Origin of the sequence: Pseudidiomarina tainanensis, from assembly GCF_004214835.1 — a bacterium.
GTDB classification, from domain to species: Bacteria; Pseudomonadota; Gammaproteobacteria; order Enterobacterales; family Alteromonadaceae; genus Pseudidiomarina; species Pseudidiomarina tainanensis.
This window is the reverse complement of sequence record NZ_PIQJ01000001.1, coordinates 691,138-748,808: the sequence shown is the minus strand read 5'-3', so window position 1 is coordinate 748,808 and position 57,671 is coordinate 691,138. Positions and strand designations below refer to the sequence as shown.

Annotated in this window: 48 protein-coding genes and 1 tRNA gene (2 of these 49 only partly in view); 23 read left to right on the top strand and 26 right to left on the bottom strand. The window is 47.3% G+C overall.

Annotation, left to right across the window (positions count from 1 at the left end):
• Positions 1-1,913: the 3' portion of a zinc-dependent metalloprotease gene (locus tag CWI82_RS03585; protein ID WP_130202698.1), read on the top strand. Its footprint begins 463 nt before the window's first position; only the last 1,913 of its 2,376 coding nucleotides appear in the window; its start codon lies beyond the left edge, outside the window; its stop codon occupies positions 1,911-1,913.
• Positions 1,914-1,973: 60 nt separating this feature from the next.
• Here the strand turns inward: CWI82_RS03585 and CWI82_RS03580 are convergent, their stop codons facing one another.
• Both CWI82_RS03580 and CWI82_RS03575 read right to left on the bottom strand, forming a co-directional pair.
• Complete coding sequence (locus tag CWI82_RS03580; RefSeq protein ID WP_130203204.1) at positions 1,974-4,916, bottom strand: TonB-dependent receptor plug domain-containing protein; 2,943 nt, start codon at positions 4,914-4,916, stop codon at positions 1,974-1,976.
• A gap of 210 nt (positions 4,917-5,126) precedes the next feature.
• Positions 5,127-6,755, bottom strand: coding sequence for a M28 family metallopeptidase (locus tag CWI82_RS03575; RefSeq protein ID WP_130202697.1), 1,629 nt, complete (start codon positions 6,753-6,755; stop codon positions 5,127-5,129).
• 148 nt (positions 6,756-6,903) lie between these two features.
• Here CWI82_RS03575 and CWI82_RS03570 point away from each other — a divergent pair, with 148 nt between their 5' ends.
• The 3 genes from CWI82_RS03570 (at position 6,904) to CWI82_RS03560 (ending at position 11,910) form a co-directional block, all read left to right on the top strand.
• Complete coding sequence (locus CWI82_RS03570; RefSeq protein WP_130202696.1) at positions 6,904-9,048, top strand: TonB-dependent receptor; 2,145 nt, start codon at positions 6,904-6,906, stop codon at positions 9,046-9,048.
• A 108-nt stretch (positions 9,049-9,156) separates the two neighbouring features.
• Positions 9,157-11,457 (top strand): S9 family peptidase, encoded by a 2,301-nt coding sequence (locus CWI82_RS03565; protein ID WP_130202695.1) that lies wholly within the window; start codon positions 9,157-9,159, stop codon positions 11,455-11,457.
• 54 nt (positions 11,458-11,511) lie between these two features.
• Positions 11,512-11,910 carry an acyl-CoA thioesterase gene (locus CWI82_RS03560; protein WP_092855892.1) on the top strand — a complete coding sequence of 133 codons (399 nt, stop codon included), beginning with the start codon at positions 11,512-11,514 and terminating at the stop codon, positions 11,908-11,910.
• Between the two features lie 56 nt (positions 11,911-11,966).
• Here CWI82_RS03560 and CWI82_RS03555 read toward each other — a convergent pair whose 3' ends face one another.
• The 3 genes from CWI82_RS03555 to cysS form a co-directional block, all read right to left on the bottom strand.
• A complete protein-coding gene (locus CWI82_RS03555) occupies positions 11,967-12,827 on the bottom strand; it encodes an MBL fold metallo-hydrolase (protein WP_130202694.1) in 861 nt (286 codons plus the stop codon).
• Positions 12,828-12,857: 30 nt separating this feature from the next.
• Entirely contained in the window at positions 12,858-14,390 is a 1,533-nt protein-coding gene (locus tag CWI82_RS03550; RefSeq protein ID WP_130202693.1) for a M17 family metallopeptidase, read from the bottom strand.
• Positions 14,391-14,527: 137 nt separating this feature from the next.
• Positions 14,528-15,910, bottom strand: coding sequence for a cysteine--tRNA ligase (gene cysS, locus CWI82_RS03545; RefSeq protein WP_130202692.1), 1,383 nt, complete (start codon positions 15,908-15,910; stop codon positions 14,528-14,530).
• A gap of 145 nt (positions 15,911-16,055) precedes the next feature.
• Here cysS and CWI82_RS03540 point away from each other — a divergent pair, with 145 nt between their 5' ends.
• Both CWI82_RS03540 and lpxH read left to right on the top strand, forming a co-directional pair.
• Positions 16,056-16,553 carry a peptidylprolyl isomerase gene (locus tag CWI82_RS03540; RefSeq protein ID WP_130202691.1) on the top strand — a complete coding sequence of 166 codons (498 nt, stop codon included), beginning with the start codon at positions 16,056-16,058 and terminating at the stop codon, positions 16,551-16,553.
• Between the two features lie 3 nt (positions 16,554-16,556).
• Complete coding sequence (lpxH, locus tag CWI82_RS03535; protein WP_130202690.1) at positions 16,557-17,291, top strand: UDP-2,3-diacylglucosamine diphosphatase; 735 nt, start codon at positions 16,557-16,559, stop codon at positions 17,289-17,291.
• Here the strand turns inward: lpxH and miaE are convergent.
• Entirely contained in the window at positions 17,268-18,041 is a 774-nt protein-coding gene (miaE, locus tag CWI82_RS03530; RefSeq protein WP_130202689.1) for a tRNA isopentenyl-2-thiomethyl-A-37 hydroxylase MiaE, read from the bottom strand. The genes lpxH and miaE overlap by 24 nt on opposite strands.
• Positions 18,042-18,222: 181 nt before the next feature.
• Between miaE and CWI82_RS03525 the strand changes: the two genes are divergently transcribed.
• Complete coding sequence (locus tag CWI82_RS03525) at positions 18,223-18,819, top strand: Yip1 family protein (RefSeq protein WP_130202688.1); 597 nt, start codon at positions 18,223-18,225, stop codon at positions 18,817-18,819.
• 77 nt (positions 18,820-18,896) lie between these two features.
• Here CWI82_RS03525 and CWI82_RS03520 read toward each other — a convergent pair whose 3' ends face one another.
• A complete protein-coding gene (locus CWI82_RS03520; RefSeq protein ID WP_325049917.1) occupies positions 18,897-20,645 on the bottom strand; it encodes a GNAT family N-acyltransferase in 1,749 nt (582 codons plus the stop codon).
• A 166-nt stretch (positions 20,646-20,811) separates the two neighbouring features.
• On the opposite strand from CWI82_RS03520, the gene CWI82_RS03515 reads away from it, so the two are divergent.
• Entirely contained in the window at positions 20,812-22,098 is a 1,287-nt protein-coding gene (locus CWI82_RS03515; protein WP_092855910.1) for a dicarboxylate/amino acid:cation symporter, read from the top strand.
• A gap of 100 nt (positions 22,099-22,198) precedes the next feature.
• Here CWI82_RS03515 and CWI82_RS03510 read toward each other — a convergent pair whose 3' ends face one another.
• From CWI82_RS03510 to CWI82_RS03495, 4 genes are all read right to left on the bottom strand, one after another.
• Positions 22,199-22,891, bottom strand: coding sequence for a hypothetical protein (locus tag CWI82_RS03510; protein WP_130202687.1), 693 nt, complete (start codon positions 22,889-22,891; stop codon positions 22,199-22,201).
• A 13-nt stretch (positions 22,892-22,904) separates the two neighbouring features.
• Positions 22,905-23,480 (bottom strand): DNA endonuclease SmrA, encoded by a 576-nt coding sequence (gene smrA, locus CWI82_RS03505; protein ID WP_092855920.1) that lies wholly within the window; start codon positions 23,478-23,480, stop codon positions 22,905-22,907.
• Between the two features lie 61 nt (positions 23,481-23,541).
• Positions 23,542-24,540: a protease SohB gene (sohB, locus tag CWI82_RS03500; RefSeq protein WP_130202686.1), complete on the bottom strand. Its 999-nt coding sequence runs from the start codon at positions 24,538-24,540 to the stop codon at positions 23,542-23,544.
• A gap of 61 nt (positions 24,541-24,601) precedes the next feature.
• Positions 24,602-27,064, bottom strand: a complete 2,463-nt coding sequence (locus CWI82_RS03495; protein WP_130202685.1) for a VolA/Pla-1 family phospholipase — start codon at positions 27,062-27,064, stop codon at positions 24,602-24,604.
• Positions 27,065-27,313: 249 nt separating this feature from the next.
• On the opposite strand from CWI82_RS03495, the gene CWI82_RS03490 reads away from it, so the two are divergent.
• The 4 genes from CWI82_RS03490 (at position 27,314) to CWI82_RS03475 (ending at position 31,802) form a co-directional block, all read left to right on the top strand.
• Entirely contained in the window at positions 27,314-28,072 is a 759-nt protein-coding gene (locus CWI82_RS03490; protein WP_407681421.1) for a YciK family oxidoreductase, read from the top strand.
• Positions 28,073-28,226: 154 nt separating this feature from the next.
• Positions 28,227-28,517: a metal-sensitive transcriptional regulator gene (locus CWI82_RS03485; RefSeq protein WP_130202683.1), complete on the top strand. Its 291-nt coding sequence runs from the start codon at positions 28,227-28,229 to the stop codon at positions 28,515-28,517.
• A 10-nt stretch (positions 28,518-28,527) separates the two neighbouring features.
• Positions 28,528-30,762: a heavy metal translocating P-type ATPase gene (locus tag CWI82_RS03480; RefSeq protein WP_130202682.1), complete on the top strand. Its 2,235-nt coding sequence runs from the start codon at positions 28,528-28,530 to the stop codon at positions 30,760-30,762.
• Positions 30,763-30,824: 62 nt separating this feature from the next.
• On the top strand, positions 30,825-31,802 hold the full coding sequence (locus CWI82_RS03475) for a WD40/YVTN/BNR-like repeat-containing protein (RefSeq protein ID WP_130202681.1): 978 nt from the start codon (positions 30,825-30,827) through the stop codon (positions 31,800-31,802).
• Here CWI82_RS03475 and CWI82_RS03470 read toward each other — a convergent pair.
• The 13 genes from CWI82_RS03470 to CWI82_RS03410 all read right to left on the bottom strand — a co-directional run bounded on the left by CWI82_RS03470 (position 31,755) and on the right by CWI82_RS03410 (position 45,443).
• Entirely contained in the window at positions 31,755-33,905 is a 2,151-nt protein-coding gene (locus tag CWI82_RS03470; protein ID WP_407681420.1) for an aminotransferase class V-fold PLP-dependent enzyme, read from the bottom strand. The genes CWI82_RS03475 and CWI82_RS03470 overlap by 48 nt on opposite strands.
• Before the next feature lie 14 nt (positions 33,906-33,919).
• Positions 33,920-34,150 (bottom strand): (Na+)-NQR maturation NqrM, encoded by a 231-nt coding sequence (gene nqrM / locus CWI82_RS03465; RefSeq protein ID WP_092855940.1) that lies wholly within the window; start codon positions 34,148-34,150, stop codon positions 33,920-33,922.
• A gap of 14 nt (positions 34,151-34,164) precedes the next feature.
• Positions 34,165-35,187: an FAD:protein FMN transferase gene (locus tag CWI82_RS03460; RefSeq protein ID WP_130202680.1), complete on the bottom strand. Its 1,023-nt coding sequence runs from the start codon at positions 35,185-35,187 to the stop codon at positions 34,165-34,167.
• A gap of 34 nt (positions 35,188-35,221) precedes the next feature.
• Complete coding sequence (gene nqrF, locus CWI82_RS03455) at positions 35,222-36,463, bottom strand: NADH:ubiquinone reductase (Na(+)-transporting) subunit F (RefSeq protein WP_407681419.1); 1,242 nt, start codon at positions 36,461-36,463, stop codon at positions 35,222-35,224.
• Between the two features lie 47 nt (positions 36,464-36,510).
• Positions 36,511-37,119 carry an NADH:ubiquinone reductase (Na(+)-transporting) subunit E gene (gene nqrE, locus CWI82_RS03450; RefSeq protein WP_092855942.1) on the bottom strand — a complete coding sequence of 203 codons (609 nt, stop codon included), beginning with the start codon at positions 37,117-37,119 and terminating at the stop codon, positions 36,511-36,513.
• A 10-nt stretch (positions 37,120-37,129) separates the two neighbouring features.
• Positions 37,130-37,762: an NADH:ubiquinone reductase (Na(+)-transporting) subunit D gene (locus CWI82_RS03445; RefSeq protein ID WP_092855943.1), complete on the bottom strand. Its 633-nt coding sequence runs from the start codon at positions 37,760-37,762 to the stop codon at positions 37,130-37,132.
• Positions 37,762-38,538 carry a Na(+)-translocating NADH-quinone reductase subunit C gene (locus tag CWI82_RS03440; protein WP_130202679.1) on the bottom strand — a complete coding sequence of 259 codons (777 nt, stop codon included), beginning with the start codon at positions 38,536-38,538 and terminating at the stop codon, positions 37,762-37,764. Before CWI82_RS03440 ends, CWI82_RS03445 begins: the two co-directional genes overlap by 1 nt.
• Positions 38,531-39,730 (bottom strand): NADH:ubiquinone reductase (Na(+)-transporting) subunit B, encoded by a 1,200-nt coding sequence (locus CWI82_RS03435; protein ID WP_130202678.1) that lies wholly within the window; start codon positions 39,728-39,730, stop codon positions 38,531-38,533. Before CWI82_RS03435 ends, CWI82_RS03440 begins: the two co-directional genes overlap by 8 nt.
• A gap of 2 nt (positions 39,731-39,732) precedes the next feature.
• Positions 39,733-41,073, bottom strand: coding sequence for a Na(+)-translocating NADH-quinone reductase subunit A (locus CWI82_RS03430; RefSeq protein ID WP_130202677.1), 1,341 nt, complete (start codon positions 41,071-41,073; stop codon positions 39,733-39,735).
• 271 nt (positions 41,074-41,344) lie between these two features.
• A complete protein-coding gene (gene fabV / locus CWI82_RS03425; protein WP_130202676.1) occupies positions 41,345-42,523 on the bottom strand; it encodes an enoyl-ACP reductase FabV in 1,179 nt (392 codons plus the stop codon).
• An 86-nt stretch (positions 42,524-42,609) separates the two neighbouring features.
• The gene (locus CWI82_RS03420; RefSeq protein WP_092855964.1) at positions 42,610-42,930 is read right to left on the bottom strand and encodes a BolA family protein; all 321 of its coding nucleotides are present in this window, start codon (positions 42,928-42,930) and stop codon (positions 42,610-42,612) included.
• A gap of 10 nt (positions 42,931-42,940) precedes the next feature.
• Positions 42,941-43,417, bottom strand: a complete 477-nt coding sequence (locus CWI82_RS03415) for a hypothetical protein (protein WP_130202675.1) — start codon at positions 43,415-43,417, stop codon at positions 42,941-42,943.
• 223 nt (positions 43,418-43,640) lie between these two features.
• Positions 43,641-45,443 carry a cation:proton antiporter gene (locus CWI82_RS03410; RefSeq protein WP_130202674.1) on the bottom strand — a complete coding sequence of 601 codons (1,803 nt, stop codon included), beginning with the start codon at positions 45,441-45,443 and terminating at the stop codon, positions 43,641-43,643.
• 145 nt (positions 45,444-45,588) lie between these two features.
• Here CWI82_RS03410 and CWI82_RS03405 point away from each other — a divergent pair, with 145 nt between their 5' ends.
• Genes CWI82_RS03405 through CWI82_RS03395 form a run of 3 tightly spaced genes read left to right on the top strand, consistent with a single transcriptional unit; the run spans position 45,589 to position 49,392 of the window.
• Positions 45,589-46,617 (top strand): Fe(3+) ABC transporter substrate-binding protein, encoded by a 1,029-nt coding sequence (locus CWI82_RS03405; RefSeq protein WP_233340185.1) that lies wholly within the window; start codon positions 45,589-45,591, stop codon positions 46,615-46,617.
• Positions 46,617-48,287, top strand: a complete 1,671-nt coding sequence (locus CWI82_RS03400) for an ABC transporter permease (RefSeq protein WP_130202673.1) — start codon at positions 46,617-46,619, stop codon at positions 48,285-48,287. Before CWI82_RS03405 ends, CWI82_RS03400 begins: the two co-directional genes overlap by 1 nt.
• Complete coding sequence (locus CWI82_RS03395; protein WP_130202672.1) at positions 48,268-49,392, top strand: ABC transporter ATP-binding protein; 1,125 nt, start codon at positions 48,268-48,270, stop codon at positions 49,390-49,392. Before CWI82_RS03400 ends, CWI82_RS03395 begins: the two co-directional genes overlap by 20 nt.
• Here the strand turns inward: CWI82_RS03395 and CWI82_RS03390 are convergent.
• Positions 49,369-50,334 carry a CorA family divalent cation transporter gene (locus CWI82_RS03390; protein ID WP_092855974.1) on the bottom strand — a complete coding sequence of 322 codons (966 nt, stop codon included), beginning with the start codon at positions 50,332-50,334 and terminating at the stop codon, positions 49,369-49,371. The two genes, CWI82_RS03395 and CWI82_RS03390, sit on opposite strands and share 24 nt — an antisense overlap.
• Before the next feature lie 113 nt (positions 50,335-50,447).
• Between CWI82_RS03390 and CWI82_RS03385 the strand changes: the two genes are divergently transcribed.
• The 6 genes from CWI82_RS03385 to CWI82_RS03360 all read left to right on the top strand — a co-directional run bounded on the left by CWI82_RS03385 (position 50,448) and on the right by CWI82_RS03360 (position 54,236).
• Positions 50,448-51,422: a calcium/sodium antiporter gene (locus CWI82_RS03385; protein WP_130202671.1), complete on the top strand. Its 975-nt coding sequence runs from the start codon at positions 50,448-50,450 to the stop codon at positions 51,420-51,422.
• Complete coding sequence (locus tag CWI82_RS03380; RefSeq protein WP_130202670.1) at positions 51,419-51,865, top strand: DUF3429 domain-containing protein; 447 nt, start codon at positions 51,419-51,421, stop codon at positions 51,863-51,865. Before CWI82_RS03385 ends, CWI82_RS03380 begins: the two co-directional genes overlap by 4 nt.
• Before the next feature lie 169 nt (positions 51,866-52,034).
• A complete protein-coding gene (locus CWI82_RS03375; RefSeq protein WP_092855980.1) occupies positions 52,035-52,256 on the top strand; it encodes a bacterioferritin-associated ferredoxin in 222 nt (73 codons plus the stop codon).
• Positions 52,257-52,289: 33 nt separating this feature from the next.
• Positions 52,290-52,763: a bacterioferritin gene (gene bfr, locus CWI82_RS03370; RefSeq protein ID WP_092855982.1), complete on the top strand. Its 474-nt coding sequence runs from the start codon at positions 52,290-52,292 to the stop codon at positions 52,761-52,763.
• Between the two features lie 9 nt (positions 52,764-52,772).
• Complete coding sequence (gene bfr, locus CWI82_RS03365) at positions 52,773-53,246, top strand: bacterioferritin (RefSeq protein WP_130202669.1); 474 nt, start codon at positions 52,773-52,775, stop codon at positions 53,244-53,246.
• 6 nt (positions 53,247-53,252) lie between these two features.
• Complete coding sequence (locus tag CWI82_RS03360) at positions 53,253-54,236, top strand: mechanosensitive ion channel family protein (RefSeq protein ID WP_092855986.1); 984 nt, start codon at positions 53,253-53,255, stop codon at positions 54,234-54,236.
• 25 nt (positions 54,237-54,261) lie between these two features.
• Here the strand turns inward: CWI82_RS03360 and CWI82_RS03355 are convergent, their stop codons facing one another.
• Positions 54,262-56,136, bottom strand: a complete 1,875-nt coding sequence (locus CWI82_RS03355; RefSeq protein WP_130202668.1) for a propionyl-CoA synthetase — start codon at positions 56,134-56,136, stop codon at positions 54,262-54,264.
• Positions 56,137-56,387: 251 nt separating this feature from the next.
• On the opposite strand from CWI82_RS03355, the gene CWI82_RS03350 reads away from it, so the two are divergent.
• Positions 56,388-56,478, top strand: a tRNA-Ser gene (locus tag CWI82_RS03350).
• Between the two features lie 386 nt (positions 56,479-56,864).
• Positions 56,865-57,671 carry the beginning of a gamma-glutamyltransferase gene (gene ggt / locus CWI82_RS03345; RefSeq protein ID WP_233340226.1) on the top strand. Its footprint extends 843 nt past the window's final position, so 807 of the gene's 1,650 nt are visible here — the first part of the coding sequence; the start codon lies at positions 56,865-56,867; the stop codon falls past the right edge of the window.

The following is a 57,671-nucleotide window of genomic DNA, read 5'->3' as shown; positions in this document are numbered from 1 at the left end:
CCCCGTTTCTGCTAAGTGACACGCATGGCGTAGTCAAACGCTTACGAGACAGCAAACAAGGTCAATACAAACTCAGCACTGACAAGTCGGTCATTTATCCAGCGCGCAGTAAAGCGTTTGCCGACAATACTGAATTAGAGGCAAAAATTACCTTTAGCGGCGAAGGTACAGGTCAGTATGTCCGCAGTGTTGCGGCTGACCCTGACCATTTAACCATGCATCTACACCACTCATTTATTCGCTTGCCGGATGCACAATATCAGCCCCGCCAATTTCATCCACAAAGTGGCTATTGGTCTGAAACACATCGTGACTATGCGGCGCCGCTTGATGCCCCGACTACCGTGCAATATATTCCACGGCATCGCATGAGCAAAGACCAGCCGATTATCTATTATCTCGATCCGGGCGTTCCTGAGCCGGTGCGTAGCGCTCTATTGGAAGGTGGGCGCTGGTGGGCCGAGGCTTTTGCCGCCATCGATTTACCCAACGGCTTTCAAGTACGCGAGTTACCTGCCGATGCAGATCCAATGGATGTGCGTTACAACGTGATTCAATGGGTACATCGAGCCACTCGCGGTTGGTCCTATGGTTCATCCATTATAGACCCACGAACCGGCGAAATAATCAAAGGTCATGTCACCTTGGGCTCGCTACGCGTGCGTCAAGATATGTTGATAGCACAGGGGCTATTGGCCCCATTTGCTGCGGATACCCCTGAACAGCAGGCTGAGCTAACAGCACAAATCGAAGCCATGGCACTGGCGCGGATTCGTCAATTGTCTGCTCATGAAATTGGCCATACCCTAGGTATTGCACATAATTTTGCCGCCAGCGCAGATGATCGCGCGTCGGTGATGGATTATCCACACCCGCTGATTAGTATCGATATTGAAACAGGTGGCTTATCGTTAGCCGATGCCTACACCGAAGGCGTTGGTTTGTGGGACATGCAAGTCATTGCCTATGGTTATGGTAGCGCTGACCCTGAATCGGTATTAGCGCAAAACCGTCGTTTAGGTTTAAGTTTCATTTCTGACCGTGATGCACGCGCCGCCGGTGGTGCTCATCCAGATGCACACCTATGGGATAACGGTAGCGACGCAGTCACCGAATTAGAGCGGGTGCTGGCCGTTAGAAAAACGGCATTAGAGCAGTTTGGTTTAGGCAATCTCGCTGATGGCCGGCCACTGAGCGAATTACAGAATTTGCTGGTACCCATGTACTTGTTGCATCGCTATCAAGCCGAAGCGGCAGTGAAAATGATTGCTGGTTTACATTACGACTACGCAGTTAAAGGGGCCGGTGAAATTGATATTCGTCCAGTGAATGCCTCGCAGCAACAGCGTGCGATAAGTGTCCTCAGTCAATCATTAAGCGCTGACATGCTTGCCTTACCTGAGCGCATCATCAACCTCTTAGCGCCAGCTGCGTACGGTGAGGGTTACGACCGCGAACGATTTAACGGCTTAACTGGCCTGGTCGCTGATCCAGATACGATGGCTGCGAGCTCAGCACGTTTCGTATTGAATTTGATGCTGAACTCACAGCGCCTTGAACGATTGCAGCAACAGCATAGTCGCGACCAATCAATTCCAGCGGTATCAGTTTTACTCAAACATGTTGCTGATGCTGCAATTGCACCAGCGTATGCAGCCAATGCATCAACGCTAGAGCAACGCTTAGCATTTGAGGCGCTTGATGCGGTTGTTACAACTTATAGTCAAGACAATCTGAGTGCGGCAATCAAAGCGCCGTTGTTTGCGTTCTTAAAAGCCCAGCAACAAAGCTGGCAAAGCGCTGCAAGTTCTGCACATCGTGATTATGCCTTGTATGCCCTAGAACAATGGTTTGCTGGGAAACCTTGGCCGCTCAAAGCGGCGCCAGATTTACCCCCCGGCTCACCTATTTAATCCCATAAAAAACGCCAGCATCATGCTGGCGTTTTCATTTGTCGTAATAAGTGATTACGCTTAGAACGAATAACCGATGTTAACGAACAGCTGACGACCAAACTGGTCATACTGCGAGTACAACATCGCATTACCCACCGCGTAAGTAGCTGATGGGCTACCCATCGGTGGCTTCTTATCAAACACGTTGGTCATACCTAAAGTCACGTCAACATTGTTGTCGAACTTCTTGTTAACCGATGCGGTATGATAAACGGTGGTTGGTGCTTCACTGATGAAGTAAACCGGTGTACCACGATAAGTCGTTTCGTTTCCGCTAGCAAAACGATCGTAATCGTCTACTTTGCTAACATAACGAGCAACCCAAGTATACGCCCAACTATCACGCTCAAGTGCTACAGTTAATGAACCTGAGTGACGTGGGTTACCTAAACGACCAACGTATTGAATTGGCGCACTGTCTTCAAATTGACGATAAGTACGTTCAATTTGAATGGTGTGGTCAAGACGAACACGCAAGAAACCAACATCAGTTTCATCTTGGTAGCTCACAACAGTATCGATACCACGAACCTTTTGGCTCGCCACGTTCACGTAGCCACCATAAACTTCGTCGATACCCCAGTTGCCGCTTTCGCTACCGTCATTACGGGTGAAACGATCGCAGAACGGTTCGTTCTCGAAGTTCTCAGAGGTATAACATAGGTTGAGGATCTGCACGCCTGACAAATCATCAACTTGGTTGTCGATTTGAACACTGTAGTAATCAACCGAGGTTGCCCACACACCTTCAGGACTAGTCCAAACGAAGCCAACGCCTTCTGATACTGATGTTTCAGCACGTAAGGTGCCAGCGCCACCGCCGGTATAAGCGGTACCTGAACCGAAATCTTGCGCGTAATCACCTGGGATACCGTCAGCTTGGCAGTTCGCCAATACCGTTGGGTTAATGGTGCCGTCTTGTTCGCGCTGCGCCCAGTTCCAGCAGGGGTCACTGCGCTGATCAAAGAACGCTGATTGGTCGCCAAGATACAGCTCAAACAACGCTGGCGAACGGAACGAGGTGCCACGTGATGCACGAACTCGGAAGCTATCAGTGACAGCCCAGTTGACGCCCAGTTTATAAGTCGTGTCGCTACCGTAGGTGTTTACATCAGTCCAACGTGCCGAACCGGTGACGTCCAAGCTGTAAATACCGGGCAAGTCACGCAATACCGGTACTTGTACTTCGCCATAGGCTGCAACGGTGGTTTGACGCCCTGCGGTGATACCTGCACTGCTCATTCCCCATGAGTTTTTCGCTAAAGTAGCTTCTCCCGGAGTATCAACGATTTCGTCAGTTTGGTAAGCCATACCAACGGCTGTTGCAACAGTACCGGCTGGCAAATCAAACAAGTCACCCGTTATATACGCATCAACGGTATCTTGCTTATAGATAGTTTTGCCATGGTCAACGCCAAACAAGAAGTCACGCGTACCTTGATCGAAGTTACCGCGCAAATATTCTGGATCGAAGAAATCAATCGCATAACATTCGCGTTGTGAAATTGGCGACAATTCACCTTCACATGGGTCTCCCCAAATTGCGTTGGCAGCCATTTCTAAAGCATCTTGGTAGATGATTTTCGTAGCATACGTGCCGCTACTTAAACTACGCTGCCATGATACATCCCAGTTCCAAAAACCAATTGAACCTTCAAGGCCTAATACGCCACGGGTATAATCGATCGTTGTGGTGCTGCCTGAGTGATCGGTAACTGCAGTTGGGTCAAGCGCAACATAACCATCCCAGCCTTCAACTAAACCATACCAAGCAGGAATGAACGGTTCCCAGAATTGGCGATAACTGTTGATTTGGGTTTCACGACGGCTGTACAAGAGTTCCGAATAGAAACGCACTGTATCTGTCAAATCATAATCAGCTTGACCGTACAATGACCACGCTTCAGTGCGTGGAATCATGGTTTCTAAGTTTTGGAAAGGATGATCGGCATCAGCCCAACCATCACTGGTTTTGTCATAACCGACCGGGAACCAGCCTTCAGGAACGGCGATATCACCTGGATTCTGTGGATCATACGTTGGTAATCCAGCAGCAGTTTTTGAACCGTCATAGTCGTAGTTTTGAATCAGTGAGATATAGTCTTCTGCGCCGTAATCCCACATCCACATACCGTATGGCAAATCGTTACAGTGGTAATCGCCAGTACGCGGGTCAATTGGATCAGCACGCTCTCCAGTTTCCTGATCAAAGTACATGCGCTGACCACAAGCAAAGTGGTCACGGTCGCCACGAGCGAGCTCTTGTTGCAAACGATAATCGGCAACTAAGCGCACCGAACCTTTGCTGTATGCACGGCCGATAGTTCCGTTCAAACGGTAGTTCTCACCGCCTGATTCCATTGGCTGATTAGCGCTAACGTTAAACGATGAATCATCACCTTTTTTGGTAATAATGTTGATAACACCAGCAACTGCATCTGAACCGTATAAAGATGATGCACCATCTTTTAGGATTTCAACTCGCTCAACTGCCGATACCGGAATTGAGTTCATGTCGAATGCAGCAACCTGGCCACGGGTACCTGCAGGGCCGGCACGACGACCGTTAAGCAAGACCAAGGTCCGGTTCGCACCAAGACCACGCATTGAAATAGATTCGTTACCAGCACCGCCCTCTGTCACGCTGCCAACCGACATCGCTGAAGTTAACTGATTTGAACCTGATGCAACGGTAGATGTACGTAATAATTCACCTAACGTGCTTAACCCCTGCTCGACGGCAATTTCAGTTGAAATCACTTCAAGTGGTGAGTCATTATCTAAACCATCAGAACGAATACGCGAACCAACAACGGTAATGCGCTCAGCGCGCTCTTCCGCTTCGACATTTTCTTCCTCATCAGATACGTCTTGTGCCATTGCGCCAGCTGAAAGTAGCGTTGAGGCCGCGCCAAATACCAGCGCAAGACGTACCGATTTGGCGATACGACTATTTTTCATCATCTCTCCAAAATAGAACTTTAGTTATTTTTGTTGTAAGAGCGTCACAGCTCTTATCAAAGCCTCTGCTCAAACGAGCAAAAGGCGGAGCAACCTACCAAGACAACGGAAAAGAACAATGAAAATTAGTTGTTTTGCGGGATATATCCGATAAAAAAAAAGCGCCGCTCAAAAAAGCGACGCCCCTGCTTACTTAATGTACAGCTTGGTTTAATCAAGCTGCGAGAAGAAACTCTCTGGTAACCAACGTGGACGTTCCACCTGATTCGCAATTTCTTGACCAATCGCGAAGTTAATATTGGTAAATGTAACGCCGGCCTCGTAGTTAATTGGCAGATCCGGTTGGTCGCTTGGACGGTGATAATGCTCAGCAAAGAACTTACCCCAAACTTCACCACCATCTTCACCTTCAGTTTTTGAGGTAAAGCCGGTCATCAAGAACACTGCTGGAACGCCCTTCTTCACAAACGGATAATGGTCTGAGCGAGTAAAAATGGCTTGCTCAGGCATTGGGTCTTCGCTTAACTCAATACCGAATTGTCCAGCTGCACGTGCAACCGTCTCACCCAGCGTTGAATGCGTTGAACCGAACGCAATCACATCGGCAAAATCATACAAAAGCACAGGCATATCAAGGTTCACGTTCGCCACAATTTGACTCAGCGGCACAGTTGGATGGTGCGCAAAGTAGTCCGCGCCCAACAAACCACGCTCTTCAGCAGTGATTGATAAGAACATAATTGAGCGTTTCGGCTGCTTCCCACTTTCTTTAAACATGCGCGCAGTTTCAAGCATCACCGATACACCTGAGGCGTTATCCATCGCACCATTGTTGATGTGATCTTCTTGGCTCAAGTCTTTGGTCATCCCAATGTGGTCAGAATGCGCGGTGTAAAGTACATACTCATTCTTTAACTTGTCATCGCTGCCAGGTAATACTGCAGCTACGTTCGGGCTACTGATTTCCTCGTGGCGTGAAGCACGCTGCAAACGAGCTGTTACACCTAAATCGAAACCTTTTGGTGATTCACCCGCTTCGAGCTGAGCGAAAATTTCTTCCAGTGCAACTGGTGCGTTCACGAATAATTTTTCTGCGGCTTCGTGCTGCACATAGGCTGATGCGGCAATGTTCTTGTACGCTACATTTGGTTCACCGTTCGGATGCAACCAACGAACACTCGGCGCCCGTTGATACATGATACTGACTTCAAACGGACGCACTTTTTCACGTGCCGGGGTGTGCAAATTGATAATACCTACGGCACCACGTTCAGCTGCAAATTTAGTTTTGCTGCTATTCAAGTGAGCGCCTTCTTCGCTTGGCAGGTCTTCTGGACGACCACTGACCATCACAACGATTTTGCCTTCAACATCAAGGCCTTCATAATCATTGATACCAAATGCTTCTGAAACTAAGCCGTAGCCAACAAAAACGAGCGGCGCCTCAACATCATCTTTTTCACTATACGCACTCGGCCCAGTGATAAATTCTTTCGGATAATCAAGACTGATTTCGTCATTGCCGGTATTCAACGTAAACGATGCGCTGTTTTCTTCTAAGAAACTGCGACGGAATTTAATACGTTGAAAGTAAGTGCCGTCATCACCGGCTGGTTCTAAACCTAAGCGTTTAAATTCAGTGGCAATGTATTTAGCAGCAATTTCGTGACCGCGGCTGCCAGTATCACGACCTTCAAGGTCGTCACTTGCCAAAAATTCAAGGTGGGCTTGCAAGGCAACAGCGTCAGCACTAACTGCTGTCGTTGTTGAAGATTCATCGGCACAAGCCGAGAGGCTTAGTGCTACCGCAATAGCACCAATATATGAGAAAAATCGCATGGTTAACGTCCAATTATAGTCATTATAAAAAGGTCTCCGACAGTGTAACCAACCTCTGCCGCTCATACTAGCGCTTGCGACAAGATAAAACTTATTGTAATGTTACATTATAACATTACATAAAGCCTTTTATCGGAGAGTCCACCGTATGGTATCGCAGTTTCGTAAAAGCCCATTGGCATTATTCGTAACAAGTTTTGTCAGTATTTCAGCCAGCACTGCCACAATGGCGCAACAGGTCGAGCAAGAAGCTCACCAACACGAAGATACGGAAGTCATTGTCGTTACCGCAAGCCCGCTGAATAAAACGGCTTTAGAGTCGTCGCAACCGATCTCGGTGGTTTCGGGTGATGAATTGCGTGAGCACCATGCGCATACGCTTGGAGAAACTCTCGCGCAAGAACCTGGGGTCAATGCGACCCACTTTGCTGGCGTTGCTAGTAGCCCAATTATTCGTGGCTTGGATGGCCCACGAGTAAAAATCACCCAGAATGGACTTGATAGTGGCGATGTCTCACGTGGCTCCCCTGACCACGCAGTCACCACTGAAACCTCTGTGGCTGAACAAATCGAAATATTCCGAGGCCCAGCCACTTTGCTCTATGGATCTGGTGCCATCGGTGGTGTGGTCAACGTCGTCGACAACCGCATAGCACAAGAATTAACCGGCGGCCATAGCGGTTTTTATGGAACCAAGTTTGATAGCGCCAGTAACTTGCGTGAAGCCACCGTCGGCTTTACCGGTGACCACAACAATACTGTATGGCATTTCGATGCGTTTAAGCGCCGGAGCGACGATTACCAAGTACCTGAGTTCACCAATGATGAAGGTGAAACCGTTGATGAAATCGAAAACAGCTTTATAGATGCGCAAGGTGCCAACGTCGGCGTCAGCTATATTTTTGACACGGGCTATTTGGGAGCGTCTTACGGCCGTTTAGAGCAACAATATGGTATTCCGGGCCACGCCCATGGTCATGCTGAAGATGAGCATGACGAAACAGCCACAACCGAAGAGCACAGTGAAGCGGGCCCTTATGCTGACATGTGGCAAAACCGTATTCAAATTCACGGTGGATGGTTGAATCCATTCAATAATATTGAACGGGTCGAATTGCGTTATGGCTTTACTGATTATCAACATCAAGAAATTGAAGATGCTGTACCAAGCACTACTTTTACCAATAACCTTCACGAACTGCGCTTAACCGCAAATCACGCAGCAATATTAGGCTGGCAAGGCGCATTTGGTTATCACTACTTTGAAAAAGCACAAGAAGCATTTGGTGAAGAAGCGTATACACCAAATTCAGATACTACTAAACATGGCCTGTTTTGGTTACTCGAACGCGACTTCGATGGCCTCAACTGGCAATTAGGAACACGTGTTGAAGATGTGCAAGTCAATGATTATTCATTTACTCCGGTGTCCGCCTCGGTTGGTTTTACTTACCCGTTCGCCGACGGTATGCAAATATCCACGAATTTAAGCCATGCGCAGCGCGCACCGTCAGCCAATGAAATACTTTCAAATGGTGCGCACCTCGCGACACAAACCTATGAGATTGGTTTAGCTTACAGCGTGCATGAAGAAGCCGAGCACGTTTATCATGTCGAAGCGGCCGAAGTCATGCCTGAAGTGGAAGTTTCAAATAATATTGATGTTGGCTTACACCTTGATTACAGCCAGTTTCATATGGATTGGAACGTATTTTATAATCGCGTAAACGACTTCGTGTACGGCGCATTTACTGGGATTAATAGTGCTGATCTCGAACTCGAACATGAGGGCGAGCATATGGATAGCCATGATAATGCACATGATCACAGTGATGGCCTGCCGGTTATTAGTTATGTGCAGCGTGATGTTGATCTCTATGGCTACGAGCTGAGCGCTTATTATGAGTTTAATCGCCAGTGGCAACTCCACGGTTTCAGTGACTACGTGCGAGCCAAAGTTCGTGATGGCGGTGAGAATCTGCCCCGTATACCAGCTCAGCGCATCGGTACTGAACTCCGATACATCGCCGCTAACTGGGAGACGAAGCTTGGTTATACTTGGTACAACAAGCAAACCTATGTCGCACCAACAGAAAAAATAACCGACAGCTTTGGTTTACTCAACGCGCAGCTTAATTGGTTTCCACGCGCACTCACGGCACACAATATCAGCTTATATTTCAAAGCGGATAACCTCACCGATGAACTCGGTTACGTTCATTCTTCGTTTTTAAAAGAAGATGCACCAATGCGTGGTCGTAATTTCAGCATTGGTCTACGTGGTGAATTCTAGGCGGTGAATTCTAGCGCACTGACCGTGCGCTTTATCGCAGTGCAATAAGTATTGCGCTTAGCTTTGATAAACTAAAAGAGTTTTTTCAATGATCAAGGCTAAGTCGCAATGCGTTGTACTCGTGTACTGCAAAATTTATTCGTGCTTTGCACTTTTTTAAGTGCATCGGTTATCGCAAAACCATTACCGCAAAATGCTGTGCAACAAGCGGAACCGCTCTCAATTGAGCGTATCTTTTCAGCACCAAACCTAACCACCCAAGCCCCACAACAAATAAAGTTTGCGCCTTCTGGTCAACAAGTTAGCTACCTTGCAGGATCAACTGCCAGCCCTAACGTACAAGACCTGTGGCTTTACGACGTACGCGAGAATAAATCTAAAATCATCGTCAAAGCTGCTGATTTACTTGACCCCAAGCAGCAATTGTCAGCAGAAGAAAAAGCTCGTCGCGAGCGTCTGCGCATTAGCTCAAGCGGGATTGTCGATTATCAATGGTCACCAAACGGCGATGCGCTGTTGTTTCCGCTTAACGGCGAGCTTTATTTATTTGATATCGCCAGTCAAAAAGTCTCCCAATTAACTCGCGGCGATATTTTTGCAACGGATCCGCGTTTCTCGCCGCAGGGAAATTTCATAAGTTACGTACATGACTACAATTTGTACATCATTGCGCGGCAATCGGGCAAAACCTATCAACTGACCCACCGACAAACGGCGACGGAGCAATTCGCAACAGCTGAATTCGTCGCTCAAGAAGAAATGAAGCGCATGACCGGTTACTGGTGGAGCCCTGATGAACAGCGTATTGCTTTAACTAGAATTGATTTAGCACCAGTTGCCATACAACAGCGCGTTGATGTTTATGCGGAGCGCACTGAGCTTGTTGAACAACATTATCCGGCAGCGGGCGAATCTAATGTCGACATCGACCTCGGTTGGATCGCGGTCAACGAAATCATTCAGCCGAACGATGACGCGGAAATAGCTCGCAAACCGATTAATATTCATTGGTTAAACCTAGCCAAGCAACATGGTAAAACTGGCTATCTTGCGCGAGTTCAATGGTTGCCAAACAGCAACAGCTTAAGTTACCAATGGCAGAATCGTAGTCAAAATAAACTGACGCTATTTTTGTACGCACTAGCCGATAAAACGGCTAAGCCAATTCTCGAGGAAACCAGCGCGACTTGGATTAACCTCAATGACGACCTCCATTTTTTAAGTGATAGCCGCTATTTTATCTGGGCTTCGGAGCGTAGCGGGTTTAAACACCTATACCTGTACCGAACCGATGGCAGCCTCATTCGTCAGTTAACCAGCGGCGATTGGATGGTTGACGCGTTGGCTCATGTGGACGAGATAACCGGTGTGATTTATTTCACCGGTCGCAAAGAAACACCGTTAGAGCGTCACCTGTATCGCGCCAACCTAAACAATAGCTCGCCGGGACAACCAAGTCAGCTTAGCACTCGCGCAGGTATGCATGATGTTGTGTTTGCCGCCGACGGGCGCAGCTATATCGATTACTTTTCAAGTAGCCGTCAACCACCGCAAGTGAGCTTACATGGCCCTACTGGCGAACGCATTACATGGCTCCATGAAAATCGTCTCAATCAAGATCACCCATTGAGTCCTTATTTAGCTACATGGAGCTATCCCGATTATGGCTATTTGGAAGCTGCAGACGGACAACGTTTGTACTACCAAATCAATAAACCGGCGCAAATTGCGGATAATCAAAATCATCCAGCGATTGTGATGGTTTATGGCGGTCCGCGAGCACAACGCGTGACCAATAGCTGGGGCGATTATTTTACCCAATACCTTGTGCAACAAGGCTACGTGGTATTTAAACTCGATAACCGCGGCAGTGGCAATCGTGGTCGTCAATTTGAGAGCGGTATTTATCGCCAATTAAGCGAGCTAGAGGTTGCTGACCAAAAACTTGGAGCGCAATGGCTGTCGCAGCAACCTTATGTTAATGCGAACCGGGTTGGCGTATTTGGCCACAGCTACGGTGGTTATATGGCCCTGCATTTAATCATGCGCGCACCGGAGTTATTTTCAGCCGCCGTAGCAGGAGCGCCAGTCACCGATTGGGCGTTGTATGATACGCATTACACCGAACGCTATATGGGTACGCCACAAGATAACCCTGAGGGATATCGCCAAGCAAACGTTCTCACATATGCCGACGAGCTGAAGCAGCCATTGCTGATTTATCATGGCATGGCTGACGATAATGTCCTATTTACTCACACAGCCATGCTTACGCACCGATTGCAACAATCGATGATTCCTTTCGAAATGATGGCATATCCGGGTAAAGCCCACGGTATTCGTGGTCGCGAGGCAAGTATTCACCGTTACCAGTTGATTACGGAGTTTTTTAATCGGCACTTACGATAAGTTTCGTGAATACGTTATACTAGGCGCATCTAAACCCACAAGGAGTGAACACTGATGCGCTTTTTATCTCGTCGCCTCGTCATGCCCAACGATCTCAACTTTGCCGGCTCATTATTTGGTGGCCGTATTCTTGAATGGATTGACGAAGAAGCATATATCTTTGCCGCCTGCCAACTTGACGCAAAAAGCTTAGTCACCAAACACATCGGTGCAATTGCCTTTGAAACTTCGGCTTACCAAGGTGATGTGGTTGAGTTTGGTTTGGGTGTGAAGAAAGTGGGTAAGACCTCAGTGACGCTGACCTGTGTGGTGCGAAACAAGCAGACAAAACAAAACATTTGTGTCGCTGATGACATCGTCTTCGTGCATATCGATCCAGAAACACGTACGCCACAGCCGCACGGCAAAACCAAAGCTGAGCTCGACGCTCTGCCAATCGAAACGCCAGCGTAAAATTTTACGCAACAAAAAAGCCGCAGAATCTGCGGCTTTTTCTTTTCATCCGGACATTACACTGACTTGTACAGCGTACGTATCCAACGCTCTTCGTTAATGAAGCTCCAAGACCAATCAGCCCACTGCTCGCTCAGGCCTTTCGCAACCGCATCATCCTCGCTTAAGCCTTGCTCTTTCATGGTCATGACTTCTTCGCGTGTCGCTTCAATCATTTGTACCAAACGCAACCAGTCGCTGCGCTTCGACAGCGCACCATGACCCGGAATAATTTGTGTGTCGCCATCAATCTCGGCAATCACCGCACGCACGTTATCAATATAACCTTGTACGTTACCGCCAGAGTTCAAATCGATAAACGGAAAACGGTCAACGAAAAATAGGTCGCCAGCATGAATCACGTTACTGCTTGGAAACCAAACCACCACATCACCATCGGTGTGGCCATTCGGATAGTGCTTCAAGCTAACTGCGGTACCACCAGTTTTCACTTCTAACGCGTTATCAAAAGTAATCGTCGGCAGACCCGCTTGGTCAAATTTTTCATTCGCTGCTAAACGTGTTTTGACATTTTCGTGTGCAACAACTTTAACGCCTTGTTTCGCAAACGCAGCGTTACCATCGGTGTGGTCGCCATGAAAGTGCGTATTGACCAAGGTACGAATAGGTTGATTTGAAAATTCCGCAATGGCCGCTGAAATCTTCTCAGCCAAGCCTTTATATTGCGCATCAATCATCACCACGCCGTCGTCTCCAACGTACACACCAATATTACCGCCCATACCGGTCAACATGTAAACCCGCTCACTTAACTGAGTGGCTTTAATTTCTACGTTCTCCATGTTTGACTGTGCTTGAGCCGTTGTTGCAGTCAACCACAATACCGCACTTAAAAATCCAAGTTTCAAACCACGCATTGAGAATCTCCCATTCATAAAATGCCTGAGTTACTGATGTAAATAACATCCAGCAAAACAAGTGACAGGGGCTGCAGTTGGCTTACCATGCTGCCAATCACCACCCTCGACACCGCTACCAGCAATGTCAACATGCACATATGGCAATGGTTGCTGACTGTCGGTACCGTGCTTATCAAGTCCAGAAGCGATTGCTAAAAATGCCATCGGGAACTGATGTCCGCGCTTCGTTGTTGCTGAAGGTCCATTATTACTTGATAACGTGTCATCCGCTTTGGTGCGCGGACGCACAAAATCATAATCTTCACGTCGTGACCATGAAATTTCCGTTGGGTCGCCGTACACTTCGCCCGCTTCCCATAGTTTTTCTGTCACCTCATTTACGCGCGCAGGTCCGTTCGGGATCAATGCGGTATATGGGCCTTTCGCCAGCGCCGCATGACCAGTTAACGTGGCTACACTAAAGATTTGTGGGCGCGGATAATCAGGCGCTTCCTCACGCAAGTGCGATAACAAATCAGCTAAAACCAAACGGCCTTCAGCATCAGTATTACCGATACGCACACGCACGCCGCTGTGAGCCGTGATAATCTCATCTGCGACAAACGCATCAGCGCCAATGCTGTTGCGAACCACACCAAGTTCAGCCACTACATTTAAGGTTTCTGGGCGCATTTCGGCCACAGTTTTGACGAAACCAGCAACACCTGCTGCGCCGCCTTTATCGCGACTCATACCAGCCATGTGACCGCCAGTTTTCACATCTGCACCACCGGTGTCATAGACAATACCTTTACCTGCAAACATCAAGGTTTGCTCCGCCGCTGGAGCCTTGTATTCAAGTCGCACGACACATGGTTGATGACGTTCGACGCCTAATGAAGCCCGTGCAACTGCCATCAGCAAAGGATATTCATGCTGCAACTGTTGCACATCGTCAATCACCGTCACCCGAACGGGAGAATGGGCAAATGCCTGCTGGCAATATTCTGCAAATCGTGGTGGCGCCATTCGTTCTGGTTCTGTGCCTGCGAGATCACGCGCCACCCGCTTACCGGCTTCAACGGCTTGCAACCAAGTTTCATCTAACGCGCCGACCACACCGACTGCCGTTACGGTTTCAATGGTTTCTTCGCCAAGATGCTCACGTGCTTCAAGCGGTTCATATAACGCCTGGCACAAGCCCCAATAAGCAACCGCTTCAGCTTGACCGTACCGCGCTTCGCTTGGCACCCCAAACACAATAAGCAGAGGTTTGGTTACACCCGCTTGCTGAGCAATGCGTGCTGCAGCTCCAGCTGCATCGCTAATATTACGGACATCATCATAATCGCGCGTTAACGGCCCAGTTGGCGCAGTAATCAAACGGCCACCCGCAACATCTGCAGGCACTAATAACGCTTGCTTACCAACGCGCGCATCAAATTGCAGCGCTTGTGCAACGTACTCACTGAAATCATCTGGCACAGTCTGTGCAAAATCACCCAATAAAATAACTGCATCAAATTCGCGACCAGCCGTATCCGCGTAGCTCTCAAATACTTGTACCGTTGGAAATGCCATAATAACCCTCTCGTTAAAATCAAATTCGATATTAGCAATTGGATATTAGATATTAGTTCTGTTTTCTCAGGTTTGCTCTCTCTTACCTTTCTAATATCTAACGGCTAATATCGAATATCTCGCAGCAAAGCTGCGCCCTACACGCGGCGCCACTTGGTGCCGGACGGACCATCTTCTAATTCAATATTCATTGCCTTTAACGCATCACGCGCCGCATCTGCGCGACCCCAATCTTTGGCCGCACGCGCATCATTGCGTTCCACAATCAATGCTTCAATTTTAGCAACCTCAGCATCATCTCCGCCGCCTTGCAAAAACGCTTCTGGTTCCTGCTCCAGTAATCCAAGCAAATGACCAAACTCGCGCAATTGCGCCGCATACGCGCCAGCCCTTTGTGGCTCCGTTGCTACCGTACGATTCACTTCACGTGCTAATTCAAACAGCACTGATAGTGCCTCTGGCACGTTAAAATCGTCATCCATTGCGGCGTTAAAACGCTCAATTTGAGATGCCGTTAAGGCTGGATCAACAGTCGATTCTGGTGCATCACGTAACGCAGTATATAAACGCTCTAATCCTGACCGCGCCTGCTCTAGATTGTCTTTAGAATAGTTCAATTGCGAACGGTAGTGACTTGAAATTAAAAAGTAGCGCACCGTTTCAGCATCATATTGCGCCAGCACATCGCGAATGGTGAAGAAGTTGCCTAACGATTTCGACATCTTCACTTCATCTACTTGCACCATCCCGCTGTGCATCCAATAATTCACATAATCACTATGATTTGCGCAACAGCTTTGCGCCACTTCGTTTTCATGATGCGGGAATATCAAATCAGAACCACCACCATGAATATCAAAGTTTTCGCCAAGGTGCCGCTTGTTCATCGCTGAACACTCAATGTGCCATCCCGGGCGACCCTCGCCCCACGGCGATGGCCAACTCGGCTCACCCGCTTTCGCTTGTTTCCACAACACAAAATCGAGTGGATCGTGTTTGTTATCTGCAACATCAACACGAGCGCCAGCTTGCAATTGCTCTAGGTTTTGTCGACTTAATTTGCCATACGCATTAAACGTACTGACATCAAACAGCACGTCACCATCGTTGGCAACATAAGCATTACCATTTGCGATAAGTGTTTCAATCATCGCAATAATGTCGCCCATATGCCCGGTTACGGTTGGTTCCACATCAGGACGCACCAAATTGAGCGCATCAAAATCGTCATGCATGGCTTGCGTAAACCGTTGCGTTACTGCATCAATCCCTTCGTTATTTTCCGCTGCACGGCGAATAATCTTGTCATCAACGTCGGTAATGTTACGAACATATTTCACTTGATAACCGCGTGAACGCAAATAGCGCACCACAACGTCAAACGCGACATAGGTACGAGCGTGACCAATGTGACAGTAATCGTAAATAGTTACCCCGCACACATAGAGCTTTACTTCACCTGGCGTAATTGGCTTAAATTCTTCTTTTTGGCGGGTTAACGTATTAAAAACTTTCAACATGCACAGTTGCTCCTGTCTCACTGCATGACCACACTTTTAAATTAGACTGACATAATAACGCAAGGTGCGCCATTGCCACAAACAATGCTAAACTACTGCACCAGTTAAATCTGTAAATGACCTTACTAAATATGGAGCTCCCTCAATGCAGGTTACCCTACACACTAATCACGGCGACATCACATTAAAGCTATTTGCTGAAGAAGCGCCAAAGACAGTTGAAAACTTCCTGACTTATGTGCGCGAAGGTTTTTATACAAATACTCTGTTCCACCGTGTGATTCGTGGCTTCATGATTCAAGGTGGTGGCTTCAATCTAGAAATGGTGCAAAAGCCAACTCACGAACCTGTAGAAAACGAAGCGAATAATGGTTTGAAAAACAACCGTGGCACCGTTGCCATGGCGCGTACACAAGACCCTCATTCAGCTACCGCGCAGTTCTTTATTAACGTTGCTGACAATGACTTTCTTAACTTTAAAAACGAAAGCATGGGCGGTTGGGGTTATTGCGTGTTCGCAGAAGTTGTCGAAGGGATGGATGTGGTGACTGCGATTGAAGCTGTTCGCACCAGTCATGCTGGTTTTCACCAAGACGTACCTGTTGATGATGTGGTCATTAAGAGCGCAACAATCAGCGAGTAATCTATGACGACTTGGTTCATCTCTGATTTGCATTTAAGCCCAGCTCGGCCGGATATCGCCGGGCTTTTTCAGCGCTTTTTGCAAAGCCAAGCACAACACGCAGACGCCTTATATATTCTTGGTGATTTGTTTGATGCGTGGATTGGCGATGATGATACCAGTGATTTTGTTGCCGCAGTGCAAGCTGCATTGCGGCAACTTACGGATAGCGGTGTTCCGGTGTATTTTATTGCCGGCAATCGCGATTTTCTGATTGGCCAACGCTTTGCGCAAATCACCGGCGTTCAATTACTCGACGAACCCAGCGTAATTGATTTATATGACACCCCTACCCTGATTCTGCACGGTGATACCTTGTGCACCGACGATATCAGTTATCAGCGCTTTCGGAAGATTATCCGCCAACGCTGGCTACAAAAACTTCTGCTCGCCTTACCATTGTCGTTACGTATGCGCATTGCCAACAAGTTACGCGCCGCAAGCAAAACGCAACAACCGTTATCTGAGCAACAACTTAAGATAATGGATGCCAATGAACACGCTGTGCGCGAACAGTTTATTCAATATGATGTGCAATGCATGATTCACGGTCATACCCATCGCCCTGCAATTCACCAACACCGTTTACCCAATGGCGAGACAGCAGAGCGCATCGTACTTGGCGACTGGTACACGCAAGGGAGCTTTCTGAAAGTGACAGCTAGCGGAAGAGAATTAATTTCCGACAGTTTCAACTGATTCAACAACACCGCTATGAAACCGAAACTCGGTGTCAGGTGCTTTGATCAGTTGTGCTTCAATTTCACCGAAAAACTGCACGCGCTCGCTAATAGAATGCCCAGCGATTTGTTCTGCCAAGGTTAAATAATCCTCAAAGTGGCGCGCTTCAGAACGCAACAAGCTGACATAAAACCGAGACAACCGCGCATCGACATGTGGTGCTAGCGCGGCAAAGCGCTCGCAGGAACGTGCTTCAATATAGGCTCCACAAATCAGTTTATCGATAAGCGTTGCCGGTTCATGAGTCCGCACATGCCGTAACATGCCCCGCGCATACCTACTGGACGAGATGTTTTCATAAGGAATACCAAGCTCATCCATGATTTCCAAAACCTGATAAAAATGATGCAGTTCTTCTTTAATGAGGAGCACCATTTTGTCGATTAACTCTTGGCTATATGGCGATTCCCGCTTGGGTAACATGGCTTTGGTTAAACGCTCGTGATCAGCAAGCTGGCGCCAATCACCTTGCATACGATAAGTAAAGTCCTCATACGGCTTCAACCAAGCGAGTAACGCATCACCACTTGCGGTATCCACCGCATATCGACGAATAAGCAGCATCGCCGACTGCGCAGCCTTCAACTCACAAACCAGATGATCAATTAACAGTGCTGGTAAGTTTTCCGGTTTGCATGCAACTTCAATCCAAGCCTTCGGCGTGTCACAATGCAAAAATTGACGAATGGGTTGTAGCAACGACTCCACAATAAGCTCTCTTTTACAGCGATTGGTTAAAATTTAATCACACAAAATAAATATGGTTATTCTATTCAAAATGGCTTGACTATGTTGAAAAACCGACCAATATTGAATGCAAGGCGCACAAAAAAGCGTCAACAACAATAATAACAGTAAACACAGACAACAACAGAAGTTGAGGTATGTCATGATTTTAAACCACATTTGGGGTCTCTACGCTCATCCTGTCGATGAATGGAAATCCATTGATCAGCGTCACGAAAGCATGAGTTTTGCTTTAAGCCACATTCTCATCATTGCCCTTTTACCTTGTGCAGCAGCTTACTATGCATCTGCTCACATTGGTTGGAGCATCGGTGCGCGCGAAGTGACGTTTTTAACCCAAAGTAGTGCAACCATGATGGCTGTCGCTATGTACGCCGGTATTATCGCGGCAACCTTTGCATTGGCTTATCTGATTCATTGGATGGCGAAAACCTTCGGTGCAGCGCCAACCTTCACGCAGTCGGTTGAATTAGCGGCTTACACAGCAACGCCAGTTATCATGTCTGGTGTCGCGGCATTGTACCCAGAATTATGGTTCGTCACTATGGTATTTTTAGCTGGTGTCGCTTATTCGGTGTACTTACTGTATTCAGGCGTTCCTATATTAATGCATATCCCAGAAGAGCGCGGATTCATGTACGCATCTTCGGTTGTCACTGCAGGTTTAATCATGATGGTTGTGCTGATGGTAGCCTCAGCCATTATTTGGACCAATGGTTTCGGCCCAGAATACATGTAACACTTGCACAGCTAACAAACACTAAAAAGCCCAGCAGCCAAGCTGGGCTTTTTATATTGTCTACGATGGTAATTGACCTACTCGGCCAACTCATTGCCTAAATAGCGTTTACGTTTTTGTGCCTTCAAACGCTGTATATCAACCATCACTAAACCATCTACTGCATTGGCAAAATCAGCATCAACGTTGAATCCTAAAAACCTCACGCCGCCTTTATCGCATAAATCCGCATATTGCTTATAAAGCGTTGGTATCGCGGCACCTTGATGCGCCAAAAAGTGCTTCAGATGAACCAAGTCATCCGCGTAATCATCACTGATGTCAGGTAATGGTCGACTATTTGGCATAAATGGCGTCCGTGCTTGCGCTAACTGATCGGGATCGGGAAAATGATCACCAAAAAACTGCACCAATGCATCTTGCGCAACACTGGGCAAACTGGCACTCATGGTTACCGGACCAAACAAATAGCGATACTGAGGATGCTGTTGCAGTAATGCACCAATGCCTTGCCAAAGATAATCTAAACTGCGTTTCCCCCAGTACTTTGGCTGCACAAAGCTGCGTCCAAGCTCCAAACCTTGAGTGACAAAATCCTGCATTCGCTGCGGATGATACGCAAACAACGAATGACTGTATAAGCCAGCTAATCCACGTTCGGCGACAATCTGTTGTGCGTCACCTAACCGATATGCACCAGCAATCTCCAAATCCTCAGCGTCCCACAGGATGAGCTGGGTGTACCACGTATCATAATTATCCAGATCACGACGGCGCCCGGTGCCTTCTTCAACCGCACGAAAGGCGATTTCTCGCAGCCGACCGATCTCGCGCAGAATTGGCGAATTCCCGTCGTAACGATATAAATAAATGTGCTTGCCGTCTTGTGTGCTACCTAAACGCTCGCAATCCTCCACGGCTTTTTTAAGTGCTTGGCGGGATTCAGCGCGAGCAATCGGGCGCTGGGTTTTCAAGATACCGCTTTTGTTCTGGCCCAAACGATACACATGGCGGCGGAACATCTTGGCGCGTTGCGCTAACGTCAACTGCTCAACATTGAATGATTTCAGCGGCACCAACTCGCCAATTCGAAAATCGATGTGACCACGTTGCTGCCGAAACATTTCTTGAACCAGCAGTAAAGTCGCTAGCGGCTTGTAAAGCATTGATGCACCGTAAAACCAGGCTGAATTGTGCGCTTTCACATGGATTGGCAGAACTGGTGCTTGTGCTCGTAATGCCATTTTTAAAAATCCCGTGTGCCAGTGGTGATCGCGCACACCTTGTGGTCGCAATCGTGACACCTCGCCAGCAGGGAAAACAATCAATGCGCCTTCACCCTCCAAATGCTTATATAAGCGTTTGAGCGGCTCGCTGCGCACCGCGTTTCCACGGGCTTTAAACACCGGGACAGGAATGAGTAACTCATGCAAAGGCTCAATTGCCTGCAATAAATTATTCGCAAGAATTTTAACGTCGCTGCGTACGCCGCTGACCAGCTTCAATAAAGCAAGCCCATCCAGCGATCCAATTGGATGATTGGCAACGATAATCAACCGGCCTTCGGTTGGGATATTATCTAATTCACTATCGCGCGCGGTAAAACTGAATTTGAAAAAATCGAGCACATGCTCAATGAACTCGATGCCATGAAGATTCGGATAGGCTTCAGCAAAGCGCTTGATTTCGCGCTCGCATAACAGTCCTCTTAATACCCACAACGCAGATTTGTGCAAAAGTTGGTGGTTATTCAAGGTCGGTAAATTCTTATTGAGTAGTTGCTCGACTTCTATCATCGCCAATCTCTCGTTGCCATATATAGGCATCAGCTTAGGTCGCCTTGATGACAGTTGATTGGCAATTTCATGGCAATTCAATGACAGTCAACCGCACAGTGCTACTGTTTAAATAAGAATTCTGGTAGTCTTGAGCCGATCTCAATTGTTTACGTGCACGTCACCGTCCATCACGACGTGATCGAAAGGAATGTTTATGTCAGAAAACAAAAAGAAGCTCAGTCTCACGAGCCGCATTGTTATCGGTATGTTTGCCGGTATTGCTGTTGGCATTTTACTTAAAGCAATTTTTCCAGATAGCACGCTAGTAGAAGGTTATCTAACTAAAGGCTTATTCTACGTCGTTGGCCAAATTTTCATTTCGTCGCTACAAATGTTAGTTGTGCCATTGGTTTTTGTATCTTTAGTCGTGGGCACATGCTCATTGAGTGACCCGAGTAAACTTGGTCGACTTGGCGGCAAATCAGTCGGGTTATATCTGATTACCACCGCGATTGCGATTACCTTTGCTATTGCCATGGCCGTTTTGGTACAGCCCGGAACCGGCATTGAATTAGCTACCGATGCGACGTATGAACCTACTCAAGCCCCTTCTCTTGCTCAGGTGATTATCGACTTATTCCCGACCAATCCATTCAATGCTTTTGCGAATGGCAACATGCTCCAAATCATCGTATTTGCCCTGTTGTTCGGTATTGCAATGGCATTGGTTGGTAAACCCGGTGAGCGGATTAAAACCTTATTCGATGATTTCAACGAAGTCATCATGAAGCTGGTTATTATTTTGATGAACATTGCACCTTATGGTGTGTTTGCCTTAATGGCGAAACTGTTTTCAGAAACTTCATTTGAAACCATTTTCAGCCTCGGTAAATACTTCTTGCTCGTGCTATTCGTGCTCATCGTTCATGCGTTGGTGACTTATCCGATTATTTTAAAAGGCCTAGCCGGCATGAATCCGATTATTTTCTTGCGCAAAATGCGCGAAGTGCAAATCTTCGGTTTCAGTACCGCAAGCTCGAACGCTACCATGCCGGTTACTTTAGAAACGGTGACTAAGCGCCTTGGTGTCCATAACAGTGTTGGTTCTTTTACCGTCCCATTAGGCGCGACCATCAATATGGACGGCACCGCCATCATGCAAGGCGTCGCAACAGTGTTTATCGCCCAAGTCTACTTGGTTGATCTGTCTATCGCTGATTACTTGATGGTTGTACTTACCGCAACATTGGCCTCTGTTGGCACTGCTGGTGTGCCAGGTGTGGGTATGATTATGTTAGCGATGGTGCTTGGTCAGGTTGGCTTACCTGTTGAAGGTATCGGCTTAATCATTGGCGTGGACCGTTTGCTAGACATGACGCGCACTGCAGTCAACGTAACTGGTGATGCGATGGTGTCGGTGATTGTTGCGAAAAGTGAAGGTGCGTTGGATGAGGATGTATTTAACGACGCCAAAGCCGACTTAAAAGAAAGAAACTTATAACAACAAAGACAATATTAGCTGTTGGATATTAGATATCAGAGCGATGCATTCGTGTTTTTCCTAATATCTAATATCTAATGGCTAATATCGCACTTGCTTTTCAACGGATTTCGCGCCAGATGAATTGCGTCAAGCGCCCGTAATCCACCACCGTATCCGAATCTCCGGCCATCGCCTGCGACAATACTTGCTCCAAAACCGGCCACAATAAGCGCGCAATATAGGTGTCCGCAGTATCGTCTGCTGTAGCTTCTGGAAGCTTCAAGGAAGCCAAGCGAACACTTAAAATAGGCTGTCCTTGGTCGAATAAATTCAGCACCACATTATCAAGCTGCGCACGTTTAATTTGCCAAATTAAAGGCTGCGAAACGCGCTGTAACTTGGTTTGCTTGATAGCTGCATCATAAAGCGTGTGTATATTTGATTTGCCTTTGTCCCAATACGCAATCGTGAGTTGGGCATCTTTCGCAGTAATTGCATCAACAATTAATGTATTCTTGGTGCTCCCCAACCATTCGCCTTCTACGACGATAGATTCAGCGCGCAGAACCTCATTTAAACCTTTGTCTAATTCTGTCGCTCGAGTACTCAATCGAATGTCTTCAGCGCGCACTTCGCCCAGCAACGTAATCAGTTCTAGGTTTCCATACGAAAAATCAGCTTCGAAATAATTATCGGCACGCTGTTCTAGCAGATCACCTAATCGTTGCGACATAGTTTGATCAGCGAGTGTTGGTGTACTTGCAATCGCCAACATGGTTGCGACTATCATCGTGCCTAGACTAATCCTCACTGCCTTCTACTCCTCAGCGACGTTGATGACGCTCTCGGTTGAGTTGCTTTTGCGTCGCGTTTTTACGCAACATGACATACAGCGCACCGCTACCGCCATGGTGACGCTGCGCACTGTGAAACGCCATAACTGGCTCGAGTTCTCGCAGCCATTTATTCACGTAACTTTTAATCAAAGCTGGATGTGGTTTGGAGTGCTTACCTTGACCATGAATAATCAACGCTGAACGCACACCCGAGCGATGACAGTCTTGAATAAACTCAAATAGTGCTACGCGAGCTTCACGCAAACTGTGATGGTGTAAATTTAAACTGGCTTCTATCGGGTACTGCCCAAGTCGCAGTCTTTTATACACACCATGCTGTACACCATCGCGCTGAAATGCGAGTGTATCCAGCGGCTCAACCAGTTCCACATATTCGGTGGACAAGAAGTTAATATCTTCTTCAAGTTGTTGCTCTGCCGCCTTACGACGCTCTATTTGCGCGAGAGTAGGTGTAAATGCCGTGCGAATATCAGCAACATCTTCGCCAGCAAGTGGTGTCACATCGGTCATTTCACGGCGAAACAGCTCAAAATCATCGCTCATGGCTTCCCTCACATTCAATTTAATTCACACCACAACTTTGTTAAATCGCTTACTCGTAAGATTAATTTTTACTTAAAAAGTTCTTCACTGCGTACAACACCGCTGAAACGTTACGCCCAACACGCTCGCCAATATTTTTCTTCACTACGTAACGCACTAAGAACATGTCATGGCTCTCACGACGCTCCAGCAGCCAAGCATCGCTGGTGGTCAGTGAATCAACGAGACCGTAATTTAAAGCTTCTTGTGCGGTCCAGTACTCGCCAGTGGCGACCTTTTCAAAATCAAGCTCAGGTCGATATTTACGAATATGTTCTTTAAATTGTTCATGAATATTTTCGAGATCTTGCTTAAATTTACGTCTGCCGTCTTCAGTGTTTTCACCGAACATCGTTAACGTGCGCTTGTACTCGCCAGCTGTTACTTGCTCAAAATCAACATCGTGTTTCTTTAACCAACGATGGAAGTTCGGTAGCTGCGCCAGCACACCAATCGAACCAATAATGGCAAATGGCGCCGCCTGAATGTGATTCGCAACCGAAGCCATCATATAACCACCACTTGCCGCCACTTTGTCTACGCTGACAATCAACTCCAGATCCGCATCGCGTAAACGCTGTAATTGCGCCGCGCCCAAACCATATCCATGCACCACGCCACCCGGGCTTTCTAAGCGCACCATGACCTGCTCGCCGGGTTCTGCTACAGCTACAATTGCATTCACTTCACGGCGCAGCGAATCAACCTCGTGAGCATCCATACTGCCTTTGAAATCAATCACAAAAATGCGCTTACGTGGGGTCGAACTCTTCTCTTGTTTCTGTTGTTGTTTTAACGCCTTCTGTGCTTTTTTTCGATGCTTTTTGTCTAGCAATTCTAATTTCAACCGATGCACACCATCACGCAAATCATCTGAGAGTCGGTCAACCACCAACTCGCCTTTTCGACCTTTCTGCCGTTGCGCCACTTGGCTGATCACGCCAACAATCAACATCACAGCAAACACAATAATCGCGGCTTTAAGAACAAATACAATTAACTCTTGCGCTACATCCCACATTCTCTTTTCTCCATAAAAAAAGGCCGACGAAGCGGCCTTTTTATTCTCGCGTCGATGTTGCTTATGGTTGCACAACATCTGGGTTTTGAACAGGGATAACGGTGTTATCTGTGCTGAACCAAACCGCTGTTTGCGTTTGCATTTCTTGGGTTGCCGCAGGTGATGCTGATGGATCAACAATTGAACCATGGCTACCTTCGGTAAAGCGAACCGCGCCAGATACTGGTGTACCATCAACAGTTACCAGCATTTCTGAAACTGCTTCTAGGCCAAGCGCAGCAATTAACGGCTCGGTACCAGCCAACGGTTTACCCTGTACGGCATTCGGAATAACTTGGTCTGGCAAGTTTTCAGCGCCATCACCAACCACTTCAATTAAGTGAATTGGTGTTTCAGTTGCAACAACCGTTGCCGCATAGTTGATTGGGTCAGCTGAATCAACAACGGTTTGAGCGGCAAAAGCAAACTGCTCAAACACCGAGTTGATACCCGCTTGCTCAGCTGCACTCAAGCTCGCCCAGAATTGGTCGTATACTTGAATCAACAAACCTTGGAAAGCTGGATCAGTCGGCGCAACACCTTGCGCTTCAGCAGTCGCATTCACTGCAGCTGCGAAGTCAGCACTTTGTGCATATAACAACTGGCTCTTAATTACTGGACCGAAGCTGTTCGATGCCAACAAGAAGTTCGCAATGCTGCCACCCGGCGCCATCAACGAGCTACCGTTCACCGCAAACAATGGCGTTGCAGCTTCAAGAGCACCGGTCATTGGCGTGTTTGCTACAGCACTGAATGCTGTGCCAGCAATGGCACCTAATGAATGACCTGCGAAATAAACGCGGCTAGCATCAATTGGTGCGTTGGTCGCATTTAAGCTTAAACGTAAACCAAGTAAATCAGAAACTGACTGACGTAGGTTATCACGCGTGGTTAGCAAACTACCCAAGTTCATGTAAGCCGTCGCTGGACCCTTACCTGAAGTTGCGTTGATTGCGCCAAAACCACGGTCACCATGCAATGGATGGTCAATCGCAACAGTGGCAACACCGTTCAACGCCATCATGCCAGCCAACGATAATACGGTTTCTTTATAAGCAGTAATACCGTGTTGGAAGATCGCGACTGGCCAGCCATCAGCAGGCATAGTAATCGGGTCAAGACCTTGAGCACCACGAACTGCGTTCACAGTTGCCAAATCTGGTACGGTCATCACAGCATTCACAGTCACGTTACCCTGTACCGCTGGTACTGGGTTAAATTTGGTGACGTGACGCTCTTCGTCAACACCAGGAAAGTCCATCGCTGCCACAGCTTCTGGTGTGCTTGCTTGTAAACAAGCTTGTACCCAAGCAGGAATAAACGTCGATGCACCACCGCTTAACCAAGTCGGGTCAATCGACGGAGTATTCATCGGATCAATTGCACCAGCTTGAATCGCACCAAGTACCGACACACCACTGTCACACTTCGCCATCCAGCGGCCACTTAATGGTGCTGTTGGGTTTTCTGTGGTTGGCAATGGTGAGAAGTATGGCAAAGTCACTTGACCACCATAAACTTGTGCAGTGCTTGATACTGCATAAGCAGGGTTAGTCGGCTCGTTTGGCAATGCACCCGCTTGCACCAATGCTTGCGCAGCATTGTAGCCAAGTGGCGCAACGCCAAGTGATGGTGACGGTGTACCCAAAGCAGCTGTCGCAGAGAACTGAGCTGCCATCATGGTTTTCACCATGTGGAATGCATCAGCTGTTGATTGCGTGGTAAAGCTTGACGCGTAAATGACAGTCTCTGTATCAACGCCCGCAGCCGCAAGTGCAGCTTCATGGCTGTTGATTAAACCTTGCAAGCTTTGCGCCGCTGGATCTGATGATACTGGTTCAGTACTGACTGGACGTTTCATCAAGCCATAGGTTTGCGATGGCTTAACTGAACGCCCCAATGAATCTTGAATGTTGTCAGTCAAAACAGCTAAATAACCTGTTTTGGCTTTAAATGGTTTCAACGGGATAACGGCAACGCCACTTGGGCCAGTTGCACGTACAATAAAGTCTTGACCGTGCACGAGTTCTGCCGCTACGGCACAGGTTACCGCAGGGCTTGGCGCTGCGGCACAGCCTTCACTGACATCACTGCCACCCATAATCGTTTCGAATACACGAACTGAACCAGCCGCTTCAAGTGACGCTGAGTCGACCGTGACTTGGTCACCATTTTCATCAACTGGTAACGAGAAGCTGAACGTTAAAGTAGAATGCGTTCCCCAGCCATCAAGACCGTTAATAGCAACTTGTGGGTTGCCACCGTCCGTCGGATCAGCCACTGGGATGTTAAGCGTACCGTCAACGGTACCACTTAAAAGAATGTTGCTCGGTACTGGTACCTGACCATTTGATGGGTCAAATACTGCGCGAGTTGCTGCGACTTGATATTCGGCTTTTACCGATTCTGGCGCATCTTCGCCGCTGCCACAGCCAACTAAGCTGAGTGCGCTACCGATGGCAGTTACAAGCAAGAGTTTTTTCATGAGGCTTCCCCAATCCTTGTTCGTGTTGTTATGTATTGAGCACCTGCAGGATGCTGTTATTCGTTTTGCCTATCATCGCCTTTTTAAACTGGTACGACAAGACGTTTTAATTAACAAAATTTTATACACTGTCTGAGCTTAACTTGAAAGTATTTCTCAATAATTTATACCTTGCTACTGAGAATAATAGCAAAAACCAGTACACTTAGCGTATTCATAAGTTCAGTTACTCAAGAGTGTAAGCCGAAAATGACTGCAATGCATAATGATCTAAAAAACTACGTTATCAAAGAAGGTTCACTGGCAGGTAAAACCATTTTAGTTACCGGTGCTGGTGATGGTATCGGCCGTGAAGCAGCCAAAACCTTTGCCGCATGCGGCGCAACCGTCATTTTGCTGGGGCGCACCGTGAAAAAACTCGAAGCAGTTTACGATGAAATTGTTGAAGCGGGTCATCCAGAACCAGCCATCGTGCCACTCGATATGAAAGGTGCCACAAAATCGCATTATCAAGGTATGGCCGCGACCATTGTCGAGCAATTCGGTCACTTAGATGGCGTACTACAAAATGCAAGTTTACTCGGCGTACTCTCTCCGTTTGAACATATTGATCACGATTCGTGGAACGACATTATGCAAGTCAACGTAACCGCGCAATTCATGATGACCCAAGCATTAATGCCCGCTTTAAAAAAGGCACCACATGCCAGTATTATCTTTACCTCGTCCGGTGTTGGCCGCCAAGGCCGCGCATTTTGGGGCCCTTATGCCGTCAGCAAATTTGCAACCGAAGGCCTTGCGCAAGTGATGGCTGATGAATATGACGGTACCAACATCCGCGTTAATGTCATCAATCCAGGTGCAACGCGCACCACCATGCGTTCCAAAGCTTATCCAGCAAAAGATCCAAACAAGTTGAAAACACCAGCAGATTTGATGCCGACGTATGTATATTTGATGTCCGACGAGAGTATCGGCATCAACAACCAATCCCTCAACGCTCAGTAGCAGCAAAATCGATATTAGCTATTGGATATTAGATATTAGTGCGATAAATCAGATCTCAGGTCTTTAATAATATCTAATATCCAATAGCTAATATCGCACTTGATCTTTATAGGGTACCCCCCTATATTATATACATCATCAAATTGAGGATTTCATGATGCAGCACACCGTTACCCCCCATCCAGATAAGTTAAAACAGAATCTAAAGCAACGTCTCGCACGCATTGAGGGGCAAGTGCGTGGACTGCAGCGCATGATTGAAAATGATACTTACTGCGATGACGTTTTAAATCAAATCGCATCAGTACAATCAGCGTTAAACGGCGTCGCAAAAAAATTATTGACGCAACACATGCATACCTGCGTTAAGCATCGCCTACAAACTGGCGACGAAAGTGTGTTAGATGAGCTCGATACAACCATCGAACGCCTTTTAAAACGCTAAGGAGGATTTCATGACTTCGCAAAAATATCAGTTACAACTCTCCGGAATGAGCTGTGCCGGATGCGCAAAAACAATCGAACGCGCGTTACAAGAAGTCAATGGCGTGACTTCCGTTAATGTCAATTTCGCTAACGAGGTTGCCGCAGTCGAGGCCAACAATGTGACGCCGCAGCAACTCGTCGATGCTGTTAAAGGCTCTGGTTACGATGCGAGTGTGATTGATCACTCACAGCCAGAAGCAGACGATCCGCGTGAACGCGCGCAACAAATCCAGTTTTATAAATTTATTGCTGCCGCAATTTTATCAACGCCGTTGCTGTATACCATGTTCGGACACTTCAGTTGGACCAGCGCAGTTTATGTTCCCGATTGGTTGATGAACCCTTGGGTTCAAATGGCCTTAGCGACACCCGTGCAATTTGTTATTGGCTGGCAGTTTTATAAAGGCAGTTATACCGCGCTACGTGGCGGCGCTGCAAATATGGACGTATTGGTTGCGCTGGGTACTTCAGCGGCTTATTTCTATAGCGTCTATTTAGCAATATTTGCCTCAGAACATGTGATTCATGAAGGCTTATACTTTGAGACCAGTGCGGTTTTAATTACGTTAATCTTGCTCGGCAAATGGTTTGAAGCACGTGCTAAAGGACGCTCGTCAGCCGCTATAAAGCAACTATTAAACCTTCAACCCAAACAGGCGTTACGCGAACGCGCTGACGGTGAAACTGAACAAGTAGACGTTGCTGATCTGACTGTGGGCGACGTTATTCATATTAAGCCGGGACAACAAGTTCCCGCTGATAGCGAGGTTATTTCGGGCAACAGTGCTGTTGATGAGTCCATGATAACGGGCGAAAGTGTTCCGGTAGACAAATCAAAGGGCTCACAGCTAACTGGCGGTACCATTAACAAAAACGGCTTTTTAAAAGCCAAAGTTACCAAGTTAGGAAAAGATTCGGCGTTAGCGCAAATCATTCAAGTTGTTGAGCAAGCGCAAAATTCCAAAGCACCTATTCAACGGCTCGCCGACCAAGTATCAGCGATTTTTGTCCCAGTAGTATTAGTTATTGCGCTCATTACTTTTCTGGTATGGGCATTTTGGTATCAACCCGGTGACTATGGCGCAGCCCTCGAAGCGACAGTTGCCGTATTGGTGATTGCATGTCCATGTGCGCTGGGTCTAGCTACGCCGACCTCAATCATGGCTGGCTCCGGTCGAGCAGCACAAATGGGCGTCTTATTTAAGCAAAGTGAAGTGCTGGAAGTTGCGCATACTGTAACCGCAATGGTGCTCGACAAAACCGGCACTATCACTGAAGGTAAACCCAAATTAACCGATCTCGAGTTGAACTTAGGTGAGCTGAAACAATTCAGTGAAGCAGAAGTAAAGGCCGCTATTAAAGCACTTGAACAACAATCTGAACATCCGCTCGCACAAGCAATTGTGAATGGCATTGATGAGGATGCAAAAGTCATCGACATGACGGACTTTTCGGCGCATGAGGGGCGCGGCGTGTCAGCATTGCTACACCACGATGGAACTGGCGTTCGTATACTCTTGGGTACTCAACGTCTCATGCAAGAACAAAACGTCGATTGCGGAAACTGGTTAGTTCGCAAAGATGAACTTGAACAACAAGGCAAGACCGCCATGCTGATTGGCTACGATAACCAAGTGATCGGTATTGTTGCGGTGGCCGATACGGTACGCAAGCACGCCAAACAAGCTATTACTACCCTACAGCAGCGTGGTCTTAAGGTCATTATGATCACCGGTGATAATCAACGCACTGCCGAAGCAATAGCGAAACAAGTTGGCATCACAGATATTTTCGCCGAGGTGTTGCCAGAACATAAGGCTGAGCACATTACGAAGCTACGCGAACAGGGCGAAATTGTTGCCATGGTTGGTGACGGCATCAATGATGCTCCAGCACTCGCCACAGCGCACGTCGGTATCGCTATGGGTACAGGAACAGATGTCGCCCTAGAAACCGCAGATATCGCATTAATGCGCACCGACTTGCGCAGTCTCGTCGATGCACTTTTCGTGAGTGAGAAAACCGTACGTAATATTCGACAAAACTTATTTTGGGCGTTTGCGTATAACACACTAGGTATTCCCGTGGCTGCCACAGGCCTCTTAGCACCTTGGTTAGCTGGTGGCGCCATGGCACTAAGTTCAGTATCTGTAGTACTCAATGCGCTACGCCTGCAGCGATTACCGATAAAACATCGAAGTTAGCTTGTGTTTAGGCGCTGAAACAGCCACGATAGAAGCATTCGCTATAGTAAAAATGAGGTTTTATGATTGCGGTTAGTCTTGTTGTTTCAGCGACTTTAAGTGTCACCTCGTTAGAGAGTAAGCCAGATGTGCATTGGATTGGCGTGAGCGCGCCAACCAATAATGTGGTTTGGCTTAGCGGCTCAAATGCGACCATCGCTCGCAGCACCGATGCCGGAGAAACTTGGGAATATTTCAATCCCACCAGCGAAAGTCTTCAGTTCCGTGATATTGAAGCACTCGATGCCAACCATGCTTACGCACTCAGTATTGGCGAAAATGGTGACTCGCGTGTTTATTACACGTCTAACGGCGGACGCAATTGGCAACTTCGCTTTCGTGCTGGCTCAAATCAATTTCTCAACTGTATTGCGATGGCAAATAACGGCGAAGCCTGGGTTTATGGTGACAGCATCGAAGGCCGTTGGGAAATGGTACGCAGTACCGATGGCCGCAACTGGCTTTCTGCAAGTAATGTCGTTGACTCCGCACCACTACCTGATGAAGGGGGCTTAGCAGCCAGCGGCGGCTGTGTCCGCTTTAACAACAATATTTGGGCCATCGGCACCGCCAACGGCAGCACCGCAAGACTCTTATTAAAACGCACTTTCGGTATTCGCTTTAAAGCTATCGACACACCACTGCCTGCCGGCCCAAGTGCCGGTATTGCCAGTGTTTGGCCGTTGTCTGAAAAAGAAGTGATTATTGCCGGTGGTGACTTAAACGAACCGCAAACCCAACCGCGCCTCATGCGCTACCAAGACGGTGAGTTTATCGCGCTACCGGAACCTGAATTTGAAGGTGCTTTGTATAGTTTAACAGTGCGCCCGAATGGCGACATGTTAGTAAGTAATCCCAATGGCGCTGCATATCTTAGCAGCGCCGATATGACTTGGGAGCAACTCAGTGATGCCAACATTTGGAACAGTGCTTGCATCAACCAGCGCTGCTATTTAGTCGGTAAGGACGGCTTTGTCGCGCGAATCAGCTTCGATAAGTAAGGCTGTACCTCCCGACAAATGGCTCACATGCGCAAATCCATGACGAGCCAATACCTGCGCGGCAACCGCGCTACGGTGTCCTGAACGACAGACACAAACGATTGGCCGAGTTTTGTAATGTTGACGATGGCTGTAAATAAACTGAGCCAACCGCGTCAGTGGTACGTTAATGACTTCGGCATCGACCGACAATTGACGAACTTGATGTTCTTGCTGTTCACGGACATCTACGACCAATGTTTCAGGCTGTGCCAACCACTCTTGTTGTTGTTCAAGTGAAACATCAACGAGTTGACATGGCGTACAGTCACCAGAGACCTCACAAAGCTTCTCGACCACGCGGAACGCATCATCACGACGAGCAAGCAAGAGCGTTTGCTCATGAACAACCTGAGCTAGCGAAGAAACATCATGCTGTTCACCAATGAAAGCAAAATCAACATGTGGTGATACGGCGTCACTGGTTAGCGGCGAGCTCAACAAGAATACGGGTTCACGCGTTCCCACGCGGTACAGTCGACGTTCACCCACCCGCAAACAACCAAACACGTCAACTTGGCATTCAACTGGCGCTTCACAACCACCCACCGCATCTAATGGCCAACCGACAGCGTCACGCTGAGCGCTGCAACCACTTGCACACAACAATTGCGCAAGCATTGCTGCTGGACTGTCTGACTCTTGAGCTTCGGTGGTCAACACGGCTTTGACGCGATAGTTTTGACATGCAACGAGACGCTCGATGCGCTCTGCTAATTCCGGAACCGGATCGATCACCGCCATTTCGCCGGCAGCTTTATCGATGAGTAAGTAACAGCACTGACTATCAAATCGCAGCTGCACCACCCCATCAAGATCGCTATCAATGTCTTCGTTGGTGTCAGAAACTAACAGACAAGACTGTCTTAGCGCCATCGCCGCATCGCGGATGCGCTCGCAAGCTGCATCGATGATGCTTGCAGATGTTACTGGCCCAAACGACAAACGGATGGCCGAACTTGAACGCCATGTTTCTAAACCCATCGCATCCAGCACAAAGCTGCGTGTGACACCAGAACTACACGCCGAGCCAGAGCTGACGCGAATATTTGCAGCATCGAACACATCCATTATGTCGCGTGATGGCACGCCACGAACGGAGAAATTCAGCGTTGTCGGCACCGAGTCATCCAAATCGTGATTTAATACGAGGGTTGGGAACGCAGAACGCAATGCCGTAAGTAATTTGTCGCGATACCCGTCAAGCACAGCTTGGCTTTGGAAAACCTGCTGCTGTTTATCCAGAAGTAGCTCAAATAGCGCATGTAATGCGGCAATTCCAGGAAGGTTCTCGGTACCCGAACGTTGCCCTTGTTCCTGACCACCACCGATAATTAACGGGGTAAATGGCGCGCTCTCGCGCACATACATAAACCCAATGCCTTTCGGTCCGTAAAGCTTGTGTCCACTAAATGGGGCATAATCAATCGTGGTTTCACTGAGTGCTAGGTTTTGCTTACCCAGAGCTTGCACACAATCCACCATCCACGGCACGTCGGCATTTTCGCCGCGAATAACGCGTTCGAGTTCAACTAGATCTTGCTTCACACCGGTTTCATTATTAACCGCCATGGTGCAAATCATATGCGCGGCACCAACATGTTCGGCAATAAATTGCAGATCTAATTTACCGCGTCTATCAACTGGAATCGCTTTCAATTCAGCGTTCAGTTGCAGCAGTTTGTTCCAGTGCTCGAGCGCTTGTGGGACAGCCTTATGTTCGGTGGCACCATAAAGCAACCAACGCTTGCCACCTAAATTAGTACTATTGCGCGCGGCAGTTAAAGCCGATAACACAGCAGTTTGTATGCCTTCAGTGGCACCACTGGTGAAAAACAAGCGCCCTTGCGGTGCGCCGATCACTTGACGCCCTAGACGACGGGTATTATCGAGAATGTAACGCGCTTGTAGCCCTGTAATATGGCTACTCGAAGGGTTGCCAAACACGTGTTCCATCACGTGTTCCACAGCTTGAGCTATTTGCGGCAACACCGGCGTCGTTGCATTACAATCGAGGTAAATTTCAGCCGATTTCGGGCGAATTTGTACCGGTGTAACCATCATTTAACTCCTTTCAATTAATCGATTCGATTTTCCTGCCACTGCTTTTCTTTCGCAGCTCGAGCTTCTTCAGCCATACGTGCCTTTTTATCATCGCACGGATCTTTGCAGTCACAAGCCTTTTCCATGCCTAACGACGAGATGCCGCCACAACTTCCAGAAATCGACTTACGTTGGGCTATAAACCCCACTGACATGGCCAATACCACCACCAACATGATGACGAATACAGCAATAAAAACGCCCATGTGGACCTCCTGAGCTACTGCTCAAATCGTTTGAATGCAGTACTAGTGTACTCTTTAAATTGATCGTTTTCACGGGTCACTAACAACACGGCGAGACCTTTTTGATTGGCAAACTCAAGTGCTTTTTCAGCTCCCATGACAGTTAATGCTGTCGCATATGCGTCGGCATCCATACAGGTTTCACTAATCACGGTAACCGAAACTAAATTGTGCTGAATAGGATAGCCGGTACGAGGATCGATAATGTGCGAATAGCGCACACCATCTTCTTCAAAATAATTGCGATAGTCACCCGAAGTTGCCACCGCATTATTACCCGGTTCAATGATGCGCTGCACGGCACGATCTAAAGTCACAGGTTGTTCAACCGCAATACGCCAAGGCTGTTCACCAGGTTTAGTGCCCCGCATACGCATTTCGCCACCAATTTCGACCAAATAGTTACGAATCTCCATCTGTTCCATCAGTATCGCAACCCGATCAACACCGTAACCTTTAGCGATTGTCGATAAATCAACATACAAGTCAGGAACAGCTTTGGTTAGCTGATGGTTTTCGACGGTCAAATATTGATAACCAACATGATCACGCACCTCTAATAACTGCTGTTCGGTCGGCACTTGCTCAGGTCGACCTAATGGACCAAACCCCCACAAGTTCACCAGTGGCCCGACGGTCACATCAAGTAAGCCATCAGTTTCTTCGCCGATTTCAAGCGCGCGCCTTACAACTGTTTCAAGGGAACGTGAAATGACTACCGGCTCCGTGGTTTTCCGTTGGTTAAACAACGATAATTCGGAGTTTGGATCGTACGTCGACATTTGGCTATTAACCTGCTCCAAAACGGCGTCAACACGTTCTTTAACGCGTTCTGGCGAATGGTTTGGATTCGCTGTCACGTAACGAATGTGGTAGGTCGTACCCATGGTTTCACCGGACACCGAAATTTGCTGAGGTGCCGGCGTACATGAAACGAAAAAGGCCAGCCCTATCAGGGCTAGCCAGATTCGCAGAGTCGATGACAGATTCATCTTCATCCGATTTATTTCACCTTACAGTTAACCGTTAAGGTTAGCCACCGAAGTCATCCAACAAGATGTTTTCGTCTTCGACGCCCAAGTCTTTTAGCATTTTAATGACCGCAGCGTTCATCATCGGTGGTCCACACATATAGAATTCGCAATCTTCAGGCGCATCATGATCCTTCAGATAGTTCTCGAACAATACGTTGTGAATAAAGCCTGTATAACCTTCCCAGTTATCTTCTGGTTGTGGGTCAGACAATGCCACGTGCCATTCGAAGTTGTCGTTTTCACGTGCCAACATGTCGAAATCTTCAACGTAGAACATTTCTTTCTTCGAACGTGCACCGTACCAGAACGTCATCTTACGATCAGACTTCAAACGACGTAATTGGTCGAAGATATGTGAACGCATTGGCGCCATACCTGCACCACCACCAACGAACACCATTTCTGCTTTGGTATCTTTCGCGAAGAACTCACCGAACGGACCAGAAATCGTCACTTTATCGCCTGGCTTCAAGCTGAAGATGTACGATGACATTTGACCTGGTGGCAAGCTCATATCACGCGGTGGCGGCGTAGCGATACGCACGTTCAACATGATAATGCCTTTCTCGTCTGGGTAGTTCGCCATTGAGTATGCACGAATAACTTCTTCGTTCACTTTTGACTCAAGGTTAAAGAAGCCAAAGTGCTCCCAATCACCACGGAATTTCTCTTCGATATCGAAGTCTTTAAATTTCACGTGATGTGGCGGACATTCGATCTGAATGTAACCACCAGCGCGGAATGGTACTTCTTCACCTTCTGGCAACTGCACCACAAATTCTTTAATGAAGGTGGCAACGTTGTTGTTCGATTTAACCGTACAATCCCACTTACGAATACCGAATACTTCTTCTGGAAGTTCGATTTTCATGTTTTGCTTCACGTTTACCTGACATGATAAACGGCAACCTTCGCGGGCTTCTTTACGGTTAATGTGATCACGTTCGGTTGGTAGAATTTCACCACCACCTTCTTTAATAACCACACGGCACTGGCCACAAGAACCACCACCGCCACATGCTGACGAAACGAAAATACCCGCGTTTGCTAGAGCGCCAAGCAACTTAGTACCTGGTTGCGTGGTGATTTTCTTATCTTCGTCATCATTAATTAAAATCTCGACATCACCCTGAGGGACCAATTTTGATTTAGCGACCATAATCACTGCAACCAAAATCAATACAATCAAGGTAAACATGCCTACGCCGAGCGCTATTAGTGTCAAATCTTGCCCTTGCATCGACTTGTACCTCTACTTAATACGTTATCGTTCGTAACCGGATGAAATTAGAGCGAAATGCCTGAGAAAGACATAAACCCTAAACCAATCAGACCCACCGTCATAAAGGTGATGCCCAAGCCGCGTAATCCATCTGGCACGTCTGCATACTTCAGCTTCTCGCGCACTGCTGCCAAGGCAACAATCGCCAACGCCCAACCTACGCCGCCGCCAATACCGTAAACCACACTCTCAGAGAAAGTGTAATCACGCTCTACCATGAATGATACGCCACCGAAGATTGCGCAGTTCACAGTAATCAACGGCAGGAAGATACCTAACGCGTTGTATAAAGCCGGCACGTACTTGTCCAGCGCCATTTCCAGAATCTGTACCAACGCTGCAATCACGCCGATAAAGGTTAAGAAACGTAAGAAACTTAAATCTGCATCTGGGAAACCAGCCCAATCTAGTGCACCTGGCGCTAGAATGTTGTGGTAAACCAAGTTATTAGCAGGTACTGAGATACCCAGTACAACAATTACCGCAACGCCCAAACCAAAAGCAGTGGTTACTTTCTTTGATACTGCTAAGAAAGTACACATACCAAGGAAGAACGATAACGCTAAGTTTTCAACGAAAATCGATTTAATAAATAAACTGATATAGGCTTCCATGGTCTGCTCCTTATTCCTTCGGCTCTACTTGTTCTTTGCGGAAGGTACGCAGTACCCAAATGAAGCCACCGATAATGAAGAATGCGCTTGGTGGTAACACCAACAAGCCGATTGGTTGATACCAACCGCCCTCAGAAGCCAGTTGCAAAATTTGATAGCCAAATAAGCTACCTGAACCGAACAGCTCACGAATGAAACCAACGGTTAATAGCACCACTGAATACCCCAAACCATTACCGATACCGTCTAGGAACGACAACATTGGTGGACTCTTCATCGCGTAAGCTTCAGCGCGTCCCATAACGATACAGTTGGTGATAATCAAACCAACGAATACCGACAATTCTTTTGCAATACTGTAAGCATAAGCACGCAGAACTTGGTCAACAACAATTACCAAACTCGCGATAATCGTCATTTGTACAATGATACGTACGCTTGACGGAATATGATTACGAATAATTGAAATAAACAAGTTCGAAAATGCGGTTACCAAGGTCAATGCGATACACATAACCACGGTGTTTTCCATTTTCGACGTGACTGCCAACGCCGAGCAGATACCTAGAATTTGTAAGGCAATCGGGTTGTTAGCAAAAATCGGTCCAAATAGAACCTCTTTGACTTCTTTTGCACTCGCCATTAGTTCAGCTCCCCTTTGCGAATTTTATCGAACAGTGGGCCGTATGCCTTATCGCTAAACCAGAACTGCATCGTGTTTTCAACGCCGTTACTAGTTAGAGTCGCGCCTGAAAGAGCATCGACGTCATGCGCTTTGTCAGTCACATTCTTGGTGACGTCAATCGCAACACTGCCATTGTCATAAATTTCTTTGCCTTGCCAGCTTGCTGTCCAATTAGGATTCTGGATTTCGCCACCAAGCCCCGGAGTTTCAGAGTGCTCGTAAAAGTTAATACCTTTGATGGTATTCATGTCTGGCGCAACCGCCATCAGGCCGTACATGGTTCCCCACAGACCATAACCACGAACGTAAACCACAACAGTTTCTAGGGCGCCGTTTTCATCGTTAATAAAGTAAACTTTAGAAACGTTCTCAAGTGCGCCAATGCCCGCTACGTCTTCGCTTTTCTCAAGCTTAGTACCTAAGCCTGCTTTTTTCGCAGAAGCGATTGGGTCATATTCCGTTGCTGATTTACCATCAACAGAGTCAACTTCTTCAAGAGTATTCAAGTTGATTAAACGTGTGTCGACGCGATTATTAAATACTGCCACCACATCTGTTTCTGGTGTTAATAATCCGGCCGCATCTAACACGTTACGTTGCATATCAAGCGCAGCATTTTTCTGCTGAATTGGTTTCAAACCAACTGCAGAACCCGCCACGATGACCGCGCACACTAAACAGAGCGCGATCACGACAAATAACGTTTTGCCGAGTGATTCGTTTTTATTAGCCATTGCGTGCCATTCTCCGTTTAATGTTTGATTGAACAACAAAGTGGTCAAACAGCGGGGCAAATACGTTAGAGAATAGAATCGCTAACATAATGCCTTCTGGATACGCAGGGTTTACCACACGGATAAGTACAGTCATTGCACCAATCAGGAAGCCATAGTAGAACTTACCTTTGTTGGTGAAAGACGCAGATACTGGGTCAGTGGCCATGAACATCATACCGAAGGCAAAACCACCAACAACTAAGTGCCAGTACCATGGCATCGCGAACATTGGGTTCGTGTCGCTGCCAATGACGTTGAATAGCAATGACAATGCCACCATACCGATGAATACACCTGACACAATGCGCCATGATGCAATACGGAAATAAATCAGCGCCAAACCACCGATAAGAATCATCAGGGTTGAAACTTCACCCATTGAACCTTGGATGTTACCTAAGAAGGCATCCCACCAAAGTGCAGTGTCAGCGATATAGTCGGTGCTTGCAGTTGCTTGACCCAACAAAGTTGCGCCAGAGAATCCGTCAACGGCAGTCCATACTTGCTCGCCCGAGATAGACGCTGGGAATGCGAAGTATAAGAACGCACGACCTGTCAACGCGGGATTAAGGAAGTTACGGCCAGTACCACCGAAGATTTCTTTACCGATAACCACACCGAAGGTGATACCTAAAGCAACTTGCCATAACGGCATTGTTGCCGGCAGAGTCAACGCAAACAGAACAGAAGTTACGAAGAAGCCTTCGTTGATTTCATGCTTACGAATTGAGGCAAAGAGTACTTCCCAGAAACCGCCGACAATAAAGGTCGTTGCATAAACGGGAACAAAGAAACAGGCACCGTAGAATAGCTTACCGGCCCAGCCTGCAGTGCTTAAATCACCACCTAAAGCAGTAAACAAACCGACTTGCCAAATATCAGCAAGTTCATAGCCGTTTACCAGCGCCATCGCTGCTTGGTTACCGATGTTGTACATCCCCCAGAACATCGCTGGGAAAGTCATCATCCACACTAAAATCATGATGCGTTTCAGATCAACGCTATCTTTAACGTGAGTAATGCCTTTGGTTACTTTACCTGGCGTGTAAAAGATAGTTGCCGCTGCTTCATACAAGGCGTAGAACTTCTCGTACTTCCCGCCTTTTTCGAAGTTTGGCTCTATATTCTCAAGAAAACTTTTCAAGCCCATGATCAGCCCTCTTTCTCAATTTCGGTCAACATGTTACGCAACACAGGACCGTACTCGTATTTGCCAGGGCAAACATAAGAACACAGCGCCAAATCCTCTTCGTCTAACTCTAAACAGCCCAACTTCTGAGCTTGTTCAGTGTCGCCAGAGAGCAAGTCACGTAGCAAAATCGTTGGCAAAATATCAAGCGGCATCACGCGCTCATAGTTGCCGATTGGAACCATTGAACGGTCAGAACCATTCGTGGTGGTAGTCATCGCAAATAGCTTCTTAGGATTCAAATGCCCCATGTACGCACGGGTCACAGAGTGCTGATTCACACCTGGCTTGATCCAGCCAAAGAACTCTTTCTGGTCACCCTCAGCTAATACGCTAACTTGGTTATGGAAACGACCTAACCACTGATGGGCGTCGTCAACTTTGTGACCATTCAGCACTGAACCAGAAATCACACGGTTGTTACCTTGCGCGAGTTCACCTTTGGTCAGTTCACGTAAGTTCGCACCAAGACGAGTACGCAACAAACGCGGCTTCTTCGCGCTTGGGCCAGCTAATGCAACAACACGATCAGTGAACAGTTCACCAGTGGTAAATAACTTACCGAAGGTAATCACGTCTTGGTAACCAATGTGCCAAACGTGCTTGGTCATGGAAACCGGCTGTAAGAAGTGAATGTGGGTGCCGACTAGACCAGCTGGGTGTGGCCCCGCGAAGCTTTCTAGCTGAACTTTGGCATCGCCAGTATCAACTTCAGCATCAGCTGCTTTTACGACAAATACTTTGCCTTGCGTCAAGTTGCCAAGAACTTTCAAACCGTCAATAAATGCTTGTTTCTGTTCGTTGATAATAACGGCTGGGTCGGCAGCCAGTGGATTGGTATCCATGGCATTGACAAAAATTGCAGTAGGCTCTGCGTCAAGCTTCGGAGAGCGGCTAAATGGACGTGTCCGCAACGCAACCCATTGACCTGAGTTGTTTAATTGCTCGACGACCTTCGCACGATCAAGGCTAGCTAATTCGTTACTGTCGTATTTCGCAAAGGTTTCTTGCTCATCGCCGTCAACTTCAATGACAACAGCTTGCAAAACTCGCTTTGCGCCACGCAGTACGTCTTTAACAACGCCCGCAGCAGGTGCAGTGAATTTAACCCCTGGGTTTTTCTTGTCTTCGAAAAGTACCTGGCCTTTTTTAACGCGGTCTTCAACCTTGACATGCATGGTTGGACGCATTCCCACATACTCTTCACCCAGTACGGCAACGGTGGTGATGGCTTGGCCATCCTCGATAGTTTGCTGGGGCGCACCCGAAATCGGGATATCCAGCCCTTTCTTGATCGTAATCATACGCGTTTGCACTACTCGTTAGGGAAGATTAATCTCACTCCAGCGCAGGCATGTAAACGGAGGTTTAAATGCCTACACTGACCAAATTCTGTCCATTTTCACCTAGGGCGCGCATTTTAGCACTTTTACTTGGTAAAACAAAACCGATATTAGCTATTCGATATTAGATATTAGTAGGCATCGTTGCTTTACTCTCATCCAATTTCTTTTCGCTTTCGGCTTTGTCTTTTTCCAATATCAAATGGCTAATATCTAATAGCGCTTTTGGTTTTTACCACGTGACAACGGGGTTGACGTCGGCGTCGTAATCAACACCATCCATGCCAAAGCCGAACAGTTGCAAGAAATCACTGTGATACCCAGCGTAATCAGCAAGCTGATGGAAATTATCCTGCGTCACTTGATTCCAAAGCGCTTCAATTTTCGCTTGGGTTTTATCGTTGGTTTCCCAGCCGTTCATGAACAGTCGACCGGCTTTATCCAGCACTGGATTTTCAGCGTACAAAGCGTCACGTAATAAACGATGTGTTTGCTCAATACATCCTTCGTGGGTGCCCTCTTCTTTCATCACTTTATAAATCAATGAAATATATAGCGGCATAACAGGAATAGCCGAGCTTGCCTGAGTGACTAACGCTTTAAGTGACGACACATAAGCTTCAAGATTAATGTCAGTGTAACGGGTACGCATGGCGGCCGCGGCACGATCAAGATCTTCTTTTGCTTTGCCAATGGTCGCGTGACCATAAATTGGCCACGTCAGCTTTTTACCGATATAGGTATAAGCTGTCGTTTTCGCATTTGGTGCTAATACGCCAGCATCATGTAGCGCGGCAAGCCATAATTCCCAATCTTCGCCACCCATCACTTTGATGGTTTGTTGAATCTCATCATCATTCGCTGGCTCTAACGTGATTTCTGACACTTCGTCTTTATCAGTATTGTAGGTTTTGGTGGTGTATGCCTGCCCTACTGGCTTCAAGGTTGAACTGTAGACATCGCCTGTCACTGGGTCTTTGCGCTTTGGCGACGCGAGGCTGTAGACAACCAAATCAACCTGCCCGAAATCTGCTTTTATTTTCTCAATGACTTCTTGCTTGATTTCATTTGAGAACGCGTCACCATTGATCGTGTGCGCGTATAGGCCTTCTTGCTTTGCAGCAGTATGAAACGCAGCGGTGTTATACCAGCCGGCAGTTGCTGTTTTCTTTTCCGTTGGTTCTTTTTCGAAACAGACACCTAAGGTTTTCGCGCCAGCGCCAAAGGCGGCATTGATTCGAGTCGCTAAACCGTAACCTGTCGAACACCCAATAACTAACACGCGCTTTGGTACATCAGTTAATGCCGGCTGTTGCTTCACGTAATCAATTTGCTGCTGCACGTGGGCGGCACAGCCTACTGGGTGAGCATTGGTACAAATAAACCCGCGAATTTTTGGATGAATAACCATGTTGTTATGTCCTATTGTTTTGAATTCATATCGATATAAATGGCGGCTAGTGTAACCGAGTGGGACGCCGCAAGTGATCTGAGCTGTTAGCCTTGGTCGAGCTTGCTACCGCCACGACATGCTGGCGACATTGGTACTTCATGCAATTGCTGCCATTCCACTGGGCTGTATACATGCAATGCCAGCGCATGCACCGGTCCGGCGAGCTCATCATTGAGCACCTTATTTACCGCACGGTGACGCTGAAGCAGGCGCAAACCGTCAAATTGTTCTGCGACCATAATTACTTTAAAGTGCGAATCGTCGCTTGGTGTGCCATGCATATGGCTTTCATTGATGACTTCGAGGTGAACTGGCGCGAACTCCTCCACCAGTTTGCTCTCAATTAGTTGTTGTAGCGTTGTCATTTGCACCTCGCTAGTCATTATCAAGTGAACTAAAGCAAATTTTCGAATCTCGCCCTATTTTAGCAAAAGCCTCGATAATATTCGGTTCAGGTTGATTGGGCCGGTAGGCAATTCGATACCATTGCGCTCCGAAGTTGCCTGAGAGCTGATACAACAATACGTCATGTTGGCGATATAACTCGATCAGTTGCTGTAAGCCTTCTTGTCGATTTTCTGGAAAAGCCGATTGCTCACCAACTAAGCGCCAACGATTTAACTCATCCGCTTCTGCCATCAACGCTTCATTAACGCGATCACGGCAAAAACTAAGCTGAATCGCAGCTGATGATAAAGCCCAATTCGCGGTAGGTAATTGCAGTTGATCAATCGATAGCACATATTGTTCAGCTTCATCGCCGGTTGGCTGAGGCTCACAAGCCATCAACAGCATGATTGCGCTGATGAGAGTCGTTTTATGTAAGGCTTTACGCCATTTGACAGAGGTCATAACAGAATTCCACAGCAACCGAAAAATGGTTCTGCAGTATAAAGGCTAAACGAGGAAGAAAAAAGGAGATAGAACATCCGTGTTCAACGGGATAACGTCATTCCATGAGTGCCATCCCAAATCCATGCAGGCATCTTATCTAATAAAAAAACTCATTTCAATTACAATTTGGTAACAAAAGCATAAGTTTTTCATTTTAAAAACGATTTAATTTAAAAAAATGTTAGTTTTCTTCTGATTCTTGCTCTGGACTTACCAACGCAACAATCTGCCACCCTGCCTTTGGCTCAAAGGTTTGATCACTCGAAAACAAATGACAATGGCCACGTTCATCCAGTGCATACAATGGTAACGCTCGATTACCATAGCGATCCTGATAATCATCATAGTGAAACGACTCGGTTAACGCAGTGGTTTTCACTTGAGCGCCTTGAAAAGTCAGGCTAGCTAACTTCGAGAACGTAACTCCTTTACCGAATAGTTTCAGACGCTTACGGTATACTTCAGGTAACTGATTACGCGCCGGTGCATCATGTTCAGTGCTGTGCAATGCAAAAATCTTCTCGGCATCAAACCAGTCCATAAAATGCATGGCCACGACAGGATTAAGCTGACGATACGGCGATAATATCAGCACGTTACCAATACCGGTTAAATCCATATTATTCTCGGCATGCTCAGACGTCGGATTACCGAAGTAAACCGGCAGATTTTCCATCCGCGCTTGCTTAATGTGTTCCCAGTTAGTATCCGCCAACATGACAGGGAATTTATTCTCCTTCAGCGATTTAGCAATTAAGCGAGCGGTTGGATTAGCACCAAATATCAAGAATCCACGTGCGGGCGGCTCACGTAACTTTAATGCATGAGCCAACGGCTTAGCGGTCAAGCTCTGCAAAATAACGGTACTTAAAATCACTAAGAATACGAGCGGCACCAGCATTTCTGCTTGTTCCCAACCCGCTTGTTGCATTTTTAAAGCAAACAAAGCTGAGACAGCTGCCGCGACAATACCGCGTGGCGCTATCCAACTCAGCAAGACTTTTTCTTTGAATTCAGTTTGGGTACCAATCGACGACAGCCACACACTCAGTGGGCGTACGGCAAAGATAATAATCGCTAGGAGTATGACCGCTGGTAAACCAAGAGAATTAAAGGCATCCGGTTGCAGTCTTGCGGCCAGAATTATAAAGAGGCCTGAAATGAGCAGAACCGATAAGGTTTCTTTGAACTCAAGAATTTCATCTAAATCAAGGCCACGCATGTTGGCCATCACCATCCCCATGACTGTCACGGTAAGTAGGCCAGACTCATGTTGCATGGCATTGGACACGGCAAACACGCCGAGCACCACAGCCAGTGTCGCAACATTGCGCAAGTAATGTGGGAAGATATTTCGCGTTAGCGCCCAACCTAATAATTTACCGCCCGCAGAGCCGAGCGCGAAGCCAACGCCGATGGTCGTTGCAAAGGCTTGTAATGCCTGCGTCCAGCCAGCCCCTTGGCTAGCAATAATAAATTCATAAACCAATACTGCGAGCAACGCACCGATAGGATCAATAATAATCCCTTCCCAGCGCAGGATATTGCCAAGACGCGCTAAAGGGCGCACCGAGCGCAGCATTGGCATAATCACCGTCGGCCCAGTAACGACTACCAAAGCACCGAATAAAGCGGCCAATTCCCAGCCAAAACCAATCAGGTAGTAGGATGCGATAGCGATACTCACCCAGGTCACTAACATACCGATGCTGACCAGGTTTGTTACCATTCGACCATGGCCACGAATTTCATCAAACTTCAACGTCAGCGAGCCCTCAAACAGGATGATGGCTACCGACAACGATACCAGTGGAAATAAAATATCACCAAACACGGCGTCAGGATCTAACACACCGAATACCGGCCCAATCACAATACCTACAATAAGTAAGGGCAGAATGGCTGGCACTTTCATGCGCCAAGCACCCCACTGGCACAGAATTGAGAGCACACCAATCAATGCAAGTGCAGACATATTCGACATAAATAATCCTTATATAATTTTTTCCAATCAGTTGTTGATAACAATTCTCATTTGCGTCAAACTATTTGTAGGTACCAAATGCGAATCAATATCGTTCGTTATCTTTTTTCGATATACTTCACCCATCAATACGAGGTATTAAGCTATGAGTTCAACTATGTTGCGCAAAATCTTCACAATGACAGCAGTTGCTGCGAGTTTAACAGCAACCGTAGCACAAGCAGCTACAGTTAACCTGTATTCAGCGCGAAAAGAAGCGCTCATTAAACCAGTATTAGAAAAGTTTACCGCAGAAACCGGTATTGAAGTACGCCTTTTAACCGGTGGTGGCGATGCATTGCTCGCTCGCTTACAGAACGAAGGCCAGAATACGCCGGCTGATTTATTTCTCACTGTAGATGCCGGCAATTTACACCGTGCGGCCGAAGCCGGTGTATTTCAACCGTTAACATCAGCTAAAGCGCTTGAGTCAGTGCCTGCACACTTACACGGAACAGATAATTTATGGGTTGGTCTGAGCTTGCGCGCTCGCCCAATCTTTTATGCTGCAGACCGTGTCGATCCAAGTCAGTTAAGCGGCTATGAAGATTTAGCCAAGCCTGAATGGAACAAGAAAGTATGTATTCGCTCATCTGACAATATCTATAACCAGTCACTCACTGCGGCACTAATTGAGCACTGGGGCGAAGAAAAAACTGAAGCCTGGGCCGAAGGACTGGTTAATAATCTCGCGAAGCCCCCGGTTGGTGGCGATCGTGATCAGTTAAAAGCAGCGGCGGCCGGGGTCTGCGATCTTGCAGTCGCGAACACGTATTATTTTGGTTTGATGCAAACTGGTGATGATGCGGAGCAACGTGAAGCGGCAAGCAAGTTGAAGATTTTCTGGCCAAATCAAGATAGCTTCGGCACACACGTGAATGTGTCAGGTATCGGTTTAACCAAACATGCGAAAAACAAGGCTGAAGCTCAGCAACTCATTGAGTTCTTATTATCAGCTGAATCACAAGCTTGGTATGCTGCCACAAACAATGAATATCCAGCCGTGGAAGGTGTTGAGTGGAGCGAAACCTTGCAAGCTTGGGGCGAATTTAAAGCCGATGATTTATCGATGACTTTCTTGGGCGAAAATAACGCTGAAGCAGTCAAATTAATGAATCGTGCTGGCTGGCGTTAATGCGCTCTAGTTTGTGGCGCCAACTTTCATTAGTCGTAACGGCCGTCGTTATTGGCGTGCCGTTGCTTGTTATTTGTTGGTCGGTGCTACAACTTGCGTGGAGTGACGACACCGCAACCCTTAGCCATCTATGGGCGACTGTGGTTCCCGAATACATTCGTCATTCACTGCTTTTATTAATCGGCGTTGCTGTTGGCGTCATCGTGTTAGGTGTTAGCACCGCATGGCTGACCACCGCATGCCGCTTTCCCGGGCAAAGAATCCTGAGTTGGGCATTGTTGCTTCCACTAGCAATGCCAGCCTACATCACTGCCTACACTTATACAGGCATGCTTGATTTTGCCGGTCCGGTGCAATCATCTTTGCGCGAATGGTTCAATTGGAGTTACGGCGATTACTGGTTCCCTGAGATTCGCAGTCTCGGTGGCGCCATCATTGTGTTAAGCCTAGTGCTGTTCCCTTATGTTTATCTGATCACGCGCGCCACCTTTATCCAGCAGTCGGCTACAACCATCGAAGCTGGACGCAGTCTGGGGCTTAATCCTTGGCAGTGTTTTTTACGCCTCGCGCTACCTTTGGCACGGCCTGCCATTGTGACTGGCGCGACACTAGCACTGATGGAAACGTTAGCGGATTATGGCACTGTCGCCTACTTCGGCGTCACCACTTTTACGACCGGAATATTCCGCACTTGGTATGGTCTTGGTGACCTGCAAGGAGCTCTCCAATTAGCCGGAATGCTGCTGATTGCAGTCATTTTACTTATCTTTATCGAACGTTGGTCGCGTCGCCAAGCGCGCTACGATCAACGCAATAATCGTCCTGCACCACCATTTGAGTTGCGGGGTTGGAAAGCAATCGCCGCCAGCATTGCCTGTTGGTTACCATTAGTATTTGGCTTTATTTTGCCCGCGCTACAACTCACCAGTTGGTCAATTGAACGAGCCGAAGTTTGGCAAGATCCTGACTTTTGGCAACTGACATTTAATAGCTTCGGTCTAGCTGTTCTGGCGGCTGTGTTAGTTGTGACAATGGCCTTATGGTTAGCCTATGGCCGACGCCAAATCCCCACTAAAATAGTACGAACAAGTGTTGCTTTTGCCGGTTTGGGCTACGCCATCCCCGGCCTCGTCATAGCGGTTGGTCTCATGGTGTTTTTGACCTCGATCGATCATCTGATCATTGCGGCAAGCCAAGCATGGTTTGACGTGAATCCAGGATTGCTATTATCGGGTACCATCTTCGCCCTGCTATTTGCCTACAGTGTCCGTTTTCTTAGCGTTTCACTCCAAACTATTCAAGCAGGGCTCGGCGAGATTCGCCCAAGTATGGATGAAGCCGCGCGTATTCAAGGCTATAAACCACTACAAGTATTGCGTAAAATCCATTTGCCGTTGTTACGTCCCAGCGTACTGACCGCACTCATTTTAGTGGGCGTCGATGTATTAAAAGAATTACCGGCAACGCTTGTACTGCGTCCATTCGATTTCAATACGCTAGCGGTTCGTGCATACGAAATGGCTGGTGATGAGCGTTTGCCAGACGCTGGCCCACCTGCATTGATGATGGTTTTGGTCGGCTTGATCCCTGTTATTTTATTGTCTCGCGCTATGTTAAAGTCACAACAGTCGGCGTTAAAGGAGCAAGAATTTGTCCCGGTTACAGCTTGATAAAATTCAGATTAGCTTCGGCGCATCACATATTGTTCGTGGCGTCACGTTTGAATTAAAACAAGGCGAGATTGGTTGCTTACTCGGCCCAAGTGGCTGTGGCAAAACAACCTTGTTACGCGCGATAGCAGGTTTTCAAACCTTACAATCTGGGACTATTCACATTGACGACACCTCTGTGTCCGATGCTAAATACACGCTCGCACCTGAACAACGTGGCGTTGGAATGGTCTTTCAAGACTTCGCGCTATTTCCGCATTTGAATGTCGCTGACAATATTAGCTTTGGTATGCAAAAAGCTAGTGCAGCAAAGCGCCGCGCACGTGTTGACGAATTGCTCGATCGCATCGGTCTACCTGGTTACCAAAAGCGTTTTCCGCATGAATTATCAGGCGGGCAGCAGCAACGTATTGCGTTGGCTCGAGCGCTCGCACCAAAACCTCGGTTGTTATTGTTGGATGAACCGTTTTCTAGCTTAGATGCGGAGCTACGAGAGCGTCTTGCCGTTGAAGTACGTGAACTGCTGAAAAAAGAAGGCATCACTGCACTGTTGGTCACCCACGATCAACAAGAAGCGTTTGCGATGGCGGACAAAGCCGGCGTGATGTATCAAGGCGAATTATTGCAATGGGATACACCCTATCAGCTTTATCACCAACCGAAACATCAATTGGTTGCCGATTTCATCGGCCATGGTGTGTTGTTGCAAGGTACGGTGAACACAGAAGGTTCACTCGCCTCGCCATTGGGTATGTTGGAACACCCGAGCTTGCTACAAGTACCGGCCGGCACACCGGTAAGCTTTTTGGTTCGCCCAGATGATTTGGTACCCGATCCAACCTCTCGGTTGCGCGGCACCATCAAAGCACGAGGCTTCCGCGGCGCGCATAACTTGTACACCATTGAACTTGCCAGCGGCATCGAAATTCTGACCTTGAGCCCGTCACACGAAGAGTTCAACGTTGGGGCGAATATTGGTTTGCGGCCTGAATTTGATCACTTAGTTGTGTTTGCGGCTGACCATTGCGAATTGCCAGGCTTTCATGACCAGGCACCAACAGTTCAGCCGCTACCTTCGGTGTTACCAAAAACGCAATCGGCGTAACAACAAGAATTCGACTACAGCAATAATGAATAGCGCAGCGCTAAATATCCAAAAAGCGTTGCCATGGTCCACGCCTGGCATACCGCCAATATTAATGCCGAATAACCCGGTCAAAAAACTAATCGGCAAAAACACGCCTGCAACCATCGACAACCAGTAAGTATTACGATTCATTTTTTCAGCTAAGTCTTGCTGCAAATGTTCACGTAACATCCATACTTGTTCCAACAACATTTCCATGTTTTCTAGCTCGCGATGGGTATTATCGCGTTCGTTCAAAAGCCATTGTGTCCAATCAGCATCAAACCACTTCGTGCTGTCAGCAGCGAGTTTATCAAGCGCCGTCAACTGAGGGCGCACAAATCGAGTAAGCCGTAACAGGCGGCGGTGTAATTGTGTCAAAGCAGACTGACGTTCACTGGTAGTGCCTTTGGTATCATCCTCAAGCGCTTCCATTTCAGCTTCAATATTGTCTTGCAACTGTTCAATTTTGTTGGTCATTTCATCAACCAAATGCAAAATAAAATCAGGCAAGGTTTGCGGCCCTTGTTCACGTTCTAACGTTTGCTGAATAAGTTGGACAGCTCGCACCGGACGTCGACGGAAGCTATACAAATTACCTTTGAAATAGAGAATTCGTAAACTGACCATATCTTCAGGCTGATCATTTTCGGCTAAATTGACACCACGTAGTATCAACAAGAAGCCATCATTTAAGCGATCAAATCGTGGTCGCGTATCTTCTTCAAGCACCGCATCTATAATCGGTTCTGGAATACCCGCATCGATTAACCATGACGCTAGCCCAGGTATATTGCGCTGGAAATGAAACCAACTTTGTTGCCGGTTATGAAAGTTATCATGAATGGGTTGAGCTGGATGTTGACTAAAGTCCCAGCTATCAATCATAAATTCTGGTCGCGCTAACTGCTTGTCCGCCATAACGAAATCCTCTTCTTTTAGCTACATTCAGTCTAGACTGTTCAAGCCTGCATTCACAAGCACTACTAATTCACGTTAAAATATTGACCAACTAAAAAACACCAAGGAATTCTATGTTACTCGCTATTGCTGCCATTATTGTTGGTTTAGCTTTATTAGTATGGAGCGCCGACCGATTTGTCGATGGTGCTGCTGCAACAGCAAATCATTTAGGTATGCCAGCCCTACTCATTGGTATGGTGATTATCGGCTTTGGTACATCAGCACCAGAAATGGTGGTTTCTGCGTTGGCGTCAATGCAAGGCAATCCCGGTTTAGCATTAGGTAATGCCTATGGTTCCAACATCACGAATATTGCACTTATTCTGGGTATTACAGCGCTTTTAGCGCCAATTGCTGTGGCCAGTCAGGTATTAAAACGTGAAGCACCGATGCTGATTACCATCACATTGCTAGCCGCATGGCCACTCATTGATGGCGTCATCACCACTCTTGAAGCCTGGGTGTTACTTGCAATTTTCGCCAGCTATCTGGGCTGGAGTATTTATCAAGGTATGACCGGTAGCACAGATACCTTAAGTGACGACTTTGATAAAGAAATTAAAGAAGCCACGATGCCAATTGGACGCGCCGTCACTTGGTTAATCATTGGATTGATCTTATTAATTATCAGTTCGCGTATTTTAGTCTGGGGTGCTGTCGATATTGCCACCGCACTAGGAGTTAGCGATTTAGTTATCGGTTTAACCGTGGTTGCTGTTGGTACCTCGTTACCAGAGTTAGCATCAGCCATTGCTGCGGTACGCAAAAACGAACACGACCTCGCGTTAGGTAACGTGATTGGCTCAAACATGTTCAATACCTTAGCCGTAGTGGGGATTGCCGGCGCCATCACGCCTATTTCACTCGAACCACTGGTTTTGAGTCGTGATTGGTTAATGATGACAGTGTTAACGTTCATGTTATTGATTTTCGCGTTTCGCCCGAACAGCCGTCCGAACCGAATCAATCGCGTACATGGTGGTATTTTTGTGGCCTGCTATGTTGGTTACACCATTTACGTATTACAAACAGGATTTATCGCATGAATTTGATCTCACAATATACGGCACAACGCCTTGGTTTCGCCGGACTTGTTCCGTTTATTGTGCTAACGCTCATGGCATTGCTCGACTTCAACGGCGAGCTCGCCATCAGCCTATTTATTCTATACAGCGCCATTATCTTCAGTTTCCTCGGTGGCATTCACTGGGGACTCTGTATGGTTGATGCTGACAGCGATCACCGCCGCAGCCTGCAATGGAGCATGGTGCCTTCTGTTACCGGTTTCGCCGTACTAATCGCAACACAGCTACCAATATGCCGCGACTCAACCCTCGCGTTTCTTGCCGTCTTGGCCCTACTTCATCTATTTTGGTTAAACTACGAACGCCGCAAGCTGAGCACACATTCGTGGTATTTGGAGTTGCGCGGTCGATTAACGTTCACGGTGGTGGCACTGCACGTCATCCTCCTGATCATCAGCCTCTGAAAAGCGAAAGCGATATTAGATATTGGATATTAGATATTAGCGCCGATGTATCGGGTATTTATCTTTTCCTAATATCTAATATCCAATAGCAAATATCTTGCCCTTGGTTTTTATTGCGAATCATTCTTGTTTGCGTTATCATTAGCTTCGTAACAGTACGGAGCCAACTATGTACGTATGTCTATGCAAAGGTGTCACTGATAAAACCATTCGTCGCGCAGTCGACGATGGCTTAAACAGTATGCGTGAACTGCGCCAGCAGTATGGCGTCGGCACTCAGTGTGGCTGCTGTACACAGTGCGCGAAAGAAGTTGTCAAAGACGCTGTTGCTGATCGTAATGCACGATTAAAATCAGAAACTTTATTGCCAGTCGAGGTGTGCTACGCTTAAGCTGTTAAAAAATAACAGTTAGGAGTTGTAGTCATGAAAGGCGACAGTAAGGTTTTACAAGAACTTAATCGCATACTCACCCGCAAGCTTACCGCAATAAACCAATACTTTTTACATGCCCGCATGTACAAAAATTGGGGCTTTGGTGAGCTCAATAGTAAAATCTACAAAGCTTCCATTTACGAAATGAAACACGCTGATGACATTATCGAGCGCATTTTGTTTTTAGGTGGCCTCCCTAACCTTCAAGATCTTGGCAAACTATTCATCGGCGAAGATCCGCATGAAATGCTCCAACTCGACCATAAAGTACAAATGGACGACGTGCTTGCCATTCGCGCTGCTATTGCCGTTTGTGAATCGGCACAAGACTACGTTAGCCGAGATGAGCTGACGGAAATTCTTGAGCAACAAGAAGAACATCTTGATTGGTTAGAAACACAACTGGACTTGGTCGATAAAATTAGTTTGGCGAAATATCTGCAAACCAAGTTGGATAGCGAATAAGGAGTTGTCATGAATCTTGATCACCAAGCTATTGTTGAGCAACTGAATAAATTGCTGGCGTACGAGTTGACTTCGATTGATCAGTACACTGCACACTCACGCATATATGAAGATATGGGGTTGGACAAACTTTACGAGCGTATCAATCACGAAGTAGATGACGAACGCGGTCATGCTGATTTACTTATACGCCGTATTCTGTTTTTAGGCGGCCAACCCAATATGAACGGGCGCGAGCCGCACACCATTGCGAACGAGGTACCAACCATGCTGGCGAATGATTTAGAGCTTGAGTACGGTAATGCGCGCACTTTACGCAGTGTGATCAAATTCTGCGAGCAGGCGGGTGATTTTGTCACGCGAGATATGCTCATTAGTATTTTAAAAGATACGGAAGAAGACCATGCGTATTGGTTACGTCAGCAACTCGAACTCATTGAGAAACTGGGTTTAGAGCTGTATTTGCAAGCGCAAATGGGATAACAGCGCATGGAGCAAATTCTTGCTGAAGTGCAACACCTTTTTGGTTGGTTGCAAACCGAGCTGTTTAAGGTAGGCGAAACGTCGATAACTTACGGCTCTATCTTCCGCGTGGTGATGATACTAATCGTCACCTACATTTTTTCACGTATACTCCAAAACGGACTACGACGCATTGCCAGTTATCGGAAATCAATGGCGCAATCGTCGGTTTATGCCCTCACCCGTATCACCCATTATGTGGTGATGGTGGTGGGTGCGCTCATTGCCGTGGCATCCATAGGCATTGATCTGACGAAGTTTGCGATTTTCGCCAGCGCATTAGGTGTCGGTGTTGGTTTCGGTTTACAAAATCTAATCAGCAACTTCACAGCTGGGATTATGTTGCTGTTTGAGAAAACACTCAAAGTTGGTGATTTTGTAGAACTCGAATCAGGCGTAACTGGTGAAGTAAAAGAAATTAATATTCGTAGCACCATCATCACCACCAACGACAACATCGATATTATTGTTCCAAACTCCGAGTTTGTTGCTGGTCGAGTCACCAACTGGACCATGCGCGACACCATTCGACGCATTAAAATTGGATTTGGTGTGGCCTATGGCACCGACAAAGAATTGGTGCGTAAAGCGGTATTAGAGGCTGCTGAGCGTGTGCCGCATACACTAGATGATGGGAGCCATCGCCCACCACAGGTTTGGTTAACGGAATTTGGCGATAGCTCACTCAATTTCGAATTGGTGGTATGGCTAAAACCGGAAGCGGTAAATCGGCCAAGTGCCGTTAAAGCGGCGTTTATGTGGGAAATCCATACCTCGCTCGAAGAATATGACATTGAAATTCCATTCCCACAGCGCGATTTGCATATTCGTAGTTGGAATGACGATGCCAAAGTGCACACCGAAGCTGTCAGCAAACCAAAAGCCAAGAAACAGAACTCACCAGCGAAATCAAAACCGCGACCAGAAAACGATGCGGCCGATGAGCTCTAAGTTATTGCTTAGTTTAAATGAGCGCTTAATTCGCTAAGCGCTCACGAATTTCATCTATGCAGGTTGGGTCATCGATAGTCGATGGCACCACAACTTGTTCGCCGTCGGCTAATTGACGCAATACCCGACGCAGAATTTTCCCCGAACGCGTTTTCGGTAAGCGTGGCACAATCAAGATTCGCTTCAAACACGCCACCGCACCAATTTCATCACGCACCAGTTGCACTAGACGAGCACTGAGCTCTTCATCGCTCGTAGTAACGCCATCTTTGGTGATCACCAAGCCAACTGGCACCTGACCTTTTAAAGAATCCTGTACACCAATCACGGCGCATTCAGCCACCGCCTTGTCTTTAGCCAGAATCTCTTCCATTTCGCCCGTTGATAAGCGATGACCGGCCACATTTATCACGTCGTCGGTTCGGCCCATAATAAATACATAGCCATCGTCGTCTTTATAGCCACCGTCGCCCGTTGAATAAAATCCCTCAAACTCACTTAAATAACCACCGACAAAGCGCTCTTCGTCATTCCAGATTGTCGTCAAACACCCTGGTGGTAACGGCAACTTGATGGCAACTGCACCTTGCTCATTGGGGGCCAGCTCTTGGCCTTTATAATCAACAATACGAACATCGTAACCTGGCAATGGGAGCGTCGCTGAACCTGGTTTGATTGGGTGCTCGGCGATACCTACAGGATTGGCACAGATCGGCCACCCAGACTCTGTTTGCCACCAATGATCATAGACTGGCTTACCGGTAATTTCTGTGGTCCAATCATAAGTCGGCGGATCGAGTCGTTCGCCCGCCATGTAAATCCGTTCCAGCGCAGTTAAATCATATTGTTCAAGTATTTTGCCCTCTGGATCCTCTTTTTTCACCGCTCTAAATGCGGTGGGCGCACTGAATAATACCGTGGCTTTATAATCTGCGCAGACCCGCCAGAACGCACCAGCATCTGGTGTTCTGACCGGTTTCCCTTCATATAAGATCGTCGTCGCGCCCGCCAGTAATGGGCCGTAAACAATGTAGGAATGCCCAACCACCCAGCCGACGTCAGAAGCGGTAAACATCACCTCGCCTGGCTTGATATCGTAAACCGTTTCCATCGAGTAATGCAGCGCCACCGCATAACCACCCGTGTCGCGCACAACGCCCTTGGGTTTGCCGGTAGTACCAGAAGTATAGAGAACATATAACGGATGTGTACTCGGCACCACGGTACATTCAGCTGGCGTTACCTTTGCCACTTCAGCTTGCCAATCAAGGTCACCCGGCTGGTTAAGCTCTGCTTGACACTGCTCACGTTGATAAACAATCACATTGCTAGGCTTATGGCTAGCTTCAGCAATCGCTTTATCCACCATCGGTTTATATGGAATGACGCGATTGACCTCAACACCACATGAGGCTGTCACCACAACTTTAGGTTGCGCATCATCAATTCGAACCGCTAATTCATGCGGCGCAAAGCCACCAAATACTACCGAATGAATCGCCCCCAATCGTGCACATGCCAACATCGCGATGGCCGCCTGCGGGATCATCGGCATATAGATAACCACACGGTCACCTTTTTTAACGTGGTGCTTTTTCAACAATCCAGCAAACAATGCTACCTCATCGCGTAACTCGCGATAGGTAAACTGTTGTTTGGTTTCCGTTACCGGCGAATCATAGATGAGTGCCACTTGATCGCCACGGCCATTATCAACGTGGTAATCAAGCGCCATAAACGAAATATTTAGCTCACCATCAGCAAACCAATCGGCGGTGCCGTTACTTTTTAACTGGCATGCTGTGCTGGGCTCTTTGAACCAATGCAACTGTCCAGCCTGCTTCAACCAAAACGCCTCAGTGCGTTGGAGTGATGATTCGTATTCGCGCGGGTAACTCATGGTGAAAATCCTTATCTACTGCCACTGCTGTCTAATGTAGCGTGTTACCAGCTTTTTCCCATACGACTTAGGTCTGAAGAAGAACAAATACGATACTAGATGTTGGATATTAGATATTAGAAAAGACAAAGGTCCAAAGCATCGGCGCCAATATCTAACATCTAATATCTAATATCTAATATCTAATATCGCTTTTGTTTTTCAACGCTGTTGATTTAAACCAGGGTTTTCCCTATCATACCGCCACTTCAGGAGAGGTGTCCGAGTGGTTGAAGGAGCACGCCTGGAAAGTGTGTATACGCTAACCGCGTATCGAGGGTTCGAATCCCTCTCTCTCCGCCAGATACAAGAGAACCGCCGCAAGGCGGTTTTTTTGTGTCTGGTGGAGAGTGCCGACTTGATGAGAACGCTTAGGGTTCGACCAAACGGCAGGATTGCCGTTTGGCACAGCCGCAAGGCTGCCCGCAGGGCGAGGGCCATGGATGGCCCGAGTGAATCCCTCTCTCTCCGCCAGATACAAGAGAACCGCCGCAAGGCGGTTTTTTTGTGGTCGTTCGGTAATAGGCAGGTTATCTGCGGTTACAAGCATTGCTCATTTGATGCTCAATTCATATAGTGAAATGATACCTCAAGCCAAACCGGAGTATCATTTTATGAAGTATCTGATTCAAAAATCGAAGTTTGCCGCTGCGAGTTGTTTGCTTGCGTTCGGTTGCGGTGCAGCAAGCATGAATGCCATCGCTGCTGACCGCATTACCGGCAAGCACTTTGCTACCCGTTCCGAGGCAATGGCGCCTCATGCCATGGCAGCTACAAGTCAACCCCTCGCAACCCAAGTTGCACTGGACATTATGCAAGCCGGCGGTAATGCCATTGACGCAGCAATTGCTGCGAACGCCCTGCTCGGCCTAGTGGAGCCTACCGGTAACGGGATTGGTGGTGACCTCTTTGCGATTGTTTGGGATGCTGAGGGTAAGCGTTTGCATGGCTTAAACGCGTCGGGTCGTTCACCAAAGTCTCTCACCTTGGACTATTTTTTAGAGAACGGCTATGAATCCATTCCAGCCCGCGGCGTGTTACCGTTGTCAGTGCCGGGCGCGGTCGACGGTTGGTTTGAGTTACATGAAAAGTTTGGCAAGTTGCCAATGGTGCAGGTATTAGCGCCGGCAGTTGAATATGCTGAAAACGGCTTCCCAGTCACTGAAGTTATCGCATATTACTTTGAGCGTAATGCAGAAGTGCTTAAAAATCAGCCAGGTTTCGCTGACGTTTTCATGAAAGGTGGTTTGCCGCCACAAAAAGGCAAAATGTTCAAAAATCCTGACCTTGCCAATACTTATAAGCTCATTGCCAAAGAAGGTCGTGATGCTTTCTACAAAGGCAAAATCGCCAAAACAATCGATGCTTTTGTGAAAAAACATGGTGGATTTTTAAGTTACGAAGATCTAGCAAGTCATACGTCAACTTGGGTCAATCCAGTTTCGACGAATTATCGTGGTTATGACTTGTGGGAGTTACCACCGAATACACAAGGT

Excerpts from the sequence above, each read along its gene's own strand:
- CWI82_RS03580 (WP_130203204.1), bottom strand. The coding sequence starts at position 4,916 with ATGAAAAATAGTCGTATCGCCAAATCGGTACGTCTTGCGCTGGTATTT.
- CWI82_RS03575 (WP_130202697.1), bottom strand. The coding sequence starts at position 6,755 with ATGCGATTTTTCTCATATATTGGTGCTATTGCGGTAGCACTAAGCCTC.
- CWI82_RS03570 (WP_130202696.1), top strand. The coding sequence starts at position 6,904 with ATGGTATCGCAGTTTCGTAAAAGCCCATTGGCATTATTCGTAACAAGT.
- CWI82_RS03565 (WP_130202695.1), top strand. The coding sequence starts at position 9,157 with ATGCGTTGTACTCGTGTACTGCAAAATTTATTCGTGCTTTGCACTTTT.
- CWI82_RS03560 (WP_092855892.1), top strand. The coding sequence starts at position 11,512 with ATGCGCTTTTTATCTCGTCGCCTCGTCATGCCCAACGATCTCAACTTT.
- CWI82_RS03555 (WP_130202694.1), bottom strand. The coding sequence starts at position 12,827 with ATGCGTGGTTTGAAACTTGGATTTTTAAGTGCGGTATTGTGGTTGACT.
- CWI82_RS03550 (WP_130202693.1), bottom strand. The coding sequence starts at position 14,390 with ATGGCATTTCCAACGGTACAAGTATTTGAGAGCTACGCGGATACGGCT.
- cysS (WP_130202692.1), bottom strand. The coding sequence starts at position 15,910 with ATGTTGAAAGTTTTTAATACGTTAACCCGCCAAAAAGAAGAATTTAAG.
- CWI82_RS03540 (WP_130202691.1), top strand. The coding sequence starts at position 16,056 with ATGCAGGTTACCCTACACACTAATCACGGCGACATCACATTAAAGCTA.
- lpxH (WP_130202690.1), top strand. The coding sequence starts at position 16,557 with ATGACGACTTGGTTCATCTCTGATTTGCATTTAAGCCCAGCTCGGCCG.
- CWI82_RS03525 (WP_130202688.1), top strand. The coding sequence starts at position 18,223 with ATGATTTTAAACCACATTTGGGGTCTCTACGCTCATCCTGTCGATGAA.
- CWI82_RS03520 (WP_325049917.1), bottom strand. The coding sequence starts at position 20,645 with ATGCCTATATATGGCAACGAGAGATTGGCGATGATAGAAGTCGAGCAA.
- CWI82_RS03515 (WP_092855910.1), top strand. The coding sequence starts at position 20,812 with ATGTCAGAAAACAAAAAGAAGCTCAGTCTCACGAGCCGCATTGTTATC.
- smrA (WP_092855920.1), bottom strand. The coding sequence starts at position 23,480 with ATGAGCGATGATTTTGAGCTGTTTCGCCGTGAAATGACCGATGTGACA.
- sohB (WP_130202686.1), bottom strand. The coding sequence starts at position 24,540 with ATGTGGGATGTAGCGCAAGAGTTAATTGTATTTGTTCTTAAAGCCGCG.
- CWI82_RS03495 (WP_130202685.1), bottom strand. The coding sequence starts at position 27,064 with ATGAAAAAACTCTTGCTTGTAACTGCCATCGGTAGCGCACTCAGCTTA.
- CWI82_RS03490 (WP_407681421.1), top strand. The coding sequence starts at position 27,314 with ATGACTGCAATGCATAATGATCTAAAAAACTACGTTATCAAAGAAGGT.
- CWI82_RS03485 (WP_130202683.1), top strand. The coding sequence starts at position 28,227 with ATGATGCAGCACACCGTTACCCCCCATCCAGATAAGTTAAAACAGAAT.
- CWI82_RS03480 (WP_130202682.1), top strand. The coding sequence starts at position 28,528 with ATGACTTCGCAAAAATATCAGTTACAACTCTCCGGAATGAGCTGTGCC.
- CWI82_RS03475 (WP_130202681.1), top strand. The coding sequence starts at position 30,825 with ATGATTGCGGTTAGTCTTGTTGTTTCAGCGACTTTAAGTGTCACCTCG.
- CWI82_RS03470 (WP_407681420.1), bottom strand. The coding sequence starts at position 33,905 with ATGATGGTTACACCGGTACAAATTCGCCCGAAATCGGCTGAAATTTAC.
- nqrM (WP_092855940.1), bottom strand. The coding sequence starts at position 34,150 with ATGGGCGTTTTTATTGCTGTATTCGTCATCATGTTGGTGGTGGTATTG.
- CWI82_RS03460 (WP_130202680.1), bottom strand. The coding sequence starts at position 35,187 with ATGAAGATGAATCTGTCATCGACTCTGCGAATCTGGCTAGCCCTGATA.
- nqrF (WP_407681419.1), bottom strand. The coding sequence starts at position 36,463 with ATGCAAGGGCAAGATTTGACACTAATAGCGCTCGGCGTAGGCATGTTT.
- nqrE (WP_092855942.1), bottom strand. The coding sequence starts at position 37,119 with ATGGAAGCCTATATCAGTTTATTTATTAAATCGATTTTCGTTGAAAAC.
- CWI82_RS03445 (WP_092855943.1), bottom strand. The coding sequence starts at position 37,762 with ATGGCGAGTGCAAAAGAAGTCAAAGAGGTTCTATTTGGACCGATTTTT.
- CWI82_RS03440 (WP_130202679.1), bottom strand. The coding sequence starts at position 38,538 with ATGGCTAATAAAAACGAATCACTCGGCAAAACGTTATTTGTCGTGATC.
- CWI82_RS03435 (WP_130202678.1), bottom strand. The coding sequence starts at position 39,730 with ATGGGCTTGAAAAGTTTTCTTGAGAATATAGAGCCAAACTTCGAAAAA.
- CWI82_RS03430 (WP_130202677.1), bottom strand. The coding sequence starts at position 41,073 with ATGATTACGATCAAGAAAGGGCTGGATATCCCGATTTCGGGTGCGCCC.
- fabV (WP_130202676.1), bottom strand. The coding sequence starts at position 42,523 with ATGGTTATTCATCCAAAAATTCGCGGGTTTATTTGTACCAATGCTCAC.
- CWI82_RS03420 (WP_092855964.1), bottom strand. The coding sequence starts at position 42,930 with ATGACAACGCTACAACAACTAATTGAGAGCAAACTGGTGGAGGAGTTC.
- CWI82_RS03415 (WP_130202675.1), bottom strand. The coding sequence starts at position 43,417 with ATGACCTCTGTCAAATGGCGTAAAGCCTTACATAAAACGACTCTCATC.
- CWI82_RS03410 (WP_130202674.1), bottom strand. The coding sequence starts at position 45,443 with ATGTCGAATATGTCTGCACTTGCATTGATTGGTGTGCTCTCAATTCTG.
- CWI82_RS03405 (WP_233340185.1), top strand. The coding sequence starts at position 45,589 with ATGAGTTCAACTATGTTGCGCAAAATCTTCACAATGACAGCAGTTGCT.
- CWI82_RS03400 (WP_130202673.1), top strand. The coding sequence starts at position 46,617 with ATGCGCTCTAGTTTGTGGCGCCAACTTTCATTAGTCGTAACGGCCGTC.
- CWI82_RS03390 (WP_092855974.1), bottom strand. The coding sequence starts at position 50,334 with ATGGCGGACAAGCAGTTAGCGCGACCAGAATTTATGATTGATAGCTGG.
- CWI82_RS03385 (WP_130202671.1), top strand. The coding sequence starts at position 50,448 with ATGTTACTCGCTATTGCTGCCATTATTGTTGGTTTAGCTTTATTAGTA.
- CWI82_RS03380 (WP_130202670.1), top strand. The coding sequence starts at position 51,419 with ATGAATTTGATCTCACAATATACGGCACAACGCCTTGGTTTCGCCGGA.
- CWI82_RS03375 (WP_092855980.1), top strand. The coding sequence starts at position 52,035 with ATGTACGTATGTCTATGCAAAGGTGTCACTGATAAAACCATTCGTCGC.
- bfr (WP_092855982.1), top strand. The coding sequence starts at position 52,290 with ATGAAAGGCGACAGTAAGGTTTTACAAGAACTTAATCGCATACTCACC.
- bfr (WP_130202669.1), top strand. The coding sequence starts at position 52,773 with ATGAATCTTGATCACCAAGCTATTGTTGAGCAACTGAATAAATTGCTG.
- CWI82_RS03360 (WP_092855986.1), top strand. The coding sequence starts at position 53,253 with ATGGAGCAAATTCTTGCTGAAGTGCAACACCTTTTTGGTTGGTTGCAA.
- CWI82_RS03355 (WP_130202668.1), bottom strand. The coding sequence starts at position 56,136 with ATGAGTTACCCGCGCGAATACGAATCATCACTCCAACGCACTGAGGCG.